General features: G+C 71.6%; 43 protein-coding genes, 2 pseudogenes and 1 riboswitch. Of the genes and pseudogenes, 18 read left to right on the forward strand and 27 right to left on the reverse strand.

What is annotated here, in order from left to right; translation table 11 throughout:
• Window positions 1-1,481, reverse strand: a 1,481-nt coding sequence (locus CIB93_RS27795) for a sensor histidine kinase KdpD (protein WP_096630809.1), incomplete at its 3' end; no start/stop codon positions are given.
• A gap of 422 nt (window positions 1,482-1,903) precedes the next feature.
• Here CIB93_RS27795 and CIB93_RS27800 point away from each other — a divergent pair.
• Entirely contained in the window at window positions 1,904-3,349 is a 1,446-nt protein-coding gene (locus CIB93_RS27800) for a glyceraldehyde-3-phosphate dehydrogenase (RefSeq protein ID WP_096630810.1), read from the forward strand.
• Window positions 3,350-3,864: 515 nt separating this feature from the next.
• On the opposite strand, the gene CIB93_RS27810 is transcribed toward CIB93_RS27800, so the two are convergent.
• Window positions 3,865-4,293, reverse strand: a complete 429-nt coding sequence (locus CIB93_RS27810; protein ID WP_096630812.1) for a pyridoxamine 5'-phosphate oxidase family protein — start codon at window positions 4,291-4,293, stop codon at window positions 3,865-3,867.
• Window positions 4,294-4,402: 109 nt separating this feature from the next.
• Window positions 4,403-4,873: a hypothetical protein gene (locus CIB93_RS27815; protein ID WP_096630813.1), complete on the reverse strand. Its 471-nt coding sequence runs from the start codon at window positions 4,871-4,873 to the stop codon at window positions 4,403-4,405.
• Between the two features lie 279 nt (window positions 4,874-5,152).
• On the opposite strand from CIB93_RS27815, the gene galE (CIB93_RS27820) reads away from it, so the two are divergent.
• Both galE (CIB93_RS27820) and CIB93_RS39690 read left to right on the forward strand, forming a co-directional pair.
• Entirely contained in the window at window positions 5,153-6,142 is a 990-nt protein-coding gene (gene galE / locus CIB93_RS27820; protein WP_096630815.1) for a UDP-glucose 4-epimerase GalE, read from the forward strand.
• Between the two features lie 101 nt (window positions 6,143-6,243).
• Window positions 6,244-6,306, forward strand: a pseudogene (locus tag CIB93_RS39690) (hypothetical protein); the annotation flags it as partial.
• Window positions 6,307-7,079: 773 nt separating this feature from the next.
• On the opposite strand, the gene CIB93_RS27835 reads toward CIB93_RS39690, so the two are convergent.
• Complete coding sequence (locus CIB93_RS27835; protein ID WP_096630816.1) at window positions 7,080-8,279, reverse strand: MBL fold metallo-hydrolase; 1,200 nt, start codon at window positions 8,277-8,279, stop codon at window positions 7,080-7,082.
• Between the two features lie 538 nt (window positions 8,280-8,817).
• Here CIB93_RS27835 and CIB93_RS27840 point away from each other — a divergent pair.
• Window positions 8,818-9,444 (forward strand): TetR/AcrR family transcriptional regulator, encoded by a 627-nt coding sequence (locus CIB93_RS27840; RefSeq protein ID WP_096630818.1) that lies wholly within the window; start codon window positions 8,818-8,820, stop codon window positions 9,442-9,444.
• 11 nt (window positions 9,445-9,455) lie between these two features.
• Here the strand turns inward: CIB93_RS27840 and CIB93_RS27845 are convergent, their stop codons facing one another.
• Window positions 9,456-10,457 (reverse strand): DUF6745 domain-containing protein, encoded by a 1,002-nt coding sequence (locus CIB93_RS27845; RefSeq protein WP_096630819.1) that lies wholly within the window; start codon window positions 10,455-10,457, stop codon window positions 9,456-9,458.
• A 90-nt stretch (window positions 10,458-10,547) separates the two neighbouring features.
• Window positions 10,548-10,874: a hypothetical protein gene (locus CIB93_RS27850; RefSeq protein ID WP_096630821.1), complete on the reverse strand. Its 327-nt coding sequence runs from the start codon at window positions 10,872-10,874 to the stop codon at window positions 10,548-10,550.
• 219 nt (window positions 10,875-11,093) lie between these two features.
• On the opposite strand from CIB93_RS27850, the gene CIB93_RS27855 reads away from it, so the two are divergent.
• From CIB93_RS27855 to CIB93_RS27880, 6 genes are read left to right on the forward strand one after another with little or no spacing between them, the layout of a single operon-like run.
• Window positions 11,094-12,056 carry an STM4015 family protein gene (locus CIB93_RS27855; protein ID WP_096630822.1) on the forward strand — a complete coding sequence of 321 codons (963 nt, stop codon included), beginning with the start codon at window positions 11,094-11,096 and terminating at the stop codon, window positions 12,054-12,056.
• A 6-nt stretch (window positions 12,057-12,062) separates the two neighbouring features.
• On the forward strand, window positions 12,063-13,010 hold the full coding sequence (locus tag CIB93_RS27860; RefSeq protein WP_096630824.1) for an STM4015 family protein: 948 nt from the start codon (window positions 12,063-12,065) through the stop codon (window positions 13,008-13,010).
• Entirely contained in the window at window positions 12,991-14,148 is a 1,158-nt protein-coding gene (locus tag CIB93_RS27865; RefSeq protein WP_096630825.1) for an STM4014 family protein, read from the forward strand. Before CIB93_RS27860 ends, CIB93_RS27865 begins: the two co-directional genes overlap by 20 nt.
• A 34-nt stretch (window positions 14,149-14,182) precedes the next feature.
• Complete coding sequence (locus CIB93_RS27870; RefSeq protein ID WP_257002412.1) at window positions 14,183-15,058, forward strand: STM4013/SEN3800 family hydrolase; 876 nt, start codon at window positions 14,183-14,185, stop codon at window positions 15,056-15,058.
• Complete coding sequence (locus CIB93_RS27875) at window positions 15,055-16,440, forward strand: STM4012 family radical SAM protein (RefSeq protein ID WP_096630828.1); 1,386 nt, start codon at window positions 15,055-15,057, stop codon at window positions 16,438-16,440. Before CIB93_RS27870 ends, CIB93_RS27875 begins: the two co-directional genes overlap by 4 nt.
• Before the next feature lie 7 nt (window positions 16,441-16,447).
• Window positions 16,448-17,365, forward strand: coding sequence for an STM4011 family radical SAM protein (locus CIB93_RS27880; protein WP_096630830.1), 918 nt, complete (start codon window positions 16,448-16,450; stop codon window positions 17,363-17,365).
• Window positions 17,366-17,377: 12 nt separating this feature from the next.
• Here CIB93_RS27880 and CIB93_RS27885 read toward each other — a convergent pair whose 3' ends face one another.
• Window positions 17,378-18,205: an SGNH/GDSL hydrolase family protein gene (locus CIB93_RS27885; RefSeq protein WP_096630831.1), complete on the reverse strand. Its 828-nt coding sequence runs from the start codon at window positions 18,203-18,205 to the stop codon at window positions 17,378-17,380.
• Between the two features lie 162 nt (window positions 18,206-18,367).
• Window positions 18,368-19,345: a LysM peptidoglycan-binding domain-containing M23 family metallopeptidase gene (locus CIB93_RS27890; RefSeq protein ID WP_096630833.1), complete on the reverse strand. Its 978-nt coding sequence runs from the start codon at window positions 19,343-19,345 to the stop codon at window positions 18,368-18,370.
• A 3-nt stretch (window positions 19,346-19,348) separates the two neighbouring features.
• Window positions 19,349-19,509, reverse strand: a riboswitch (cyclic di-AMP (ydaO/yuaA leader).
• Between the two features lie 444 nt (window positions 19,510-19,953).
• Here CIB93_RS27890 and CIB93_RS27895 point away from each other — a divergent pair.
• A complete protein-coding gene (locus tag CIB93_RS27895; RefSeq protein WP_096630834.1) occupies window positions 19,954-20,766 on the forward strand; it encodes a tyrosine-protein phosphatase in 813 nt (270 codons plus the stop codon).
• Window positions 20,767-20,769: 3 nt separating this feature from the next.
• On the opposite strand, the gene CIB93_RS38160 is transcribed toward CIB93_RS27895, so the two are convergent.
• From CIB93_RS38160 to CIB93_RS27975, 17 genes are all read right to left on the reverse strand, one after another.
• Entirely contained in the window at window positions 20,770-20,943 is a 174-nt protein-coding gene (locus CIB93_RS38160) for a DUF6126 family protein (RefSeq protein ID WP_179500273.1), read from the reverse strand.
• Window positions 20,944-20,986: 43 nt separating this feature from the next.
• Window positions 20,987-21,595 (reverse strand): helix-turn-helix domain-containing protein, encoded by a 609-nt coding sequence (locus CIB93_RS27900; protein WP_096630836.1) that lies wholly within the window; start codon window positions 21,593-21,595, stop codon window positions 20,987-20,989.
• Window positions 21,596-21,667: 72 nt separating this feature from the next.
• Entirely contained in the window at window positions 21,668-23,065 is a 1,398-nt protein-coding gene (locus CIB93_RS27905; protein ID WP_096630837.1) for an aspartate aminotransferase family protein, read from the reverse strand.
• Window positions 23,066-23,319: 254 nt separating this feature from the next.
• Window positions 23,320-24,339 carry an adenosyl-hopene transferase HpnH gene (gene hpnH, locus CIB93_RS27910; protein ID WP_096630839.1) on the reverse strand — a complete coding sequence of 340 codons (1,020 nt, stop codon included), beginning with the start codon at window positions 24,337-24,339 and terminating at the stop codon, window positions 23,320-23,322.
• Between the two features lie 5 nt (window positions 24,340-24,344).
• Window positions 24,345-24,992, reverse strand: coding sequence for a 1-hydroxy-2-methyl-2-butenyl 4-diphosphate reductase (locus tag CIB93_RS27915; RefSeq protein WP_096630840.1), 648 nt, complete (start codon window positions 24,990-24,992; stop codon window positions 24,345-24,347).
• Window positions 24,992-26,992: a squalene--hopene cyclase gene (gene shc / locus CIB93_RS27920; protein WP_096630842.1), complete on the reverse strand. Its 2,001-nt coding sequence runs from the start codon at window positions 26,990-26,992 to the stop codon at window positions 24,992-24,994. Before shc ends, CIB93_RS27915 begins: the two co-directional genes overlap by 1 nt.
• Before the next feature lie 107 nt (window positions 26,993-27,099).
• Window positions 27,100-28,203 (reverse strand): polyprenyl synthetase family protein, encoded by a 1,104-nt coding sequence (locus CIB93_RS27925; RefSeq protein ID WP_096630843.1) that lies wholly within the window; start codon window positions 28,201-28,203, stop codon window positions 27,100-27,102.
• On the reverse strand, window positions 28,200-29,585 hold the full coding sequence (gene hpnE / locus CIB93_RS27930; protein ID WP_096630845.1) for a hydroxysqualene dehydroxylase HpnE: 1,386 nt from the start codon (window positions 29,583-29,585) through the stop codon (window positions 28,200-28,202). Before hpnE ends, CIB93_RS27925 begins: the two co-directional genes overlap by 4 nt.
• A 118-nt stretch (window positions 29,586-29,703) precedes the next feature.
• Window positions 29,704-30,624, reverse strand: a complete 921-nt coding sequence (hpnD, locus tag CIB93_RS27935) for a presqualene diphosphate synthase HpnD (RefSeq protein WP_179500274.1) — start codon at window positions 30,622-30,624, stop codon at window positions 29,704-29,706.
• A gap of 29 nt (window positions 30,625-30,653) precedes the next feature.
• On the reverse strand, window positions 30,654-31,565 hold the full coding sequence (gene hpnC, locus CIB93_RS27940; protein WP_096630846.1) for a squalene synthase HpnC: 912 nt from the start codon (window positions 31,563-31,565) through the stop codon (window positions 30,654-30,656).
• Between the two features lie 418 nt (window positions 31,566-31,983).
• Complete coding sequence (locus CIB93_RS27945; protein WP_096630848.1) at window positions 31,984-32,769, reverse strand: ABC transporter ATP-binding protein; 786 nt, start codon at window positions 32,767-32,769, stop codon at window positions 31,984-31,986.
• A complete protein-coding gene (locus tag CIB93_RS27950) occupies window positions 32,762-33,691 on the reverse strand; it encodes an ABC transporter permease (RefSeq protein WP_096630849.1) in 930 nt (309 codons plus the stop codon). Before CIB93_RS27950 ends, CIB93_RS27945 begins: the two co-directional genes overlap by 8 nt.
• Before the next feature lie 101 nt (window positions 33,692-33,792).
• Window positions 33,793-34,665 carry a glycosyltransferase family 2 protein gene (locus tag CIB93_RS27955; protein ID WP_179500275.1) on the reverse strand — a complete coding sequence of 291 codons (873 nt, stop codon included), beginning with the start codon at window positions 34,663-34,665 and terminating at the stop codon, window positions 33,793-33,795.
• Between the two features lie 8 nt (window positions 34,666-34,673).
• Window positions 34,674-35,453 carry a CDP-alcohol phosphatidyltransferase family protein gene (locus CIB93_RS27960; protein ID WP_096630852.1) on the reverse strand — a complete coding sequence of 260 codons (780 nt, stop codon included), beginning with the start codon at window positions 35,451-35,453 and terminating at the stop codon, window positions 34,674-34,676.
• Window positions 35,431-36,492, reverse strand: coding sequence for an iron-containing alcohol dehydrogenase family protein (locus tag CIB93_RS27965; protein WP_096630854.1), 1,062 nt, complete (start codon window positions 36,490-36,492; stop codon window positions 35,431-35,433). The genes CIB93_RS27960 and CIB93_RS27965 overlap by 23 nt, the downstream gene beginning before the upstream one ends.
• Window positions 36,480-37,217 (reverse strand): sugar phosphate nucleotidyltransferase, encoded by a 738-nt coding sequence (locus CIB93_RS27970; RefSeq protein WP_096630855.1) that lies wholly within the window; start codon window positions 37,215-37,217, stop codon window positions 36,480-36,482. Before CIB93_RS27970 ends, CIB93_RS27965 begins: the two co-directional genes overlap by 13 nt.
• Window positions 37,214-38,968, reverse strand: a complete 1,755-nt coding sequence (locus CIB93_RS27975) for a DUF5941 domain-containing protein (RefSeq protein WP_096630857.1) — start codon at window positions 38,966-38,968, stop codon at window positions 37,214-37,216. The genes CIB93_RS27970 and CIB93_RS27975 overlap by 4 nt, the downstream gene beginning before the upstream one ends.
• Window positions 38,969-39,287: 319 nt before the next feature.
• On the opposite strand from CIB93_RS27975, the gene galE (CIB93_RS27980) reads away from it, so the two are divergent.
• The 4 genes and pseudogenes from galE (CIB93_RS27980) (at window position 39,288) to idi (ending at window position 42,610) form a co-directional block, all read left to right on the forward strand.
• On the forward strand, window positions 39,288-40,274 hold the full coding sequence (gene galE / locus CIB93_RS27980) for a UDP-glucose 4-epimerase GalE (protein WP_096630859.1): 987 nt from the start codon (window positions 39,288-39,290) through the stop codon (window positions 40,272-40,274).
• 191 nt (window positions 40,275-40,465) lie between these two features.
• A complete protein-coding gene (locus tag CIB93_RS27985) occupies window positions 40,466-41,407 on the forward strand; it encodes a cation diffusion facilitator family transporter (RefSeq protein WP_096630860.1) in 942 nt (313 codons plus the stop codon).
• Window positions 41,408-41,427: 20 nt separating this feature from the next.
• A pseudogene (locus tag CIB93_RS39190) lies at window positions 41,428-41,869 on the forward strand (GNAT family N-acetyltransferase); the annotation flags it as partial.
• Window positions 41,870-42,016: 147 nt separating this feature from the next.
• Window positions 42,017-42,610 carry an isopentenyl-diphosphate Delta-isomerase gene (gene idi, locus CIB93_RS27995; RefSeq protein ID WP_096630862.1) on the forward strand — a complete coding sequence of 198 codons (594 nt, stop codon included), beginning with the start codon at window positions 42,017-42,019 and terminating at the stop codon, window positions 42,608-42,610.
• Between the two features lie 54 nt (window positions 42,611-42,664).
• On the opposite strand, the gene CIB93_RS28000 is transcribed toward idi, so the two are convergent.
• A complete protein-coding gene (locus CIB93_RS28000) occupies window positions 42,665-43,120 on the reverse strand; it encodes an ATP-binding protein (RefSeq protein WP_096630863.1) in 456 nt (151 codons plus the stop codon).
• 146 nt (window positions 43,121-43,266) lie between these two features.
• Window positions 43,267-43,890, reverse strand: a complete 624-nt coding sequence (locus tag CIB93_RS28005; RefSeq protein WP_096630865.1) for an HdeD family acid-resistance protein — start codon at window positions 43,888-43,890, stop codon at window positions 43,267-43,269.
• A gap of 80 nt (window positions 43,891-43,970) precedes the next feature.
• Between CIB93_RS28005 and CIB93_RS28010 the strand changes: the two genes are divergently transcribed.
• The 3 genes from CIB93_RS28010 to CIB93_RS28020 form a co-directional block, all read left to right on the forward strand.
• Window positions 43,971-44,735 (forward strand): enoyl-CoA hydratase/isomerase family protein, encoded by a 765-nt coding sequence (locus CIB93_RS28010; protein ID WP_096630866.1) that lies wholly within the window; start codon window positions 43,971-43,973, stop codon window positions 44,733-44,735.
• Window positions 44,736-44,855: 120 nt separating this feature from the next.
• On the forward strand, window positions 44,856-45,725 hold the full coding sequence (locus tag CIB93_RS28015) for a hypothetical protein (RefSeq protein ID WP_096630867.1): 870 nt from the start codon (window positions 44,856-44,858) through the stop codon (window positions 45,723-45,725).
• A 201-nt stretch (window positions 45,726-45,926) separates the two neighbouring features.
• A partial coding sequence (locus CIB93_RS28020) for a Tex family protein (protein ID WP_096630869.1) occupies window positions 45,927-48,237 on the forward strand: 2,311 nt, incomplete at its 3' end.

The following is a 48,237-nucleotide window of genomic DNA, read 5'->3' on the forward strand; positions in this document are numbered from 1 at the left end:
GACGCGGGGGGCGTCGGCCGGTCGATACGCTCGGCGCGCAGCGGGAGGGGCGGGGCCTCGCCCGCCGGCGGCCCGGGGCGGTGGCCGTTCCGGCCGGGGGCGGGGGCCTGGGGCGGCTGGGCGGGACCTGCCGACCGGGTCGTAGGGCCGTGCGGCGGGGCGGATGGGGTCGTGCCTTCGACGGGCGGCCGGTGTACGGCGCCGGGAGGCGGCACGGGAGCGCCTTCGGGTGCCGGCCGCGCGTCGGGGTCGGCCCCGAGCAGCGACTGCGGGAGGACCAGGACCGCTTGCGTACCGCCGTAGATGTTGCTCTGGAGGCGGACCGCGATGCCGTGGCGGCGGGCCAGGGCGGAGACGACGAACAGGCCGATCCGGCCGTCCTGGAGGAGGTGGGCGACGTTGACCTGGTCGGGGTCGGAGAGCAGGGCGTTCATCCGCTTCTGCTCGTGGTCCGGCATCCCGAGGCCGCGGTCCTCCACCTCCAGGGCGAGCCCGGCGGTGACGTGCTGGACGCGCAGGAGGACCTGGGTGTGCGGGGCGGAGAACACGGTGGCGTTCTCGACGAGCTCGGCCAGCAGGTGGATCACGTCGGCGACGGCGTGGCCGCGCAGGGTGCCCTCTATCGGCGGGACCAGCTTGACCCGCGGATACTGCTCGACCTCGGCGATGGCCGAGCGCAGGACCTCGGTCATGGTGACCGGATTGCTCCACTGCCGCCGGGAGACGGCCCCGCCGAGGACGGCGAGGTTCTCCGCGTGGCGGCGGATGCGGGTGGCGAGGTGGTCGACGTGGAAGAGGCCCTTGAGGAGGTCGGGGTCCTCGACCTCGTGCTCCAGCTCGTCGAGGATCTGGATCTCGCGGTGGACGAGGGATTGCAGCCGCCGCGCGAGGTTGACGAAGACCTCGACCTTCTGCTCGTTGCCCGTGCTGCTGAAGAGCTGGGACGCCTGGACGACGGCGGTGACGGAGGCCTCCTGGGCCCGGGCCATCTCCTGCCCGAGCAGGTCGAAGGCGTCGCCGCCGGCCGCGGCGGGACCCGGTGGGCGGCGTGCGGGAACGGTCTCCCCGCTGCGGAGCTGCTCCACCACCCGTTGCAGCTCGGCCTGGCCCTGGGCGCTGACGCGCCGGAGGGCGAGGGCGCGGTCCAGGATCTGACCGGCCACCCGGTTGGCGCCGAGGTAGGCGGCCGCGACGGCGGCGACCGCCAGGGCCGCCGATCCGCCGAGGGCGGCCCAGAGGCTGGGTGTGGTGGCGACGGCTCCGGCCCGGATGGTGAAGATGACGGCCGCGGCTCCGCTGAGCACGGCGGCGATGGCCGGGAGCAGCGCGGTCCGCAGCAGTTGAGGGCGTATCCGGGCCTCGGGGGAAGGCTGGGCGGCACGCGGCCTGTTCGCGGCCGGGTGGGCACGGTTGCCGGGGCGGCCGTGCCGCCCGCCCTCACGGCGGTCCGGTCGCGCTTCGGGTGCGCGAAGTTGAGACATCAGCGTCCTCGGTACAGGGAGCACCGGGGAGCGGCGGCGGTGTCGGCATCCATACGGCGGCCCCTACGGTGGTCGGTCAGGCTCGGGTCATCGGTCGGGCAGGCCCGAACGTTATGAGCCCACCGTTGATCACCGGGCACACACGGTAGTCGTCAATGACGTATGCGCGACGGGCAGTTGTCGAACTTGCCCGCCATCCGTCCCACTCTGGTATGACCACTCGCACGCACGCCCGATTGCACCCGATTGACCCCGGATCGACATGCACCACCAACGACTGCTCACATGCTGGACACCGCGAGCGCCCGGGCGCCGCGCGAAGGCGCCGGCTCATCGGTTTACCCGCAGGTAGGGCACCGCCCGACGGACCGGAAGGGCAGGCGGTTACCATATGAGCGCCGCCTAGCTCGAAAGATAAACTTGTGACTGTCAATGACGACTCGTTCACCAACTGGATGCACCGCGAGGAGATCGCGGAGTCGATGATCCCGATCATCGGGAAGCTGCACCGCGAGCAGGACGTCAATGTCCTGCTGCACAGCCGCTCCCTGGTGAACAAGTCGGTGGTCAGCATCCTCAAGACGCACCGCTTCGCCCGGCAGATCGCGGGCGAGGAGCTCTCGGTCACCGAGACGATGCCCTTCCTCAAGGCTCTGACGACGCTCGATCTCGGCCCCTCCCAGATCGACATAGGCATGCTGGCCGCGACGTACCGGGCCGACGGGCGCGGACTCTCGGTCGAGGAGTTCACCGCCGAGGCCGTCGCCGGGGCGACCGGCGAGAACAAGATCGAGCGGCGCGAGTCGCGCGATGTCGTGCTCTACGGCTTCGGCCGCATCGGCCGGCTTCTGGCCCGACTGCTCATCGAGAAGGCCGGTTCGGGCAACGGCCTGCGCCTGCGGGCCATCGTCGTCCGCAAGGGCTCCGGCCAGGACATCGTCAAGCGCGCCTCGCTGCTGCGGCGCGACTCCATCCACGGTCAGTTCCAGGGCACGATCACCGTCGACGAGGCGAACAGCAAGATCATCGCCAATGGCAACGAGATCAAGGTGATCTACTCCGACGATCCGACGACGGTCGACTACACGGCGTACGGCATCAAGGACGCCATCCTGATCGACAACACCGGCCGGTGGCGCGACCGCGAGGGTCTCTCCAAGCACCTCCAGCCGGGTATCGCCAAGGTCGTGCTCACCGCACCGGGCAAGGGCGACGTCCCCAACATCGTGCACGGCGTCAACCACGACACGGTCAAGCCGGACGAGCGGATCCTGTCCTGCGCGTCCTGCACGACCAACGCGATCGTCCCGCCCCTGAAGGCGATGGCGGACGAGTACGGCGTTCTGCGCGGGCACGTGGAGACGGTCCACTCGTACACCAACGACCAGAACCTGCTGGACAACTACCACGGTTCGGACCGTCGCGGCCGTTCGGCGGCGCTCAACATGGTCATCACCGAGACCGGGGCCGCCTCGGCCGTGGCCAAGGCGCTGCCCGACCTGGACGCCCCGATCACCGGCAGCTCGATCCGCGTCCCGGTGCCGGACGTCTCGATCGCGATCCTCAGCCTGCGGCTGGAGCGCGAGACCACCCGCGAGGAGGTCCTCGACTACCTGCGCAACGTGTCGCTGGCCTCGCCGCTCAAGCGCCAGATCGACTTCATCAGCGCGCCGGACGCGGTCTCCAGCGACTTCATCGGCTCGCGCCACGCCTCGATCGTCGACGCGGGCGCCACCAAGGTCGACGGCGACAACGCGATCCTCTACCTCTGGTACGACAACGAGTTCGGCTACTCGTGCCAGGTCATCCGGGTCGTCCAGCACGTCTCCGGGGTGGAGTACCCGACGTTCCCGGCCCCGGCGGTCTGACCCCGGCGGCAGGCATGCACGTCCCCGGTGCCCGGCAGGTCCGCCTGCCGGGCACCGGCCTTTGTACGCGAAGGGCACCGGCGTCCGCCCGGGGCGGGGCCGCCCGTCACAGGCGTCGGCGTCCAGCCCGGTCAGCGGTGCCCATGCGTAACGCAGGGCCCTCGCCACGGCCAGGTCCCGGGTGTGCCGCGACCGGCGGGCGTACACCCGCCGCTTGCCCTGGCACCGCTCGGCGTTGACGCCGTCCAGGTCGGACCGGGCGTCCGCGCCGGGCGCGGCGCGACCCACGGCATCCACGGCGCGCCTGCCCCGCTCCGGATCGCGGCAGGTCAGCAGCGTACGCGTGCCCGAGCGGGCCGACACGAGAGCGGGGACCGCGCCGATGCCGCCGTTCGCACCCGCGACCACCGCGGTGGCGCCGGTGAGGTGGGGCACGTCGTCAAGGGTCCGGGAGCGCATGGGGCCCGCCTCCCCTGTCAGGCCGCCGCGACCCGTGAGGGGGAGGCTCGGAACCCTCAGAGCCGGCCGAGGTCCGAGCTGACCCAGTGCTCGGGCCGCAGGGTGATCACCACCTGCTCACCGTGGTTCTCCCAGGCGAAGTCCACGTAACCGGCGACCTTCTCGGCCGGAAGATAGCGCGCCGACACCTCCTCCAGGTCCGCACGCGTGGCGGGGCGGGTGTCGATGACGGGGCCCTCGACGGAGACGTACCGGATCGTCGGTTCGAGCCGATCGACCAGCAGCGTGAACCGGCCTGCCGCGCCGATCAGTTCGGCCTTGCGCGAGGTGCGGCCGGTCATGATCCACACATCGGCGCCGGGGGTGTACTGGTACCAGATGGGCACGCTGAGCGGCGCCCGGCCGCTGTCCCGCGCCGCCACGGCCAGGGCGGCCACGTGGGGCTCGGCGAGGAACTGTTCGCGCTCTTCACGGGTGAGTGCCACGGCAAACTCCTTCGTACGGGGATTCGGGGGGGGCTGCCCCAGTGTGCCCTGAGGCATCGGGCTCGCCCCTGGTGCCGCGCCCGTAGGGCCTGTCGTCCGCGCCCTCCCCCTACGCGGCTCGGGCCTCCCCCTCGGCGCGCCGCACCACAGCCGCGCCGCGCAGTGCGACGGCGCACCAGACGGCCACCAGCACCAGGGCCGCGAGAGCCAGGGCGGCGACTTCGAGGGGCCCTGGCCGCCACCCGAGGGAGAGCCGTGTGCCGATCAGCACGACGCCGACGACGACCTTCTCCGGGGAGTAGACCGGAACCCTCGCCGCCACATACCGCAGAACGGCCGCAAGCCCCAGGCCGATCGCGCTCCAGGCGACCAGATACGGCCAGAGCGCTCCCGGAGCGGCGGGCGGCAGCCCGTACTCCTCGGGGCCGATACGGAACAGGGCGCCGAGCCACCCCAGCACGACCCCCGCGGCGGTGACACCCACCACCCACAGGGCATGGCGCCACAGGGGGCCGGGGCGCACGGTCTCGTCCTCGTCCAGGGCGTCGACGGGGCCGGAGGAGGCAGCAAGGTCTGTCACGCTCCGTCAGACGCATGACACCCGCCGGGCGTTGCTCACCCGAGGAACCGGGGTCGGGGTCGTCCCCGCCGATGCGGCGCACGGCGGCCGACACACCGCCCCCCGAACGACCCAGTCATCGAGTGATATTCATATCGATCATTAAATCTGCCCATACTGTCTCCCCGCGTTTGGTGAGAGCACTCCGCTCATCCGCCCGTCCGGCCGCCTGCCGTGCGGTCATCCGTGCGGGCCGAACGTGAGCGTGAGACCTTCCCTCCTCATTCCTGAAGAGACACAATGCGTGTTGCCGTAACCGGTGGCGGTGGTTTCCTTGGGTCCCATCTGTGCGAAGCGCTCCTGCGGCGCGGTGACTCGGTGGTGTGCCTGGACAATTTCTCGACGAGCGATCCCACGAACATCGCCCACCTCGTGTCCGACCCGTCCTTCGTTCTCCAGCACACCGACGTGAGCGTTTCCGTGGAGGTCGCCGGAGGCGTCGACGCCGTCGCCCACCTGGCGTCCCCCGCCTCCCCGCCCGACTACCCGAGACAGCCGCTGGAGACCCTCGCGGTCGGCAGCCGGGGCACCGAGAACACCCTGCGACTCGCTCTGCGCCATGACGCCCGCTTCGTCCTCGCGTCGACCAGCGAGATCTACGGCGACGCGACGACCGTTCCGCTGACCGAGGAATCCCCCGCAGCGCCGACCAACCCGTACGCCGGCACCAAGTGGACCTGTGAGCAGGTACTCGCAGACCTGTGCCGGCGTGTGCCCGACTTGCGCGTGCTGGCACTGCGGTACTTCAATCCGGCCGGCGCCCACCCCACCGGGCTGCTCGGCGAGGACCCGCGTGGTGTGCCGAACAACATCATGCCCTTCCTGGCCCAGGTGGCCGTGGGCCGCCGTGCGGAGCTGAAGGTGTTCGGCGACGACTATCCGACGCCCGACGGCACAGGTGTGCGCGACTACATCCATGTCGCGGATGTCGCCGACGGGCACCGGGGGGCGCTCGACCACATCGACGACGAACCCGGCATGCGGGTCTTCAACCTCGGTACCGGCCGCGGCGCCTCCGTCCTGGAGCTCGTACGCACCTTCGAGCAAGTGTCGGGGCGGGCGGTTCCGCACCGCGTCGCCGCGAGCCGGCCCGGTGACGTCGCGGAACTCGTCGCCGATCCGGCCAAGGCCGCAGCGGCGTGGGGCTGGAGCGCACGGCATGATCTGGCCGCGATGTGCCGCGACGCGTGGACCTTCCAGCAGCAGAACGCGTACGGCTACGCCCCCTGACCCGCCCGCTCCTTCGCACCCCCGCCCCCCACACAGGAGAACAGCGCATGCGGCTGACCGTCATCGGTACGGGATACCTCGGAGCTGTGCACGCCGCGTGCATGGCCGACATCGGGCACGACGTCCTCGGTGTCGACGTCGACACCGAAAGGATCACGGTCCTCTCGGAAGGCAGACCTCCGTTCTACGAGCCGGGTTTCGCTGATGCGTACGTCTCCGTAGCCCGCGGTGGCCCCCTTCTCCGCGCCGATGCTGATGCCGTTCTGGAAGCCGCGCGCCTCCACATCGGTGATCCTGATGTGGTCGAGCCGACGGCCGCCCGGAAGGCTGTTGCGGAAGGCGATGCCCACCCCTTCCCGCAGCGCCTTGGCGTCCCCGACCAGCGAGACGTTCCTGACCTCGACGCCTGCGGTGTTGCGCACGGTGATGCCGGAACTGCCACGTGGCGCGATCGTGGCGCGGCCCTTGCCGTAGGACTCGATCACGACGGGCTGGGCCGGACTGCCCGCCTCGCCCTTGTCCAGCGTGACACTGCCGCGGAACCGCGCGCCGCCCTTGAGCCGGAGCCGGTCGCCGGGCTGGAAGCGCACACTGTTCGCGTGGTCGAGGGTCCGCCAGGGCTTCTCCGGGGAGAGGCCGTCGTTCCCGTCGTCCCCGTCCGGGCTGACGTAGAACACGTACGGACCACCGGTGGCGGGGCGGGGCGGCCGGTAGACCCCGGGGACGTCGCACCCGGTCAGCAGCAGGAGTGCCGCGACCGAGACCCCGGCGGCGACTTTCGTCACCGCGCTCCGCTTCACCGCGTTCAAGAGCTCCCCCTAGGGACGTTTCCGGGTCACATCCAGCACACAACGCACCAGAGTGCCAGAAATGACCCTTATAAAACGCCCGCGACGGCGCGGCATCCGAGTCACGTCACGGGCGCCCCCGCCGGCCCTCAGCGATCACCCGCGAGGTCGAGGTCGCGCTGGGGGGCATCATCGGGAATCCTGGCGGTCCGGGGCGACCGCCACGAGGGGGCGACGGGCCGGGACACCCCGCGCCACCAGGGGTCGGATGGCAGCTCCCCCGAAGGCTCGAACGGTTCGCCCGGCCGGGGGAACGCCATGGCCTGGCCCTCCTCCTCGCCGGCGTCCCTGGACCACTCGGCCGGCTCCGCCCAGGCATGCGGCGCCAGGTTGAAGGTGCCCCAGTGGATCGGCAGCATCACGCCGTGCGGACGGCCGCCCTGGAGATCCAGGTGGGCGCGCATCCCCTCGGCCGGGGTCATGTGGATGTCCGGCCAGTACTCCGAGTACGCACCGATCTGGATCATGGTCGCGTCGAAGGGCCCGTGCTCGGCGCCGATGTCCCGGAAGCCGGGGAAATACCCGGTGTCCCCGCTGTGGTAGATCCGGTGCTCCGGGCCCGCGACGGCCCACGAGGCCCAGAGGGTGTGCTGCTGGTTGCGCAGTCCGCGGCCGCAGAAGTGGCGGGCCGGGGTGGCGGTGAGGCTGATCCCGGCGACCTTCACGGTCTCGTTCCAGTCGAGCTCGCGCAGCCGGTCGGCGGGCACGCCCCAGCGCTCCAGGTGGGCCCCGACGCCGAGCGGCACGGCGAAGACGGTGTCCGTGCCCGCCAGCGCCCGGATCGTCGGCAGGTCGAGGTGGTCGTAGTGGTCGTGCGAGATCACGACGACATCGACGGGACCGAGTACGCCCAGCGGCAGCGGCACGGGGTGCAGGCGCTTGGGCCCGGCGAACGGGAACGGGGAACAGCGCTCGCCCCAGACCGGGTCGAACAGCACCCGGCGGCCGTCGATCTCCGCGAGGACGCTGGAGTGCCCCATCCAGGTCAGCCGCAGCCCCGTCGCGGGCGGTGCGGCCAGATCGGCGAGGGTCGTCGGGTGGACGGGCACGGTGCCGGTGGGCGCTCTGCGGGCCCGCTGCTCCTTCTGGAAGTAGATCTTCGCGAACTCCAGCGTGGAGCCGGAGGGCCGGGTCCGGGCGCCCACCGGGTTCTGGAACGTCCCGTCGACGAAATTCGGTGAGCGGCGGATGCGCTCCATCCGCGCTCCGGCCGGATCAGCCCCGAAGGACTCGGTGCGCATCGAACGAATTTTCGTTCGGAGGGTGGGGAAGTAGTCAGCGCCGGTCACAACATCTCCTGAGGGAGTCGGTGTCGTCTCATTATGGTCGGGCTGTACGGCAAGGCGAGAAATGGATGGTGAACGGAGCAGCCGATCCGGCCACCGGCCGCGGGCGGTCGCCCCCGTCCGGATACTCGCCCCGCGCATCCCGGTGCTCACTGATCAGGACCTGCGCCACGGCATCGTCCGACGACCTCCGGCCGAGGTTCGGCCGTGCTCCCTCCGTGGGTTCCCAACCCGTCATGCACGATCCAACGTCCGGGTGAACCGGAGGATTCCGACCCCCTCGGCCGGTCCTGTCACTTCCCTCGGCCCCCGTTACGTCCTCGTGGTGAACGTCGCGTCCCGGGCCCGGCCCGCCGGGACTGCCGCCGGCCACCGAGCCGCCGCCCGTGCCGCCGCTGACCTGGCCCATTGGTCGAGGGCTGTCCCGTCATCCCTGGTGGATCAGCGCGCGGCGCCAGATGTGGTGCACCGCACGGCGGAGCGACGTCCGCATACGGCGTGCGCCCGCCAGGGATGACGGGACAGCCCTTAAGGTGACCCGATGGCACGAGTCCGGTTGAACGTGGCGGAGCGGCGTGAGGAGCTGTTGCGCGCGGCGGTCGAACAGATCAAGATCCGGGGCGTCTGCGCCGTGCGCATCGCCGATGTCGCCTCGGTGCTGGGCGTGAGCAACGCGCTCGTTCTCTACCATTTCTCGACCAAGGAGAAGCTGGTCGCCGCCGCCTTCACGTACGCGGCCGAGGCCGATCTCTCCCACCTCCGCAAGCTGTTGGCCCGCCGGACCACGGCCGTACGGCGGCTGCGGTCGGCCGTGCGGTGGTACGCGCCGACGGGTCAGGCCAAGGGGTGGCGGCTGTGGATCGAGGGGTGGGCGGCAGCCCTTCGTGACCCCGCCCTCCGCGAGGTCGCGGGCGACCTCGACCAGAAGTGGAAGACCGAGCTGGCCAAGGTCATCGAGGAGGGCGCGGCCGCCGGTGAGTTCCGGTGCGAGGACCCCCGGTCGGCGGCCTGGCGCCTGACGGCACTGCTGGACGGACTGGCCGTGCAGATGACCTCGTACGCGGGTCCGCTCTCGCGGGCCACGATGCTGCGGTGGACCGATGAGGCGCTCGCCCGCGAGCTGGGCATCGACCCCGCGGCCCTGACCGGCTCCCCCGCCGACGGCTGACCGCCCGGACCTCAGGTCTGGCGCACCGGTGCGTACGCCGCTCCCTCCAGGCCGAACGTCCAGGCGACGCCGTCCTTGGCGGTCCGGGTCGTCGGCGGAACGCGCAGCCAGTACGTGCGGTGCGTTCCGTCCGGCTCGGGGGTGGAGTTGACCACCTCGACCATCACGACGTCCTCGTCGCCGTCCAGGGCTATGCGCCAGAGGATGCCCGTCTCGTCGCGGTGGACGGGCTCGGCGCCCGACTCCGTGAGATACCGGTCGTAGCCGTAGTACTCCAGCATCACGCGGCGCAGTTCCGCGTTCTCCTCGGCCCGTATCCGCTCGGGCGTGAGGGTGGACAGCTCGGCCAGGAACGCGGCGGGGACCGGCATGCCGCGCCAGGCGTACAGGGCGAAGCCGTCCCCGTAGGCGAGGGCCGGTCCCTCGCCGTGGTCGAGGCGGCCCGCCTCGTCGCGGTGGAGGACGTCGGGCCGCTCGGCGATCACGACGGCCCGCTCGTACGGCCACCACCAGCCGGCGTTGCGGGCCACCTCCGCGAGGCCCGTCAGCCGGTCGCCGCGGCCGTCGAACGCGGCGAGCCAGGCGGCGTCGTGCTGGCCGAGCACGGCGTCGAGGAGCACCAGGCGCACGTCACCCTCATCCTCCGGCCGTACGGCCAGATCGGCGACGACACCAGTCCGTATCCGCTCGGCGAGCGCGGCCGTGGTCTCCCACAGCTGCGCGCCCGTCGCGGACCAGAGCGCCGACCAGCCCGCCGGGCCGAGCTCGTCGTACATCCGGCGGCGTTCCTCGGCCCACGGCCGGGTGCGGACCTCTTCGCGGACCGAGCGTCCGGCGTCGGTCAGCTTCTCCACGGTCTCGACGGCGGCCCGGGGCGATGCGGCCCAGACGATCCGGTCCGGCTCGGCCAGGCCCGCGGTGCGATAGGCGCGTCGCACTCCGGCCTCGGCCGCCGCCCGGTCCGCCCGGCCGGTCGCCGCCGCCACGTTCCGCCAGGAATTCACATGCTGCATCGGTTGTCCCCGTCCCCTGCTGTCACTCGTTCGTGCTTGTTCGCGCTGGCTTGTGTCGCTCTGGATGTCCGTGCTCGCCGCACGGTGCGGTCAGTCCGCCACGATGCGGACCGCCCCCGGCGCGTACTCCCGCTGCCGCACGACGCGGAACCAGCCCTGCGGAAGCGCGATCGTGGCGTGCTCCTCGTGGACGACTCGTCCGCCCTCGGGGAGATGCAGCAGCATCGGGCCGAACGGGCCCGCCTCCCGGATCAGCCGTCCGGGCCCCTGCACGGCGTGCGCGTGGCCGGTGACTTCGCCCAGCGCGAGCACCAACCGCCCCCGCCCGTCGCGCAGTTCGCCAGGAGCCTCCAGGAACGGAGCGGGCACAGCCGACTCCTCCAGCGCCATGATCAGTACATCGCCCTGCCGGTACACAGACGTCTCCCCTCGGTCGCGGCACACGCTGTGCCGACCACGGGAAAAACGCTACGGGCAGGGTCTGACAACGGGCCGTCGCACGGGGTTCGCAGGGGTACGGCCCGGGCCCGGAACAGGACCGGCCCCGGCTCGGACCGATCCCGGTCGCGGCGTTGTCAGTGCGGCTTGATAGACCTTGCGGACATCAGCAGTCCCCACGATCAGGAGCTCAGGGCCATGTACGGTGCGCAGCATCTGCACGAGTTCGGCGGCCTTCCGGCCGTCGACTTCCAGCACACGACCGACGGGGCCGCCCAGCCCGCCGCCGACACCGTGGCCTGGCGTGTCTCCGTCGATCCGTACGGGGAGGACGAGGGCCGGGACCGGCCCTGGGAGGACGAGTTCAACGACTTCCTGGACACGGTCGACCCGGCCGGGGTCCGGGCCCTGATCATCGGCCAGTGGGGCGAGGCGTACGAGGAGGACTCCTCCGTCCCGATCGGTCTGGTGCTCGCCGCCGCCGACCGGCTGACCTCGCTGGAGGCGGTGTTCGTCGGGGATCTGGAGGCGGAGCAGGCCGAGATCACCTGGATCGAACAGTCCGATGTCACGGCCCTGTTGGCCGCCTTTCCGGCGCTGGCGGAGTTCGGGGTGCGCGGCGGCACCGATCTGGTGTTCCCGCCGACCCGGCACGAGCGGCTGCGGTCCCTGACCATCCAGGCGGGCGGCCTCCCCGTCCAGGTGGTGCGCGGAGTGCTGGACAGCGAACTGCCGGCGCTGGAGCGGCTGGACCTCTGGCTCGGGGTGTCCGCCTACGGCGGCGACACCGAGGTGGCGGACCTGGCTCCGCTGCTCTCCGGCACCCGTTTTCCCCGGCTGAGCCACCTGGGCCTGCGCAACAGCGAGGTGCAGAACGAGATCGCGGCGGCGGTCGCTTCGGCGCCGGTCGTCGCCCGGCTCACGACGCTCGACCTGTCGAACGGGACGCTGGGCGACGAGGGCGCGGCCGCGCTCCTCGAAGGGCAGCCGCTCACCCACCTGGACGTGCTCGACCTCCACCATCACTTCCTCACCGAGGCCATGGAGGAACGGGTACGTACGGCCCTGGAGCCGCACGGGGTGCGCGTCGACCTGTCCGAGCGGAACAAGCCGTGGGACGACCGGGGCGCCGAGGGCCGCTACACCGCCGTGTCGGAGTGAGGGGCCATGGACTACATCGGTATCCGGCATCCTGACCACTTCCACGGCCTGCCGGTCCATACGGCGGCGGTGTCCGTGCCCCTGCCCGCCGCCGACGCGGTGGCCTGGCGGCTGCAGTGCGACTACGGCGAGGAGACGGACTTCGCCGCCCTGTGGCAGCAGTTCCTGGACACCGTGGACACAGCGCGGGTCCGGGCGCTCCTCATCGGCCCCTGGTGGCGTGAGGGGTACACACCGTTCGCCCCCGTGAGGGATCTGCTCGTCGCCCACGCGGACCGTTTCCCGGCTCTGCGCGGGCTCTTCCTCGCCGATGTGGTGGGCGAGGAGTGCGAGGTGTCGTGGCTGCCCATGTGCGACATCACACCGGTGCTCGAAGCGCTGCCGCTGCTGGAGGAGTTCACGGTGCGCGGCTGCGGCGCGGAGGATCTCCGGCTCCGCCCTCTGCGCCATACGGCCCTGAAGTCGCTGCGCTTCGAGTCCGGCGGGCTGCCCGGCGAGCTGGTGCGGGCGGTCGCCGCGAGCGAACTGCCCGCGCTGGAGCGGCTGGACCTGTGGTTCGGCAGCTCGTGGTACGGCGGCGATGCCACCGTCCAGGACGTCGCACCGGTCCTGTCGGGCAGCGCGTTCCCCCGGCTGCGCCACCTGGGGTTGCAGAACAGCGAGACCCAGGACGAGATCGCCGCCGCCGTGGCGTCCGCACCCGTCGTCGCCCAGCTGGAGACCCTCGCCCTGTCCATGGGCACCCTCAGCGACACGGGCGGCGAGGCCCTGCTGAACGGGCAGCCGCTGAGCCACCTGTCCACGCTCGACCTGCGCCACCACTACCTCACCGAACCGGTGCTGGACCGCATCAGGACCGCCTGCGCCCCAGCCCTGGTGGAGGGCGGCGAGGCCGAGGAGGACTACGGGGACCCGGACGACGAACCGGAGCGCTATGTCGCCGTCAGCGAGTAGCCCCGGGAGCACGGAGGCGCCGCGCTTCGCCGTCGTGGGCAATCCGGACAACCGCCGGGTCACCTTCTTCCGGGAGGCCGTCCGGGCCGCCGGGCTGCGCCCGGCCCGGGTCGTGCCCTGGCTCCGGGTGCTGCGCGGGGAGGCGGTGTTCCGCCCGGGCGAGAGCGTTCGCATCGATTCGCCGGGCGAGAACGCCGAGGTGGAGCGGCTGCTGCGCGGGGTGGACGACCCGACCCGGGTGGAGGGGTCGGGCCGGTGGTACGCCGCCTTCACCTCGGCGGTCGACGCGGTGGCGCGCGCGGCGCCGGCTGCGGGTGCCGAGGTGCTCGGCTCCCCGGCCGACATCGCGGTGCTCTTCGACAAGCGGCTGTGCCACGGTGTGCTGGACGGCGCGGGGGTCCCCGTGCCCGCGTCGCCGACGTCCGGTCCGGGCGCGCCCGCCGTGCACGGATGGCCCGACGTACGGGAGTTGATGCGCGGGCACCGGATGCCCCGGGTGTTCGTGAAGCTCGCGCACGGTTCCTCCGCCTCGGGGGTGCTGGCCGTGGAGTCGGCGGGCCCCGGCCGGGTCCGGGCGAGCACCTCGGTGGAACGGGACGCCGAGGGGCGGCTGTTCAACTCGCTGCGGGTCCGCCGGTACACCACGGAGCGGGAGGTGGGCCGCATCGTGGACGCGCTGGCCCCGGACGGGCTGCACATCGAGCGCTGGGTACCGAAGGCGTCCCAGCGGGGGCGGGCCGCGGATCTGCGGATCGTGGTGATCGGCGGCCGGGCGACGCACGCCGTGGTGCGGACGAGCACGGGCCCCATGACCAATCTGCATCTCGGCGGCGTGCGCGGTGATCTCGACGAGGTCCGGGCGGCCGTGTCGGCGGCGGGCGGCTCCTGGCGCGAGGCGCTGTCGATGTGCGAGCGGGCGGCGGCCTGCTTCCCCGGCACGCCGTGCGTGGGGGTCGATCTGCTGCCCACGGCCGGCTGGCGGCGCTTCGCCGTCGGCGAGGTCAACGCCTTCGGCGATCTGCTGCCGGGACTGACCGGTCTGCCGGGCAGCGGGGCCGAGGGCCTGGACACCTATGCGGCGCAGGTCGCCGCCGTACTGGACCGAGCGAGGAACCACCGTGCTGTCACCGCTTCCTGACCCCGCCGCGACCCCTGAAACCGGCCGGCCCGATATGAGCGAGGTCGTCGGCAGTCACGACCTGCTGCTGGTCACCCTGGACACCCTGCGCCACGATGTCGCCGTCGAGCTGGCGGCCGCCGGGCGCATCCCCCACCTGGCCCGGTATCTGCCCGGCGGCCGGTGGGAGGAACGGCATGCTCCGGGGAGCTTCACCTACGCCTCGCACCAGGCGATGTTCGCCGGGTTCCTGCCGACGCCCGCCTCCCCGGGGCCGCATCCGCGGCTGTTCGCGGCGCGGTTCGCGGGCAGTGAGACGACGGCGGACGGCACGTTCGTCTTCGACACCCCGGACCTGGTGTCGGGGCTGGCCGCCGAGGGCTATCGCACGGTGTGCATCGGCGGGGTCGGCTTCTTCAACCGCCAGGGGCCGCTCGGTTCGGTGCTGCCCGGGATGTTCCAGGAGAGCCACTGGGAGTCCGGCTTCGGCGTCGCCTCACCCACCTCGTTCGAGGAACAGGTGACCCGGGCGGAGGAGGTCGTCGCGGCGCTCCCCCGGGAGCAGCGGCTGTTCCTCTTCGTCAACGTGTCGGCACTGCATCAGCCGAACTGGTTCCATCTGCCCGGCGCGACCCGTGAGGCGGGCGACTCGCGCGCCACGCACGCGGCCGCCCTGGAGTACGTCGACCGGCACATCGGCCGACTCTTCGCCGCGGCGAGCAGCCGCCGCCGGTGTTTCGCCATCGTCTGTTCCGACCACGGCACCGCCTACGGCGACGACGGCTACACCGGTCACCGGCTCGGCCACCCGGCCGTCTGGACCGTCCCGTACGCCCACTTCTTCCTCGACCCGCCCGCATCTCCCACACCACCCGCATCAGCAGCACCGCTCGAACCGCCCGCACCGCTCGACCCCGGGACCGCCCGATGACGATCACCACCAGCACCCCCGCGCCACCCGCCGTCCGGCCGTACGAGAGTTACGTCTACGCCTATCCGCACAAGACGGCCTACCGCCCGCTGGCGGACCGGCCCGCGCTGCGCGATCTCTGGGCGGCGGAGCCGAAGGACGCCCTGTCCCTCTATCTCCACATACCCTTCTGCGAGGTCCGCTGCGGCTTCTGCAACCTCTTCACCCGGATCGGCGCGCCCGAGGAACTGACGACGCGCTATCTCGACGCCCTGGACCGGCAGGCGGCGGCCGTTCGGGAAGCGCTGGGCGACGAGGGTCCTGTGCGGTTCGCGGCGGCGGCCTTCGGCGGCGGGACGCCGACCTTCCTCACCGCCGGTGAGCTGGAGCGGCTCTGCGACACAGCGGAGAAGCGGATGGGCGCCGAACTGCGCTCGGTGCCGCTGTCGGTGGAGACCTCCCCGTCCACCGCGACGGCCGACCGGCTGGCCGTGCTGGCCGACCGGGGTGCGACCCGGGTCAGCATCGGCGTACAGAGCTTCGTGGACGCCGAGGCGCGGGCCGCCGTCCGTCCGCAGCGCCGGGCCGATGTGGAGGCGGCGCTCGGCCGGATCCGCGAGGCGGCGATCCCGGTGCTGAACATCGACCTGATCTACGGCATCGACGGGCAGACCGAGCGCAGCTGGCTCGCCTCGCTGGACGCGGCGCTGGCCTGGCGGCCCGAGGAGCTGTATCTCTATCCGTTGTACGTCCGCCCGCTCACCGGCCTCCACCGCCTGGGTACGGCGGTCGGTCCGGACTCGGAGGCGCTGGAGCAGACCGCCTGGGACGAACAGCGGCTGCGGCTGTACGCGGTCGGCCGGGACCATCTGCTGGCGCACGGCTACGAGCAGGTGTCGATGCGGATGTTCCGGCGCGCCGACGCCCCCCGCGAGGCGCAGGACGGGCCGGAGGACTACGCCTGCCAGACCGACGGCATGATCGGCCTGGGCTGCGGAGCCCGTTCCTACACGGCGGGACTGCACTACTCCTTCGACTACGCGGTGGACATGCGGGAGATCCGGTCGATCATCGACCGCTTCACCGCCACCGATGACTTCTCGCGCGCCGAGGTCGGCCGGTTCGTGGACGCCGACGAGGCGCGCCGGAGGCATCTGCTCCAGTCGCTGCTCCAGGCGGCGGGGCTGCCGGTCGCCGACTACCGCGCGCGGTTCGGCACGGACCCGGGGGCGGACTTCCCGGCCGAGCTGGCCAAGTTCGCGGCCCGGGGCTGGCTGGACCGGGCGGCGCCGGACGGGCTGCTGCGGCTGTCCCCGCTGGGCCTGGCCCACTCCGACGCGTTGGGACCCGCCCTGTTCTCCCCCGGAGTGCGGGCCGCGATGGCCGCGTACGAGCGGAAGTGACCGGGACATGGACCTGACTTTTCTCTACCGCGGGCCGCTCGCCTCGTGCGACTACGACTGTCCCTACTGCCCGTTCGCCAAGCGGCGGGACAGCCGTGCGCGGCTGACGGCGGACCGGGAGGCGTTGGAGCGGTTCACCGGCTGGGCGGCGGAGCAGACCGGGGACCGGCTGTCCGTGCTGTTCACTCCGTGGGGCGAGGGGCTGGTCCGTTCCTGGTACCGCAGGGCGCTGACCGAGCTGTCCCATCTGCCGCACATCGGGCGGGTGGCGATCCAGACGAATCTGAGCTGCCGCACCGGCTGGCTGGCGGACGCCGATCCGGAGCGGGTCGCGCTGTGGTGCACGTACCACCCGGGGCAGACTCCGTACGAGCGCTTCCTCGGCCGGTGCCGGGAGCTGTCCGGGCTCGGTATCCGTTACAGCGTGGGCGTGGTGGGTTTCGACGAACACCTCGACGAGGCGCGGCGGCTGCGGGCGGCGCTGCCCGAGGAGGTCTACCTGTGGGTGAACGCGGCCGAGGGGCGTACGTACACCGACGAGGAGGCGGAGCGGTGGACGGAGCTGGACCCCCTCTTCCCGTACAGCAGGCACCCGCACCGCTCGGCCGGGCTGCCCTGCCGGACGGGTGAGTCGGTGGTCTCGGTGGACGGCGACGGGACCGTGCGGCGCTGTCACTTCGTCAAGGCGGAGCTGGGCAATCTCTACGACGGCAGCTACCGCCGGGCGCTCGGCCCGCGGGCCTGTCCGCTCGCCGTGTGCGACTGCCACATCGGCTATGTGCACCTGGAGACGCTGCCGCTGTACGACGTGTTCGCGGGCGGTGTCCTGGAGCGGATACCGGCGGGGCCCGGGGTGGGCATGCCTTCGGACGGGCTCGTGGTGCCGAGCCCGTCCCGGCGTACGCTCCCTCTGCTGGAGCCGTGACCGCTGCGAGCGCTACAGCGGCAGGAGGTCGGGACGCTTCGCCTCGACGTGGTCGCCGGAGGACTCGCCGCGCAGCCGCCGCCCGATCCACGGCACGAGGTACTCCCGCGCCCACTGGATGTTGTCGCGTCCCTCGTCGAAGGTGCTGCGCTGGGCCTGCGGCGGCCAGGGCTGGTCGGGGTCGGCCGGCACGTCGTGGCCGAGGACCTGGGCGGCGCGCAGCGCGACGCGGGTGTGGCCCTCGGGCGACAGGTGGAGCCGGTCGTTGTCCCAGGCTCGTCGGTCCTGGACGGAGCGGAGCGACCACAGGTCCAGCACCGGGCAGTGGTAGCGGTCGGCGATGGCCCGCAGATGGACGTTGTACGTGGCGATCTTGCCGCGCATGTGGCGCAGCACCGGAACGCCCCGGGTGTCGAAGCCGGTGGTGACCATGACCGTACCGACGGCGTTGCTCAGATCGGCGACCGCCCGCTCGAAGCGCTCGGCGAGGTCGTCGGGGTCGGCGCCGGGCCGGATGATGTCGTTGCCGCCCGCGCAGAAGCTGACCAGGTCGGGGGCCAGTTCCTTGGCGCGGGGGATCTGCTCCTCGACGATCTGGTCGAGGAGACGTCCGCGTACGGCGAGATTGGCGTAGCGGAAGTCCCCGTGCGGGGAGTCCTCCGGGCTGGTCGCCACGTCGGGGGCCGGGAGCCGGTCGGCGAGGAGCACCGCGAACCGGTCCGCCCAGCCGACGAAGGTCCCGTCGGGGCCGGGGTCCCCGACGCCCTCGGTGAAGCTGTCGCCAATCGCCGCGTACGACCCGATGATGTGCTGCTGGTTGTTTCTCGAATCGTCTGCCACAAGCACATATCCTGCACCGTTCAATGTGACCTACGCGACCGTAATATGGGGTTGACGGGTGGTGAGATAGACCACCCGGTCAGGTTTCGGTAAAGCTGGAATAAGTGGAGGGGCGGTGCGCCGCCGCGCACCGCCCCTCACTCACTTCTTGTTGCCCTCGGATCAGAGGGAGACGCCGTGCTGTCGCAGGTAGGCGATCGGGTCGACGTCGGAGCCGTAGCCCGGACCGGTGCGGACCTCGAAGTGGAGGTGCGGGCCGGTGGAGTTGCCGGTGGAGCCGGAGAGCCCGATCTGCTGGCCGCCGGTGACGGTCTGGCCGACGGAGACGCTCAGCGAGGACTGGTGGGCGTACTGGGAGTACATGCCGTCCTCGTGCTTGATGACGACCTCGTTGCCGTACGAACCGCTCCAGCCGGCCGAGACCACGGTGCCCGGGCCGATGGCGCGGATCGGGGTGCCGGAGGGGGCCTGGAAGTCCGAGCCGGTGTGGTAGCCGCTGGACCAGCTGGAGCCGGAAGCGCGGTACTGGGTGGTGACGTTGGCGTTGGCCAGCGGGGTCGTCCAGCCGGAGCCGGTCGCCTCGGAGGAGCCGGTCTGCGCGGAGCTGCCGGAGCCCTCGGAGTCGTCGGCGGAGATCGTGTCCGGCTTCGGGTCCTCCTTGGGCGCGGCCTTGGGGGCCTGCTCGGCCTTCTTCGGGGCGGCGGCCTGCGGAGCCGGTGCGGACTTCCCGGCCTTCGAAGGGGCGGCCGGGGCGGACGCCTTGGCGCCGAGGGTCAGCTTCATGCCGGGGAGGATCAGGCTGGGGTTCTCGCCGACGGTGGAACGGTTGTCCTTGTACAGCTTCTGCCAGCCGCCCTTGAGCTGGTGCTCGGCGGCGATCTTCGACAGGTAGTCACCCCGGACCACGGAGTAGGTCTTCGGGGCGGCCTTCGACGCGACGGGGGCGGTCTGCGGCGCGGTGTGCGCGGCGGCGACCGACGCGGCGGCGGGCTTGACTGCGGGAGCGGCCTGCTGCGCGGCGCCGGCTCCGGTGGCACCGATGAGCGGGAGGGCGAGTGCGGCGCCGCCGGTCCCCGCTGCGAGCACGCCGCGGGAGATCGGACCGGACTTCGGACGGCGGTGCTTACCCTTTGCGGGCATGGGGAATTTCCTCTCCGGCGCCTGCGAGGTGAGCTGTCGGGTTCGGGCTGGAGATGCCCGGTCGCACGGTGGCGACTTCACCCCGAGCCGGTCCGGATCACTCCGGGCCGGCGACTTACCTGGGTCCCCCGCTCCTGCCACACGTGAGTGGGTGGGTGCGAATTCCGGGCGGCGGCAGGATTAGGCGGTCCGTCCGGATTGACGGTGACCGTAAACGAGTCAGGACGAGCAGAACAAGCCATCGGTTGCGCGTAGGAATCATGGATTCGATCGCGGTCCGGATTTCCCGTCACACTCCGTGGATTACGGATCTTGGCTTTCCGTACGGGCAACGGGAATGGCCCGGGGAGCGATCACCACGGACCGTCACGGATATGATCCCGCTCACCCACGGAATCCCATCTCCCCCATTAGCGGGGCATGTTCTGCGAAATGCACCAATACGGACATGTCGCGGGCGGGACTCGTGATGCGGCGTCAGGCACACCCCCGCGACACCCCGGCCGGAGCGGGCAACCGTGATGATTTTCCGTCGAATCGATGTCGTATCGTCACGGGAGCGCCCTCGCCGGCGAGCCGCGCCGGCGCCAGAGATCCCAGGAGCCCCCGTGACGCAGCAGGTGCCGCAGGTCCCGCCGGCAGAGACCGCCCTGACCGGAGTCCGCAACTTCCGCGATGTGGGCGGGCTCCCCACCACGGACGGGCGGCACACCGCCTTCGGCCGGCTCTACCGCAGCGGCCACCTGGCGCACGCCACCGCCGAGGACGCGGCCTTCCTCGGCGGGCTCGGGCTGCACACGGTCTTCGACTTCCGCAATTCCGCCGACCACCGGCTCGACGGGTACGACATCGAGCTGACCGGTGTCCGCAATGTCAGCATTCCTCTCTCGGACCCGGCCGACGGCGCCGAGTTCTGGCGCCTGGTCCGCGACGGGAACATCGAGCAGCTGCGCTCGATCCTCGCGGACGGCCAGGGCACCGAGCGCATGATCCGGATGTACCGGTCGACGATCAAGGACCGCACCGCCGAGCACAGCCGGGTCCTGCACGCACTGGCCGAGGACAGCGTCCCGGCGCTGATGCACTGTGCCGCGGGCAAGGACCGGGCCGGGCTCTCGATAGCGGTCTCTCTGCTGGCGGTCGGCGTCGAGCGCGAGGCGATCGAGACGGACTACCTCAAGTCCAACGATCCCCACCGCCGGTACAAGGTGCAGCGCGCCGACATGTCCGAGACCGGGATGTCCCCCGAGGTCATGGAGCTCCTCAACCCGCTCTTCGGGGCGCAGCGCGAATACCTGGCGGCGGCCTTCGCGACGATCGAGGAGATCTGGGGAACGACGGACCGCTACCTGACGGAGGGGCTGAAGGTCTCCCCCCAGACCCGGGAGCGCCTGCGCGAGCGGCTGCTCGACCAGGGCTGAGGGCTACTCCGCGCCCGCCACCACGAAGAGCAGGTAGAGGAAGGCCGCGATCACATGGCCGACCACGAGGTAGGCGAAGAGCCGGATCACGAGGCCGCGCGGCATCCGGCGCTCCTGCGAGTCACCCTTCTTCGGGTGCCTCGGGCTCAGCGGGTCGTAATGCTCGGAATCGGACATGACGGTCCTCTCTGCCGGCCTCGCGGCCGGTGGAACGAAGGGGTCAGCGCACGTGGAGGGCGTTGCCGAGGCAGAGCTCGGCCGCGGGGCTCTGGAGCAGGGAGTGGACGAAGAGCAGTTCCGCGCCGCCGTGGTCCAGAGCCGCGATCCGGTGCGGGGTGAGCGAGTCGAAGTGGGCGCTGTCGCCGGGGTCGAGGTCGTGCACGGTGTCGCCGAGTCCGACCCGCAGCCGCCCGCCGAGCACGTACAGCCATTCCTCGCCGGGGTGCACCCGGACCAGGTCGCCCTGGGCTCCGTAGGGCACCCGGACGCGCAGCGCCTGCATCGCGCGGCCGGAACCGCCGGCCTGCCGGTACATCCAGCCGTCCGCCTCCGCACCCTCGAAGCCACCGCCTCGGATGATCGCGTCGCGTTCGGGCGGCTGCTCACCGAGCAGCTCGGAGACCGTCGTACCGTAGATACGCGCCAGCCCCAGGAGCATCGGCAGCGACGGCTGCCTGCGGCCGGTCTCCAGGCGGGAGAGGTGGGCCGGGGAGAGTCCGGCCCGCCGGGCGGCGGTCTCCAGGGTGAGGCCGCGGCCGCGGCGCAGCTCGCGCAGTCGGGGTGCGACGCCGGGGAGCTCGTCCGGCGCCCCTTCGTCCGGAGGGTTCATACCTCCATTGGGCCAGGATCTTTCCTCCTGGGCAAATAACTTGCCCAGGAGGCAAACATCTCGACGGGACGGTCAGCGGTTGGCCACGGCCTGCTTGACCAGGGTCCGGCCGAAGTCCCACATCAGCCCGCCGCCGCTGTGCGCCTCGTCCATCACGGCCGTGAACGCGGCTACGAAACGGTCCACCTCCGCGTCCCCGATGATCAGCGGCGGGATCAGCTTGATCACTTCCAGGTGGTCGCCGGAGACCTGGGTGAGGATGCGGTGCTTCTGGAGCAGCGGCACCACGACCATCTGGGCGAAGAGTCCCCTGCGGGCCGCCTGGAGCATGGTCCAGCGGCTGCGGAGCTTCAGCGAGGCGGGGCGGCCGAACTCGATGCCGATCATCAGCCCGCGCCCACGCACCTCATGCAGCAGCTCATAGCGGTCCACCAGTGCCGCGAGGCGTTCGCGCAGCAGGTCGCCGGTGCGCCGGGCGTTCGCGACGGTCTCCTCGTCCTCCATGACCGTGAGGACGGCGAGGCCCGCGGCCATCGCCTGGGCGTTGGAGCCGAAGCTCGCGGAGTGGACGAGGACCCGGTCCATCGAGGAGTAGACCTTGCGGAAGATCCAGTCCTTGCCGAGCGTCCCGCCGACGGGCACATAGCCGCCGGAGAGCGCCTTGGCCACACACACGAGGTCGGGCTCCACGCCGTCCTCGTGCTGGTAGGCGTAGAAGTCGCCGGTCCGGCCGAGGCCGGTCTGCACCTCGTCGGCGATCAGGAGCGCCTTGTGCCGGTGCAGCAGTTCCTGGGCCTGCCGCAGGAAGCCGGGCGGTGCGGCGTGCACGCCCTTGCCCTGGATCGGCTCGATGACCAGGGCCGCCACATCGCCCCGCTTCAGCTCGCGGCGCAGCGCGTCCAGGTCCCCGAGCGCGATCGCGGTGTCCGGCAGCAGCGGGGCGAAGCCGTCGCGGAACCCGCACTCCCCGTTGACCGAGAGGGAGCCGGTGGTCAGCCCGTGGAAGGCGTGGTCGCAGTAGAGGATGCGGGGCCTGCCGGTGGCGTAGCGGGCGAACTTCAGCGCCGTCTCGACGGCCTCCGTACCGCTGCTGCCGAAGAAGACACGCTCCAGGTGCGGGCTGTGGGCGAGGAGTTTCTCGGCGAGCAGCCCGGGCAGCGGCTGGCAGTCGAAGCGGGTGAGGTCGGCGAGCTGGGCGTCGAGGACGTCGTGCAGGGCCTGCCGGACGACGGGGTGGTGCCGGCCGATCCCCATGACGCCGAACCCGGCGAGCATGTCGAGGTAGTCGTTGCCGTCCGCGTCCCAGAAGTACGCGCCCTCGGCCCGCTCGTAGACCTTGTCGAAGCCGATGGTGTGCAGCATGCGCGGCAGCTGGTGGTTGAGGTGGCGCGCATGCAGGTCGTACCGCTCCGCCCCGCGCTCGGCGAGGAGCCGCGCCAGGTCGAAGCCCTTGGGTCCGCCGTCCGTCATCGCCCGCTCTTCTCCTTCGGGGTGTGCTGGTCCGTGGGGGTCTTCCGCCTCACCGTGGGAGCGGCACCGAATGTGCCGGGCGATCCCGGCCGGGGTGAGCCCGATCCCGGCGAGCGTCTCGGCACGTCCGGCGTGGGCGCGGAACCGGTCTCTCCACTGCGATGTCGGCCCACGGCCCGCTCTCTTCCTCGGCACAGGGGCGGGCCGACCGCCCGGGAGGGACCCGGACCGTCGGCCGCCCGCTGTTCACCTCGTCACCGGCTCCCGCTGACCGTCTCCCGTGCGGCACGCAGGGACTCCTTGAGAGAGCCCATGGTGGCGAGCACCGCCGTTGGTTCGTAGCCGCAGTGCGCCATGCAGTTGGCGCAGCGCGGATCCTTGCCCCGGCCGTACTTGTCCCAGTCGGTCTCCTCGATGAGCTGACGGTACGTCGGTACGTAGCCGTCGCTCATCAGGTAGCAGGGGCGCTGCCAGCCGAAGAGCGAGTAGTTGGGGATCGCCCAGGCGGTGCAGGGGAAGTCCGCCTTGCCTTCGAGGAAGTCCAGGAAGAGCGGCGAGTGGTTGAGCCGCCAGCGGGCCCGGTTGCCGCCCGCGAAGGCCTTCTTGAACAGCTCGCGGGTCTGGTCGACGCCGAGGAAGTGCTCCTGGTCGGGCGCCTTCTCGTAGGCGTAGGCGGGCGAGATCATCATCTCGTCGACATGGAGGTCGTCGTTGAGGTAGTTGAGGACCTCGATGATGGTCTGGGGGGTGTCCGTATTGAAGAAGGTGGAGTTGGTGGTGACGCGGAAGCCGCGTCGCTTGGCCTCCTTCATCGCGGCGACGGCCTCGTCGAAGACGCCTTCCTTGGCGACGGATTCGTCGTGCCGCTCACGCAGTCCGTCGATGTGCACGGCGAACGCGAAGTACGGGGACGGAGTGAACTTGTCGAGCTTCTTCCGCATCAGCATCGCGTTGGTGCACAGGAAGACGTACTTCTTCTTCGCGACGAGCTGACGCACGATCTCATCGATCTGCGGATGCATCAGAGGTTCGCCACCGGCGATGGACACCATGGGAGCGCCGGATTCGAGCACCGCTCCGACCGCCTGGGCGACCGGCATGCGCTGCTTCAGGACACCGGCCGGGTGCTGGATCTTCCCGCAGCCCTCGCAGGCGAGGTTGCAGGCGAACAACGGCTCCAGCTCGACGATCAGCGGGAACTTCTCACGCTTGCGGAGCTTCTGTTCGAAGAGATACGTCGCAACCTTGATGGACTGACGGAGCGGCATGGCCATCTAGCTCACCTCCTGGGGAGCAGTAAAGATCGGTGCCATTCATAGAAAGCCGGAAGGACGGCACGGAGAACGCGGAAGGCTGATATTCCACCGCGTACCGTGCCGATGCGGACGAGCTCATGCTCTGGAGCGTCCACGACCACCCGGACGGCCGCAACCGGGCGCGGTCCGTGGCACAGGGCGGTGCGCAGTGTCGCGGCGGACTCCATGTCCACGGCGATCGCCCCGCCCGCCCGCAGCGCGGCCCGCTCGGGGCCCCGTACGACGTGGTCGGAGCCGGTGAGCGGGCCGGTGTGGACGGTGCGGCCCGGCACCGCCCGGGCGAGCGCGGCGACCAGGACGCCCGTCCCGGTGCAGGGCGTGGAGCCGTCGGCGTCCCGGGTCTCCTCGGCGACGACCAGGTCCCCGGGGTGCATCCCGGGGGCGAGCCCGGCGCAGAAGCCGGCGGCGATGACCGCGGCGTCGGGGACCCCGCCGGGCCCCAGGAGGCGCGCCACGGCCGCCTCGGCGGCCCGGGGGCCCATTCCGGTACGCAGGACCCGCACCGGGCCCGGGGCGCCCCTGCCGCTGCGCAGGGCCACCTGCTCGATGCCGAGCGCGCAGGCGACCAGCAGCGGCGGCACGGGGGTTCCCGGTCCGCGCGGATGGCCCATCAGGCCCCCTCCCCCAGGTCCGTACGGTCGGCGAACGGGTCGCCGTGGACGTAGCGCCCGAGTGCGGTGAGGGGGAAGACCTGGCGGTAGAGGTGGTAGTTGATCGAGAAGTCCCAGGGGAAACCTGTGCCGGTGAAGTAGGGCTCGTCCCAGGAGCCGTCGGCCTGCTGGGCCTCGGTCAGCCAGGTGACCCCGCGGGCGACCGAAGGGGTGTCGCGGCGGCCCGCGGCGAGCAGGGCGAGCAGCGCCCAGGCGGTCTGGGACGCGGTGGACTCACCGTGCCCGATCCACTTCTCCTCCTGGTAGGAGCGCAGGTCCTCGCCCCAGCCGCCGTCGTCGTTCTGCACGGATTCCAGCCAGTCGACGGCCCGGCGGATCGCGGGGTGTCCGGCGGGCAGCCCGGCGGCGGTCAGGGCAGGCACCACCGACCCCGTGCCGTAGACGTAGTTGACGCCCCAGCGGCCGAACCAGGCCCCGCACGCCTCCTGTTCGGCCAGGAGCCACTCGATGCCCTGCCGGGTACGGGGGTGGTTCGCGAGCCCCTCGACGGCGAGCATCTCCACGACATGGCCGGTGACATCGGCCGACGGCGGGTCGATGACCTCGCCGAAGTCGCAGAACGGCAGGCGGTTGGGGAAGGCGCTGGTGTTGTCCGCGTCGAACGCGCCCCAGGCCCCGTTGCGGGACTGCATCCCGAGGTTCCAGCGGACCCCGCGGGCGATGGCGGCCTCCAGCCTGGCCGGGTCGGGGTGACGCACCCGGCGCAGCGCCAGGACGACTTCGGCGGTGTCGTCGATGTCCGGGTAGTTGTCGTTGTGGAACTCGAACGCCCAGCCCCCGGGGGCGAGTTCGGGTTTCCGCACCGACCAGTCACCGGGCCGGGTGATCTCCTCGTCCAGCATCCAGTCGGCGGCCTTCACCAGGGCCGGGTGGTCGGGCCGCAGTCCGGCGTCGGCCAGTGCGATGGTGGCCAGACAGGTGTCCCAGACGGGCGACTGGCAGGCCTCGACCATCCGCGCCCCGTCCTCGCGATGGACGGCGAACCGGTCCAGCGAGGCCAGTCCGGCCCGCATCACCGGGTGGTCGAGGTCGTAGCCGAGCAGATGCAGCGCGATGATGGAGTAGACGGCCGGTGGCTGAATCCCGCCCCAGCAGCCGTCGTTCTCCTGCCGCTCGATGATCCAGCGGGCCGCCGCGTTCATCGCGATCCGGCGCAGCGGGCGGGGGGCGACCTTGTGGTAGAGGTGCAGCCCCTTGTCGAGGCGCTGGAAGAGGCCGTCCCAGCTGGCCGCCGGGGCGAGCTTCCTGGGCGGGCTGGGCCGGGCGGGGTCGCTGTGCAGCTCGTCCAGGGCGAAGGGTGCGGGCCGCACCGGGCGCTTCGCGGAGACGATGGTCAGGGGAACGATGGTCTGGCGGGCCCAGCAGCCGAAGTCGTAGATGTTGAGCGGGACCCACTTGGGGAAGAACATGAGCTCGGGCGGGAGTTCGGGGAGGTCGTCCCACTTCCACCAGCCGAACAGGGCGAGCCAGATCCGGGTGAAGACCCGGGCGGCCGCGATGCCGCCCTGCTCCCTGATCCATCCTGAGGCGCGCGCCATGTGCGGCTCGTCGGGGCGGTCCCCGGCCAGCCTGAGGGCCACGTACGCCTCGATGGTGGCGGAGAGGTCGGCGGGGCCGCCGTAGAAGGTGTTCCAGGTGCCGTCGCCGAGCTGTTCGCCCCGGATGAAGAGGGCGGCCGCCCGGGTGGTCCCGGGGTCCTGGATGCCGAGGAACTGGCGCAGGAGCAGGTCCTCGGCATCCATGGTGACGTTGGTGGCGAGGTCGCCCTTCCACCAGCCCTGCTCGTCCTGTCTGCCGAGCAGGTGCTCCACGGAGCGTTCCGCTGCCCGCCGCGCGGCGGCGAGCACGTCGTCCGCGGCGATGGTCGTGTCGGCCGGATGGGCGGCCGGGAGTGCCGACAGGCTGGCGGCCCCGGTCGGTCCGTCGGTCGTCGCTGTCATGAGCTTCCCCTTACGTGCAGTGGTTTCTCTGCTGTGCTGGGGTCTCCGTCGGCCGACGCCCAGATCAGGGCGCCGGCCGGCGACTGCGAGTCATATGCGTGTGCTGATCATCTCTTGCGTACCACCACGAAGTCCGCGAGCGCGGTGAGCTGCTCCCGCACCCGGTGCGGCATGTCGACCGCATGCAGCGCCTCGACGGCGATCGCGTGCTGACGACGGGCTTCCTGGGCGGTCCACTCACGGCCGCCCGCCTCCTCGATGAGCGCCGCGCGGGCGGCGAACTCCTCTTCGGAGAAGCTGTCGAAGTCGCTGCTCTTGGCGTCGGCGGCGAGCAGTTCGCCCAGCCGCTCGGAGGCCTCGCCGCCCGCGGCGAGCGCCGCGACGACGGGCAGGGACTTCTTGCGCTGGCGCAGATCGCTCCAGGTCTGCTTGCCCGTCGACTCCGGGTCGCCCCAGATGCCGAGCAGGTCGTCGACGGCCTGGAAGGCGAGGCCGAGGTGGTAGCCGTACGCCTCCAGGGTGTCGGCTGTGCGGTCGTCCGCCCCGCCGAGCACCGCGCCGATGGAGACCGCGCAGGCCAGCAGGGCGCCGGTCTTGTTGCCCTCCATCTCCAGGCACTCCTCGACGGTGACCCGCTCGCGGTGCTCGTAGGAGATGTCCTGGGCCTGCCCGTCGATGAGCTTGCGGGTGGCGGTGGTCAGCCGCCGCGCCGCGCGGCCCGCCTCTACCGTGCCGAGCTCCAGCAGCAGGTCGTAGGCGAGTGCGAAGAGCGCGTCGCCGACCAGGATCGCCTGGGCCGGGCCGTGCACCTTCCACACGGTGTCGCGGTGGCGGCGCTGCTCGTCGCCGTCCATCAGGTCGTCGTGCAGCAACGAGAAGTTGTGCACGAGTTCGACGGCCACCGCGCCGGGGACGCCGGCCTCGGCGGGGGCGCCCGCCGCTTCGGCGGACAGCAGGGCGAGGGCGGGACGCACGGCCTTGCCGCCGTCGCCGTCCGAGGGGCGTCCCTCGGCGTCGATCCAGCCGAAGTGGTAGGCGGCGACGGTGTCCATGGGCGGCGCGAGCCGGTCCACGGCAGCCCGCAGCACCGGCGCTGACAGGGCTCGTCCGCGCTCCAGAAGCGCGGTGACATCCGTGGTGTCGGCCACGGTGTCGAAAGCCGGATTCGCCGGGGTCACTGACTCTCCTCTTGTTCCGGTGGTACTGCTCATGCCGCCTCCTGCAGCGGATGTCCATGGGGGCGGCCGAGGTTCTGGAGGGCCGCGTCGGCGGCTGCGGTGCCACTGCGCACAGCACCTTCCATGGTCGCGGGCCAGCCGGTGTCGGTCCAGGCCCCCGCCAGCTGGAGGCCGGGCGCCCGGGTGCGTGGGCCGGGGCGCAGCCGCCCGACGCCCGGAGCGGGCGCGAAGGTGGCGGTGCGCTCCCTGGTGACGAAGAAGTCCCGGATGCCCGCGCCGCGGGCGGCGGGGAGCAGCCGCTCCAGCTCGGGCAGATAGCGGGCGCGCAGGTCGGCGACGGGGAGGTCGATCTCGTCCTGGGCGGCGGACTGCGAGACGGCCAGATACTGCCCGGGGCCGACGAGTCCCGAGGAGTGGGTGCGGTCGAAGACCCACTGGACCGGGGAGCCGATGGCGGCGAAGAACGGCCGGCGCAGCACCTTGCGGTCGTAGACGACGTGCACGTTGAGGATGGGGGCGTAGGGGATGTCGAGCAGCAGGTCCGGCTCGTCCAGCGCGCCCTCGGGCAGCAGGTCGTGGGTCTCGGTCTGCGGGACGGCGAGGACGACGGTGTCGGCGGTGATCCGCTCCCCCGCCGTCTCGACGGTCCACCGGCCGTCCTCGGTGCGGGTCAGGGAGCCCACCTTGGCGCGCAGCTCCGTGCGGACGCCCGCGGTGTCCAGGGCCTTGCGGGCGAGGGTGTCGTGCAGCTCGCCGAGGGGGACGGTGGCCCAGCCGATGTCGGCGGCGCCGGGCTCGGAGAGCAGTCCGGTCTTGAAGACCTTGGCAGCGAGCGCCATGGAGGCGTCAGGGGCGGTGGCGTTGAGCGTGGCGACGCCGACGAGGTCCCAGAGCGCCTCGACGGCGCGCTGCGACTGGCCGTGCCGCCGGAGCCAGGTCGCGAAGTCGACGCGGTCGAGCTCGGGGTCGGCCGGGTCGAGGCGGCCGAGGGCGAGGGCCGCGCGGCCGACGGCCGCCTTCTCGGCGAGCGAGAGGTGGGGGTAGGCGGCGAGGCCGCCCGCCAGATGCAGCGGTACCGGCAGGGCGGTGCGGCGCAGCCGCCCCAGGCGCGGCCCGGCGGCCCGGCCGACGTCGAGCACGGGCACGTCCAGGCGGTCCTGGAGGGGCGCCAGCCGGGCGGCGTCGATCCGGTCGAGGAACCAGCGGTAGGCGGTGCAGCAGCGCAGGTAGACGTGCTGGCCGTTGTCGACGGTGAGGTCGCCGCGCTGGAAGGAGAAGGCGAGGCCGCCGAGGCGGGGCCGCCCTTCGAGCAAGGTCACATCAAGACCGGCGTCGGCCAGGCGGAGGGCCGCCGTGATGCCGGCGAGGCCGCCTCCGACGACGACCGCGACGGGGCGCGGGAGGTCGTCGCTCATGCGGGCCCCTCTCGCCGGATCGTCGCAGTGCGGCGGGTCGCCGTCACGCAGATCGTCGCAGTCAGGGACGCGTCGGGCCACCGGAGCGTGACCGAAGGTCCGGACCTGGGAGAACGCATCAGGCTCGCCCCCTGGCGGTCAGCTTCGAGATGTGGCGGGCGTCCAGTCCGGACAGGCCGCGCACCGCGACGTAGGCCTTCTCGTGGCCGGGCAGCGAGACCCGGCCGCGCAGGACGGCCTCGGGGTCACGCTCGATCCGGTCGAGGAGGCGGCGGTAGATCCCGGCCATGGCGGCGACGCAGGCGCCGCTGCGACGGTCGAGCATCGGCAGCAGGCGGTAGCCCTCGGCGAACAGGGCGCGGGCGCGGCGGACCTCGAAGTGGACCAGGCCGGCGAAGTCGGAGCCGGGGGGCGGGGTGGCCCGGTGGAATCCGGCGGAGCAGCCGAACTTGGCCAGGTCGTCGGCGGGGAGGTAGGTGCGCCCGTTTCCGGCGTCCTCGCGGACGTCGCGCAGGATGTTGGTGAGCTGGAGGGCGAGGCCGAGGGTGTCGGCGTACTCCGCGGCGCGCTCGGCCCCGCGGGCCCCCGGTTCCGTACCGAACACGCCGAGGCTGAGGCGGCCGATGGCGCCCGCGACACAGCGGCAGTACGTCCTGAGGTCGTCCCAGGTCTCGTAGGTCGCGCCCCGCACGTCCATCAGGACGCCGTCGATCAGTTCGTCGAGCCCTTCGAGCGGCAGCGGGAACCGGCGGGCGGCGTCGGTGAGCGCCACGGCGACCGGGTCGGTGTCGTCCTCGTCGACCGAGCCCTTCCGGATCCGGTCGAGCAGCTCGCGGGTGCTCTCCAGCCGGGTCCGCTTGGTCTCCGGGTCCAGTTCCCCGTCGCCGATGTCGTCGACCCGACGGGAGAAGGCGTACAGCGCCGACATGGCCTGCCGCTTGTCGTACGGCAGCAGCCTGATGCCGTAGGCGAAGTTACGTGCCTGCTGTCCGGTGACGGCCTCGCAGTAACTGTATGCGGCCTGCACCGGCGGCGACATGTACGTCGTCTGTCCCTCCACGGTCCGGCTCACCTCTCTCCACGCGCTCTTCGCAAGACGGTTCCCACTTCGCGCAGCAGCCTGGGCTTTGTGGGCTTGGGCGGTCCGGGCAGTACGTCGAACCCGGCGGCCGAGATCGCGGCGAGCGCGGCGCGGCCGCCTCCGACGAATCCGGCGAGGAGCAGCTTGAGCCTGCCGTCGACGCTGCCCACCAGGGGGGTGCCCGCGTCCAGCAGCTCGCTGGCGCGCCGGGCCTCGTAGGCGATCAGGGCACGCACCGAGGCTCCGGCGGACGGCCGGCCCAGGTCGGATTCGGTGACGTGGAAGCGGTCCATGTCCTCGGCGGGCAGATAGATCCGGTCGCGTCCGAGGTCCTCGGCCACGTCCTGGAGGTGCTCGACGATCTGGAGCGCGGTGCACACGGCGTCGGAGCGGCGGATGCGTTCCGGGCTCGCGGTGCCGGTGAGGGCGAGGACCAGGCGGCCGACCGGGTTCGCGGAGAGTTCGCAGTAGGCGGCGAGCTCGGCGTAGGTCCCGTAGCGGCGGATCTTCTGGTCCTGCCGGTTGGCCTCGATCAGGCCGATGAAGGGCTCGGGGGTGAGCGCTCGGCGCCGCACGGTGGGGCGCAGGGCGCGGAGCAAGGGGTGGTGCGGTTCCTCGCCGGTGGTGGCGAAGACCCGGTGCAGATCGGTCTCGAAGGCGTCGAGCATGGCGAGCCGGTCGTCGCTCTGCTCCGGCTCCAGGCCCAGGTGGCGGGCGTCGGCGCCGCCGGGGGCGAGGTCGCCGTCGCCGATGTCGTCGACGAGCCGGGCGTAGCCGTAGACCGCCATCAGGTCGTCGCGCCAGGCGCGGGGCAGGAAGAAGGGCGCGACGGGGAAGTTCTCGTCCGCGGCCTTGCCGAGGGTGGCGTCACCGGTGCGCGCCTCGGGGGTGGAGGTCACTGCCGACCGCCCGGCGCGGGGACGGCGAAACCACGTCGGAGCTGGAGATCTTCCGTCATTGCCGTCACATCTCCCGTTCTACACTGCTGACCCAAAACATCCCTTTTCGGACACGCCGCTCGTGCTTCCGAGTGCACTGCGGCACAGCGGGCGAAGCGCCGGGGGCGGATCGCCCCACTTGCCATGAATCAGCACCGCTACAGCTTACGTTGTACAGCTCACAGAGCCGCGCCGGGGTGGAACGCCTCGCGCTACGTCGCCGCCGTTTCCTGTCAACCTTCCCCGCGCACGGTCGAATTGACGTCATCCGCCGGGAGGAGATCGCCCCTGGGCCCTACTGCGGAGGGTTTCCCGGCGGCGCACACCGCGTGGCCCCCGCCGGATCGGTCCGGCAGGGGCCACGGGATGCGGACGGGGGCTACTTGCCCGTTTCGCGCTCGTACGCCTTGAGGACTTCCTCGGTGGGCCCGTCCATCAGGAGCTCGCCCTTCTCCAGCCAGAGCGCCCGGTCGCAGGTGTCCCGGATCGACTTGTTGTTGTGGCTGACCAGGAAGACGGTGCCCGCCTCCTTGCGGAGCTCGCGGATGCGTTCCTCGGAGCGGACCCGGAACTTGCGGTCGCCGGTGGCCAGCGCCTCGTCGATCATGAGGACGTCGTGGTTCTTGGCAGCGGCGATGGAGAAGCGCAGGCGCGCCGCCATACCGGAGGAGTACGTCCGCATCGGCAGGGTGATGAAGTCACCCTTCTCGTTGATCCCGGAGAAGTCCACGATCTCCTGGTAGCGCTCGCGGATCTCGTCCCGGCTCATGCCCATGGCCAGACCGCCGAGGACGACGTTGCGCTCGCCGGTCAGATCGCTCATCAGCGCCGCGTTCACGCCGAGCAGCGAGGGCTGGCCGTCGGTGTACACCTGGCCGGACTCGGTCGGCAGCAGACCGGCGATGGCCCGCAGCAGCGTCGACTTGCCGGAGCCGTTGGTGCCGATGAGGCCGATGGCCTCGCCGCGGTAGGCGGTGAAGGAGACACCGCGCACGGCGTGCACCTTCCTGACCCCGCGCGGCTCGCCCTTGCCCCGCCGCATCATGCGGCTCAGCGCCGCGGTGGCACTGCCCCGGCCGCCGCCCGTGCCGTTGACCCGGTACACGATGTGCACGTCGTCGGCGATCACCGTGGGAATGCGCCCCTGTGCGTTGTCCTCAGCCACGGCCGTACCGTTCCTCTGCCTTCCAGAAGTACACGAATCCCACGACGCCCAGCAGCACGGCCCAGCCCAGGCCGACGGCCCAGACGTGGTCCGGCAGGTTCTCGGAGCCGTATCCGTCGATCATCGCGAAGCGGACCAGGTCCATGTAGACCGCCGCCGGGTTGTACTGGAGCACGTCGGCGATCCAGGCCGGCTTGTCCTTGAGCATGACCGGGATGGAGAACATGACGCCCGAGGCGTACATCCAGGTCCGCATGACGAACGGCATCAGCTGCGCGAGGTCGGGGGTCTTGGCGCCGAGCCGCGCCATGACGAGGGCCAGGCCGGTGTTGAAGAAGAACTGGAGAATCAGGGCGGGAATCACCAGGAGCCAGGACAGCGAGGGGTAGCTGCCGAAGATGACGGCGACCGCGACCAGCACGATCATCGAGAACAGCAGCTGCTGGAGCTGCTGGAGCGAGAACGAGATGGGCAGCGAGGCCCGGGGGAAGTGGAGGGCCCGGACCAGGCCGAGGTTCCCGGAGATCGACCGGACCCCCGCCATCACGGAGCTCTGGGTGAAGGTGAAGACGAAGACGCCGGTGACCAGGAACGGCACGAAGACGTCGTGGGGAATCCCCTCCCTGGTCCCCAGGATCAGCCCGAAGATCAGGTAATAGACACAGGCGTTCAGCAGGGGCGTGACCACTTGCCACAGCTGGCCCAGTTTGGCCTGGCTGTACTGCGCGGTCAGCTTCGCCCGGGAGAAGGCCAGGATGAAGTGGCGTCGGCCCCAGAGCTGTCTCATGTACTCGAACAGCCCGGGCCTGGCGCCGCTCACGGTCAGGCCGTGCTTGGCGGCCAGCTGGGCGGCGCTCAGGCCCTCGTCGGCGGACGGTGGGGTGCCGAGGGCTACCCCACCGTCGTGGGTCGTGTCACTCACAAGTTGAAACTCTCGTCTTCACGCGCAGCCAGTCGCGGGCGCGGCTCAGGCGGACAGGTTCCGGAAAGAAAATACGCCTCATGCTCTCAGAGGAAAGCCTCTCAGATGACCGGAGGTCGGCCCAGCCTCGTCAGCCGCCACACCGTACGCCACTTCATCGGGCGGCGGGGGCCGCAGGGCGTCGACCAGCCTTCCCGGAAACCGCCGGACCACGCCCGCAGTGCGGGCAACGACGGGCGTCTGACCAGGGTCAGCAGCAGCCAGACCCCCAGATAGAGGGGAACCAGCGGGGCGGGGAGGTTGCGGCGGGCGAGCCAGACCCGGTTGCGGGCCACCATGCGGTGGTAGACCGCGTGCCGGGAGGGGGCGGTGGTGGGGTGGTTCAGCACCATGTCCGCGCGATAGTCGATCATCCAGCCCGCGTCCAGCGCCCGCCAGGCCAGGTCCGTCTCCTCGTGCGCGTAGAAGAACTCCTCCGGCAGCGGGCCGACCTCGGCGATGACCTTGGTCCGTACGGCGTTGGCGCCGCCCAGGAAGGTCGTCACGCGCGAGGAGCGCATCGGGTCGGCCGCCCGCAGCCGGGGTACGTGGCGGCGCTGGGTGCCGCCAGTGTCCGGGTCCGCGATCCGGAAGGTGATGATGCCGAGCTTCGCGTCCGCCTCGAACGCCCGGCGGCACAGTTCGGCGGTGTCCCGGTTCGGAAGCAGCCCGTCGTCGTCCAGGAAGAGCAGGGCGTCCACGTCGGCCCCGCACGGGCCGAACGCCTCGATGCCGACGTTGCGGCCACCGGGGATGCCGAGGTTCTCCGGCAGCTCCACGGTGCGCACCCCGGCCGGGACGTCCGGGACCGGGGCGCCGTTGCCGACGACCACGACCTCGATCCGGTCACCGTGCTGGGCGGTGACCGAATCGAGGAGGGCGCGGAGCTCGTCGGGGCGGTTGCCCATGGTGATGATCACCGCGCCCAGTTTCATGGCAGACGTCACTTCAGCCTGCTGGACGCCAGGACGGAGACCAGGTGCAGCAGGGTCTGGAGCAGCGCGATACCGGCCAGGACGGCCGTGGCCAGGCGGGTGTAGAAGAGGTCGCCCCCGATGGTGTCCAGGATCGCCACCAGCAGGATCAGCAGCGAGGCCTCGATCCCGAGGATCAGCCGGTGGAACTTGAGCGCTCCGGCGGCCCGGCGGGCCAGGGCCATGCCGGAGGAACGCGGCTCGGATGCCGCCTCCTTGACCGGCGGCAGCCCGCCCTGGTGACGGGCCACGCCGACCAGGTCCGTCTCGGCCTTGATCAGGATCGCGCCGAGCGCGGCGAGCGTGCCGAGGAACGCCCAGAGCCAGTCGATCCGGCCCTCGCCCCAGATGTCGGCGGCGCGCAGGCCGAGGCCGACCAGCACCGCCGCGTCGCACAGGTAGGCGGCGACCCGGTCCAGATAGACGCCGCTGAGCGAGTACTGCTTCTTCCAGCGGGCGAGCTCGCCGTCCACGCAGTCGAACAGCAGGTAGAGCTGGACCATGAGCACGCCGAGCAGGGCGCCGGGGATGCCCGGCACCAGGAGCGCCGGGGCGGCGAGCGCACCGGCGAGCGTCATCACGTACGTGACCTGGTTGGGCGTGACGCGCGTGTTCACCAGGTAGCGGTCCACGCGCAGGGAGACCTCACGCATGTACATGCGCCCGGCCCAGTGCTCGCCGCTGCGCCGGTCCTTGACCCCCGGCGGGTGAACGACCGGACGGAGTTCAGCTACTGACGGTCTTGGCATAGTCGGCGTACGCGTCCCTGATCTGGTCGGTGGACAGGTTGAGGTGCTCCAGGACCGTGAAGCGTCCCGGGCGCGTCTGCGGCGCGTAGTCGACGGCCTTGACGAATTCGTCGACGCTGAAGCCGATCTCCTCCGGCAGGACCGGCAGACCGTGCCGGCGCAGTATCGACGCCATCAGGAGGGACTCCTGACGGGCGCCGCGCAGATGCATGGCGAAACAGGCGCCGAGGCCGACCTGTTCGCCGTGGCTGGCAGCGCGCTGCGGATAGAGCAGGTCGAAGGCGTGGTTGATCTCGTGACAGGCGCCGGACGCCGGACGCGAGTCGCCCGCGACCGACATCGAGATGCCGGTGAGCACGAGCCCCTCGGCCAGCACCTTCAGGAAGGCGTCGTCGCCGACCCCGCCGGGGTGGCGCAGCACGGCCTCACCGGCCTGGCGGGCCATCGCGGCCGCCAGGCCGTCGATCTCCTCGCCGTTGACCTCGTGGGCCAGCTCCCAGTCGGCGACGCAGGAGATGTTCGAGATCGCGTCGCCGATGCCGGAGCGGACGTACCGGGCGGGCGCCGCACGGATGATGTCGAGGTCGATGACCACGGCGATCGGGGTGGGGACCCCGTAGGAGCCCCGCCCGTTGTCGTTGTCCAGCGTGGCGACCGGGGAGCACAGTCCGTCGTGCGAGAGGTTCGTCGCGACGGCGACCATGGGCAGCCCGACCCGCGCCGCGGCGTACTTCGTCACGTCGATGATCTTGCCGCCGCCGAGGCCGACGACGGCGTCGTACCGGTTGCCCTTGATGCCGTCGGCGAGCTTCACCGCGGAGTCGATCGTGCCGTCGGAGACCGGATACCAGTCGGCACCCGGCAGGACCGGGGCGAGCCTCTCCCGCAGGGCGCGCCCGGAGCCGTCGCTGATCGCGATGGCGAGCTTGCCCGAGGAGGAGATCCGCTGATCGGCCAGGAGACCCGCCAGATCGTCCATGGCGCCGCGCCGGATGTCGACGACGACCGGGGACGGAATGAGCCGGGTCAGTACTGGCACGCGATCTCCCGGCCCTTGGCGAGGTCGTCGTGGTTGTCGATCTCGACCCAGGTCACGGTGCCGATGGGGGCCACGTCGACGGTGAAGCCGCGGTTCACGAGCTCCTGGTAGCCGTCCTCGTAGTAGAGGTCGGGGTCGCGCTCGAAGGTGGTCTTCAGCGCGTCGGCGAGCTCCTCGGCGGCCTCGGGCTCGATGAGGGTGACGCCGATGTACTCACCGGTGGCGGTGGCCGGGTCCATCAGCTTGGTGATGCGCTGGACGCCCTTGCCCTCCTCGGTGATGACCTTCATCTCCTCGTCGGCGAGGTTCTTCTCGGTGTCGAGCGCGAGGATGATCTTCTGGCCCTTGCCCCGGGCGTCCAGGAGGGTCTTCTCGACGGAGACCGGGTGGACGGTGTCGCCGTTGGCGAGGATCACACCGCGCTTGATGACGTCACGGGCGCACCACAGGGAGTAGGCGTTGTTCCACTCCTCGGCCTTGTCGTTGTCGATGAGCGTGAGGGTCAGGCCGTACGTGGCCTCCAGCTCGGCCTTGCGCGCGTAGACGGCCTCCTTGCGGTAGCCGACGACGATCGCGACCTCGGTGAGTCCGACCTCCGCGAAGTTGGCGAGCGTGAGGTCGAGGACGGTCTTGTCGCCGTCGACAGGGACGAGCGCCTTGGGGAGCGTGTCCGTGTAGGGGCGCAGACGTCGTCCTGCACCGGCTGCCAGTACGAGGCCGATCATGCGAGTTCTCCTTCGTCGTGTACGGCGGGGGCCGAGGAGGACACCCAGAAGCGGATGGACTCCACGAGCACCACCAGAGCCACGGCGACCGCGAGCGCGGTCAGGGCCGTGGTGAAACCTGAGGTGTGGGTGAGTACGGCGGCGAGGACGGCCACCAGCGCGGTACGGCCCTCGTGTCCACCGATCGTCCGCGCCAGCCACTGGGGCGGCGCGCCGGTGCCTCCGCGAATGCGGTACACCGTGTCGTAGTGATGGTAGGCGACGGCCGAGACGAGCCCGAAGGCCGCCGGAACGGCGTGGGGGACGTCGCTGCGGGCCGCCAGCACGAGGATCGTGACGTACTCCGCGGCCCGGAAGAGCGGCGGCACCAGCCAGTCCAGCGCACCCGTGAGCGGGCGGGCGACGGCGAGGCCGGAGAGCAGGACGTACACCGCGGCGGCGGCGACGGTGAGCCAGCTGCCGTACGGGAGGAGGAGGGCCCCGCCGACCATCACGAGGGTGCCGAGCAGGGCGAGGGCCGGGGCCGTGAACGCGCCCCGGAGTCCGGGGGCGACCGCGGCGACGGCCTGTGCCAGGGGCCCGGAGTCGGCGAGGTCCGCGAGGGCCTGCGCGGCACGGTCGGTACGGCTGGCCCGGCGGGTCAGCGAGCGCAGCAGGCGGCCCGCCGTGGTGTAGCAGGCGGCCAGGCCGCAGCCGACGAGCAGGGCGTAGAAGACGATGCGCGGGGTGGTGAGCGCGGTGAGCACCGCGATCATGGCCCAGCGCTCACCGATCGGCAGCACGATCATCCGGCGTACCCAGACCGTCCAGCCGACGCTGTCGAGCCTGCCGGAGAGGGCGGCGGTGGGGCTGGTGTTGGCGACCGCGTCGTGGTTGGCCTCGTTGAACGAGAAGTCCACGACATGGCGGCAGGCCTGGAGGACCATGGCGCCGAGCGCCAGGACCCAGACGTCATCGCCGCCCCGTACGGCGCCGATGGCGAGGCCCGCGTAGTACGCGTACTCCTTGGCCCGGTCGAAGGTGGCGTCCAGCCAGGCGCCCATCGTGGAGTACTGGAGCGAGTAGCGGGCGAGCTGCCCGTCGGTGCAGTCCAGCACGAAGGAGACCAGGAGCAGGAGTCCGGCGGCGATGTAGCCGCCCCGGGTGCCGGTCGCCGCGCTGCCCGCCGCGATGAGCGCGGTGATCAGCGAGGCGGTGGTGACCTGGTTCGGGGTGAGGCCCCGGCGGGCGCACCAGCGGGCGATGTAGCGGGAGTAGGGGCTGATGCAGAAGGTGGTGAAGAACCCGTCGTGGGCCTTGACCGCGCTGCGCAGCCGTACCGCCTCGTCGTCGACCGCGTCGCGGGCCGTCTCGGCGACCGCCCGCTGTCCGGCGTCGGTGGGGACGGCGGCGGTGAGCGAGCCGAGTTCGGGGCGCTTGACGGCGACGCCCTCGGCGTCCAGGGCTACGGCGATGCGGCCCGGGACGGTGCGGTCCTCGGGAGCGGGGTCGGCGTCCGGTTCGACGACGGGGGCGCCCGCACCGACGGCGGCCGTGGCGCGGTGCAGCGCGCGCAGCAGGGCGCCGCGCGCCTCCGGCTGAGCGGTGAGCGCACCGGGGACGGCGGCGGCGGGGAAGCGGGGGTCGGTCAGGCCGAGCCGCAGTGCGTGCACGTGGCCCACGAAGCGGGGGTCGACGAGCGCGACGCGACGGCCCGCCGGGACAGCGGCGAGGAGGGCTGCGGCGTCACCGGCGTCGACGGCGGTCTGCACGTCGAAGCCCAGGGACCGCAGATCGTCCGCGAGCGACGATCCGGGTACCGGCGCACCGGTGAGGATGGCGGTCGACAGACGAACTCACTCCTTGGCGCTGACGGGGGACGACACACGACGGCACGGCCACGGGGCCTGCCTGCGGCATGTCGGCTGAGGCTATCGGATGAACGGAAGGCCGAGTTCACCACCCGTTCGCGCGCTGTTCGGGTGGGCCTGATCGGGCCGGGGCCGTTCGCGATCATCATCATGGATCGGTGCCCGGCCGACAAACCGCGAGCCGGCGGCCTGAAAAGGGACAGCCCTTAGGCTGACGGCCATGACATGGCTGATCACAGGCGGGGCGGGATACATCGGGGCGCACGTGGCACGGGCCATGGTCGCGGCGGGAGAGCGGGTCGTGGTGCTCGACGACCGCTCCACGGGCGTCGTGGACCGGCTGCCGGAAGCCGTCACGCTGGTGGTGGGCTCGGCCTCCGACCGGGAGCTGCTGGACCGGGTGCTGTCCGCACACACGGTGAGCGGTGTGGTGCATCTCGCTGCGAAGAAGCAGGTCGGCGAGTCCGTGGAGAAGCCGCTGCTGTACTACCGGGAGAACGTCGCGGGACTGGCCGTCCTGCTGGAGGCCGTGGTCGCGGCGGGCGTGCGGCGCTTCCTCTTCTCCTCCTCGGCGGCCGTCTACGGCGTACCGGATGCGGAGCTCATCACCGAGGAGACGCCCTGCCGGCCGATCAACCCGTACGGCGAGACCAAGCTCGCCGGTGAGTGGCTGGTGCGGGCCACCGGGAAGGCCCACGGGATCTCGACCGCCTGTCTGCGGTACTTCAACGTGGCGGGCGCGGCGGCTCCCGAGCTGGCGGACACCGGGGTCTTCAACATCGTTCCGATGATGTTCGAGCGGCTGACGCACGGTGAGGCCCCGCGGATCTTCGGCGACGACTACGCGACGCCGGACGGCACCTGTGTCCGTGACTACATTCACGTCGCCGACCTGGCCGAGGCGCATCTCTCGGTCGCCCGGCGGCTCGGCGGGCGGGACGGCGACCTGACGGTGAACGTCGGCCGGGGCGAGGGTGTCTCGGTACGGGAGCTGGCCGAGGTGATCGGCGAGGTGACCGGGCTCGGCCCGAAGCCGGTGGCCGAGGCGCGCCGCCCCGGTGACGCACCGAGGGCGGTGGCGTCGGCCGCGCGGATCACCGAGGAGCTGGGCTGGACGGCTCGGCGGAGCGTGCGCGAGATGGTGGAGTCGGCCTGGGAGGGCTGGTGCCTGCGTCACCCGGAGGCACACTCCGGGCAGCCTCGGTGAGCGGTCCGGGCGCACCTCCGAACCCCCGCCCGCGATCATCCCGGCGCTCTGACCTGCGGAACGTTTTCGCAGGTCAGAGCATATGACAACGGTGTTCAGTACCGTGTTGCCGGATACCCCCCACCCGTAGTTCACTGGCCACGTCGGGCGGTTCGTCCCGGCGTTGTCGTACGGACCTGGAGGGGTATCTCATGGGGGCTGGCCACGATCACGGGCATACGCACGGCGGACCGCCCCCGACGGGGACCGCGGCCGCCGCGTACCGGGGCAGGCTGCGAATCGCCCTCACCATCACGCTGAGCGTGATGGTCATGGAGATCGTCGGCGGTCTGCTGTCGAACTCGCTCGCCCTGATCGCTGACGCGGCCCATATGGCCACCGACGCCCTGGGGCTGGGGATGGCCCTGCTCGCCATCCACTTCGCCAACAAGCCGGCCGGCCCGAACCGCACCTTCGGTTTCGCCCGCGCCGAGATCCTGGCGGCACTGGCCAACTGTCTGCTGCTGCTCGGCGTCGGCGGCTTCCTGCTCTTCGAGGCGGTGGACCGCTTCATCACGCCGGCCGAGACGAAGGGCGGACTCGCCATCGCGTTCGCCGCGGTCGGCCTGGTGGCCAACATCGTCTCGCTCTCCCTGCTGGCGCGCGGGCAGCAGGAGAGCCTGAACGTGCGGGGCGCCTATCTGGAGGTGCTGGCCGACACCCTGGGCTCGCTGGCCGTGATCATCTCGGCGGGCGTCATCATGGCGACCGGCTGGCAGGCCGCCGACCCGATCGCCTCGCTGGTGATCGGCCTGATGATCGTGCCCCGGACCGTGAAGCTGCTGAGGGAGACCCTGAACGTGCTGCTGGAGGCGGCACCCAAGGGCGTGGACATGGCGGAGGTACGGGAGCACATCACGGAGCTGCCCGGGGTCATCGACGTCCACGATCTGCACGCCTGGACGATCACCTCGGGGATGCCGGTGCTCTCCGCGCATGTGGTGGTGCACCAGGAGATGCTCGACTCGATAGGGCACGAGAAGCTCCTGCACGAACTCCAGGGCTGCCTGGGCGACCACTTCGACGTGGAGCACTGCACGTTCCAGCTGGAGCCGAGCGGCCACGCGGAGCACGAGGCCAGGCTCTGCCACTGAGACGGGGGCGGGGGCGGTGCCACGCGGCCGCGTTCCCGACCCCGGACGAGGCCGATCTCGTGTACGCGTTGCGTGCGGACCCCGAGGCGTGGCTGCCGGATCTCGGTTACGTCGCCGAGGCCCCGGACGGGTCCCTCGCGGCGTACGCGCTGCTGACCCGCTGCCGGGTCGGCGACGCCCCGGCGCTCGCGCCGGCCCCAATGGCCACCTCCCCCGCGTTCCAGCGGCAGGGGGCCGGGCAGGCCGTGGTGCGGGCGGTGCTGGATGCCGCCCGGGTCCGCGGTGAGGTGCTGGTGCTCGGTCACCCCGATTACTACCCGCTTCGGATTCGTCCCGGCGTCGCGCTACGGGATCCGCGCCGGGTTCGAGGTTCCGGACGAGGCGATGATGGCGCTGGTGCTGGACGGTTCCGTCCCGGTTCCGGCGGGCATGATCCGCTATCCGGCGGCCTTCGGGGTCTGACGCCCCGTCCGTTCCGCCGCGCTCGCAGGGCGCGGCGGGGCGGACATGCCCGGAGCCGAAGTACGGACAAGCGGCTTTTGTACGGCAGACTTGACCGGACTCCAGGGGCCCGGCGCACGAGGCCGGGGACCAAAGCGAAGGATGGGTATGCCGACCACACCAGCCACCGCGACGCACAGCTCGTCGAACGGCACCGCAGAAGCGATCATGCTCGAACTGGTCGACGAGAACGGCACCACCATCGGCACGGCCGAGAAGCTGGCGGCCCACCAGGCCCCCGGGCAGCTGCACCGCGCGTTCTCCGTGTTCCTCTTCGACGAGCAGGGGCGGCTGCTGCTCCAGCGCCGGGCGCTCGGCAAGTACCACTCCCCCGGTGTCTGGTCGAACACCTGCTGCGGACACCCGTATCCGGGCGAGTCCCCGTTCGCGGCCGCCGCCCGGCGTACGTACGAGGAGCTGGGCCTTTCGCCGTCGTTGCTGGCCGAGGCGGGCACCGTCCGCTACAACCACCCGGACCCCGCGTCGGGCCTGGTGGAGCAGGAGTTCAACCACCTTTTCGTGGGACTGGCGCAGGAGCAGCTGAAGCCGGACCCCGAGGAGGTCGGCGAGACGGCCTTCGTCACGGCGCCGGAGCTGGAGAAGCGGCACGCCGAGGGCCCGTTCTCGGCGTGGTTCATGACGGTGCTGGATGCGGCCCGGCCGGCGATCCGCGAGCTGACGGGGCCTTCCGCGGGCTGGTGAACGCGGCGGGCGCTCGGCGGGCGGGTCAGCCCCCGCCGGGCCGCGTACGGGCGGTCAGAGCTGCGTCTTCAACGGCAGCGCCGCCCAGATGATCTTCCCGCCGCTCGCCGTGTGCTCGACGTCGCAGGTGCCGCCGGCCTCCGCGGTGACGACCTTGACCAGCAGCAGCCCCCGGCCGCCGGTCTGCGCGTAGTCGGTCTCCAGGGCGGTCGGGCGGTAGGGGTGGTTGTCCTCGACCGACACTCTGACCCAGTCGGCGGCGATGGCCACCTCGACGGCCAGCTCGGGCGAGAGCAGCGCCGCGTGTTTGACGGCGTTGGTGACGAGCTCCGAGACGATCAGCAGCAGCCCCTGGAGGATGTCGTCCTCGATCGGCACGCCCTGACGGCTGAGGAGATCGCGTACGGCGTGCCGGGCGCGGGGGACGGAGGCGTCCACGGCGGGGGCGGTGAAGCGCCACACCCCCTCGTACGACACGGGGTCGGCGGGGACACTCCCGAGGCTCTCCATCGTCCGGCACCAGCTCTCACTCGCACTGCACTGACCGTCGAGTAAAGAGTGTTGGGAACGGCTTGGTCCGCACCGTGCCACTGATCGGAAGTAGCCAGGTATCGGCGCTATTTGACCAAAGGCGCACGCCCTTGCCGGTCGGCGGACTACTTCTGTTCTTCTTCTGGTGCCTTGCTCGGCTCGTCCGGGGTCGGGGCACTTTCATCCAGCCGCTCCGATACCAGGCTGACGATGCGTCGGCCGCCGATGCCGATGGCGATCAGGCCGAGTCCGTCGAAGAGCAGGGCCAGCGAGAAGAAGAAGCCCAGAACATACAGACTGCTGTGCGGCCAGTCGAACAGCACCAGCAGGCCCAGCAACATCCCGAAGGCGCCCTGGAACAGCGTCCACCCCATCTGGGGGCCGCGCACCACGACGCTGCCGACCAGCCGGAAGACCCCGCCGGTCAGGAAGAGCAGGGCGGCGAACATGGTCAGCGCCTCGGCCGTGCCCTCGGGGTGCTTGATGACGACGACACCCGCGGCGATGTTGAGGGCCGCGACCACGACGCCCAGCCAGAAGTAGTTCGTGCCACGCGACTCGATCGCGTGCAGCAGCCCGACCAGACCGCCGACGAGCAGCAGCCAGCCGAAGAGCAGCATCGAGGTGAGGGTGGCGAAACCGGTGTAGATCAGGCCGATGATGCCCGCGATGACCAGCAGTGCGCCGAGCAGCGCGAGCCAGCCGAAACTGCGGGTGAGCTTCCTGCCCTCGGTGGTGGGTCCGTTCATCGACGGCTCCTTACGGTGCGTATCCGCTTCGCGACCCCTTCTTGATCATAGGTTCGAACCGTGCGGATAGCATCCGGCGCATGGACCGTACGGAACCCCGCCTGATCCCGTCCGTAGAGCACGGGGTCGCCACCCTGGTGATCACCCATCCCGCCAAGCGCAACGCGATGACCGCGGCGATGTGGCGGAGCCTGCCGGAGCTGCTGGAGCGGCTGGCGGCCGACCCGGCGGTCCGGGTGCTGGTGCTGACCGGGGCCGGGGACACCTTCTGCGCCGGGGCGGACATCTCCACGCTCCGGGAGAGCGCGGACGAGGCCCGGGGGCTGGCGGTGGCGGCCGAGGAGGCACTCGCCGCGTTCCCCCGGCCGACGCTGGCGGCGGTGCGCGGGTACTGCGTGGGCGGCGGCAGCCAGCTCGCGGCCGCCTGCGATCTGCGGTTCGCGGAGGAGGGCGCCTCCTTCGGGATCACCCCGGCCAAGCTGGGCATCGTCTACGCCTCCTCCTCCACCCGGCGGCTGGTCTCCCTCGTCGGCCCCGCCACGGCGAAGCACCTGCTGTTCTCCGGCGAGCTGATCGGCACGGAACGGGCTCTGCGCACCGGGCTGGTCGACGAGGTGCTGCCGCCGGGCGGCCTGGACAAGCGGGTCGAGGAGTACGTACGGGTGCTGGCGTCCCGGTCTCAGCTGACGCAGGCCGCGGCGAAGGAGTTCGCCGCGGGCCGGACCGACCGGGACGCGTACTGGGCCGGTGAGGCGCGCGGCAGCGGCGACACCGGTGAGGGCGTCGCCGCGTTCCTGGAGCGGCGCGCGCCACGGTTCACCTACACCGCGAAACCCACCGGGTGAGGCGGTGCCGCGGGACGCAGGAGGGGCCGAAAGCGCGCGACCTGCCGTCGCGGGCAGCTCCGACATTTTGACGCCTCCCCCGGGTTCCCTGGCGTACCGACCAGTCGGTAACGTGCGGGCATGACCACTCTTCCGGCTCGCGCGGGACGCCGCTGCCACAACGCCGTCAACCCGCTGCATTCGTGCATCTTCTTCTCCCCCGACCTCGGAGCGGAGCTCGGGAAGATCGGCATCGAGGACCCGAGCGCCGCCTACTTCGCGACCCGGGCCGCCGCGCTCGGCGCTGTGGGGGCGGGTACCGTCACCGCCACGTTCTACAACTTCAACCCCGCTCTCGTGGCCCGCCATGTGCCCGCCGTCTGGGAGACCGCCCCGCCCGAGCGGGTGCTGGGGGCCCGGCTCCGGGCGGCGGACTCGACGCTGCGGCGGCTGCTCGGCGAGGAGGCCGTCTCCTCCGACGAGATGGCCGAGGCGGCCCGGCTCGCCCTGCGCGCCACCGAGGCCTGCACCCCGCACGCCCGCCCGCTGTACGCCGCGCACGCGGAGCTGCCGGTGCCCGAGGAACCGCACCTGGCGTTCTGGCACGCGGCGACCCTGCTGCGCGAGCACCGCGGCGACGCCCACCTCGCGGCACTGCTCGCCGCCGGACTGGACCCCCTCGAATCGCTCGTCAGCCACACGGCGACCGGCAAGGGCATGGCGCCCCGCTGGATTCTGGCCTCCCGGGGCTGGCGCCGCAGCGACTGGGACGCGGCCTCGGACCGGCTGCGGGAGCGGGGGCTGCTCGACGGAGGCGACGACCTCGCGCTGACCGAGGCGGGCACGGCGCTGCGCGCGGAGGTCGAGGAGACGACGGACCGGATGGACACCGCCCCGTACGAGCACCTGGGCGCCGACGGCGTGGAGCGGCTCACCGAACTGGGGCGCGGATTCCTGTTCACGGCGGCCGCGGCGGGCGCCTTCCCGGCCTCGGCGACCGGCCGGGACTGACCCACGACACCCCCTGGCACGGCCCGGGACCCCGCACACGGTGCCGGGGCTCCCGGGCGTGTTGCCCGAGGTCACGCGACACGGCCCCCGGCCACCCGGCACAATGCAGGCCGGGGGACGCACCCCGGCAAGCAAGAACGTGCTCATCGCATCGCGAGCACGGCCAGCACAGCCAGTACGAGAAGGCGAGTCGGGAAAACCGTGACGACGTCCATCGAAGGCAGGATCGCCGAGGAGCTCGGCGTACGGGAGCGACAGGTCAGGGCGGCGGTCGAGCTGCTCGACGGCGGGTCGACCGTGCCGTTCATCGCGCGCTACCGCAAGGAGGCGACCGAGTCCCTCGACGATGCGCAGCTGCGCACGCTGGAGGAGCGGCTGCGCTATCTGCGGGAGCTGGAGGACCGGCGTACGGCGATCCTCGATTCCGTACGCGAACAGGGCAAGCTCGACGCGGCGCTGGAGGCGAGCATCCGGGCCGCCGGGACGAAGGCGCGCCTGGAGGACATCTATCTGCCGTTCAAGCCGAAGCGGCGGACGAAGGCGCAGATCGCCCGGGAGGCCGGGCTCGAACCGCTGGCGGACGGACTGCTCGGCGATCCGTCGGTCGATCCGCTCGCGGCGGCCGCCGCGTTCGTGGACGGCGAGAAGGGTGTCGCGGACGCCGGGGCCGCGCTGGACGGCGCGCGGGCGATCCTCACCGAGCGCTTCTCCGAGGACGCCGACCTCACCGGCGAACTGCGGGAACGCATGTGGACCCGGGGCCGGTTGGCGGCGAAGGTCCGCGAGGGCCAGGAGGAGACGGGCGCGAAGTTCGCCGACTACTTCGACTTCGCTGAGCCGTTCACCGCGCTGCCCTCGCACCGGGTGCTCGCGCTGCTGCGCGGCGAGAAGGAGAACGTGCTCGATCTGGTCCTTGAGCCGGAGGAGCCGGAGGCCGCCGAGCGGCCGGGGCCCTCGGCCTACGAGAACATGATCGCCCGCCGCTTCGGAGTGGCCGACCGGGGCCGGCCCGGTGACAAGTGGCTCGGCGACACGGTGCGTTGGGCGTGGCGCACCCGGATTCAGGTGCACCTCGGCATCGATCTGCGACTGCGGCTGCGTACGGCGGCGGAGGACGAGGCGGTACGGGTCTTCGCCTCGAACCTGCGCGATCTGCTGCTCGCCGCCCCCGCCGGGACGCGCGCCACGCTGGGGCTCGACCCCGGCTTCCGCACGGGTGTGAAGGTCGCGGTCGTCGACGCCACCGGCAAGGTGGTGGCCACCGATGTGATCCACCCGCACGTCCCCGCGAACAAGTGGGACCAGGCTCTGGCGAAGCTCGCGCACCTCGCGAAGGAGCACGCGGTCGACCTGATCGCCATCGGCAACGGCACGGCGTCCCGCGAGACGGACAAGCTGGCCGGTGAACTGATCGACAAGCACCCGGAGTTGAAGCTCACCAAGGTGATGGTCTCGGAGGCGGGCGCATCGGTCTACTCCGCCTCCGCCTTCGCCTCGCAGGAACTGCCCGACATGGACGTGTCGTTGCGCGGCGCGGTCTCGATCGCGCGGCGGCTCCAGGACCCGCTGGCCGAGCTGGTGAAGATCGATCCGAAGTCGATCGGTGTCGGCCAGTACCAGCACGACCTGTCCGAGGTGAAGCTGTCGCGTTCGCTGGACGCGGTCGTCGAGGACTGTGTGAACGGCGTCGGTGTGGACGTCAACACCGCGTCCGCACCCCTGCTTTCGCGGGTTTCGGGGATCAGCTCGGGGCTTGCCGAGAACATCGTCGCGCACCGGGACACCAACGGGCCCTTCCGGTCCCGCAAGGCACTCAAGGACGTGGCGCGGCTCGGCCCGAAGGCGTACGAGCAGTGTGCGGGCTTCCTGCGGATCCGGGGCGGGGACGATCCGCTGGACGGCTCCAGCGTGCACCCCGAGGCCTACCCGGTGGTGCGGCGGATGGGGAAGACGGCGGGCGGCGAGGTCGCCTCGCTGATCGGCAACACGGAGGCGCTGAGGTCGCTGCGCGCGGCGGACTTCGTGGACGACATGTTCGGCCTGCCCACCGTGACGGACATCCTCAAGGAGCTGGAGAAGCCGGGCCGCGACCCGCGGCCCGCCTTCCGCACGGCGACGTTCAAGGAGGGCGTCGAGAAGCTCGGGGACCTGGAGCCCGGCATGGTGCTGGAGGGCGTCGTGACGAACGTGGCGGCGTTCGGCGCGTTCGTGGACATCGGCGTCCACCAGGACGGGCTGGTGCACGTCTCGGCGCTGTCGAAGACCTTCGTGAAGGACCCCCGCGATGTGGTGAAGCCCGGGGACATCGTGAAGGTCAAGGTCATGGACGTCGATGTGCCGCGCAAGCGGATCTCGCTGACGCTGCGGCTGGACGACGAGCCCGGCGCGGGCGGTTCCGGCGGCGGGCAGCAGGGCCGCGGCGAGCGGGGCGGCCGGCCGCCGAAGCAGCGCCAGGGTCAGGGCGGCCAGGGGGCCGGTGGCGGGCAGGGCCGTCAGGGCGGTGGCCGGGACC

This window comes from Streptomyces sp. WZ.A104, from assembly GCF_002382885.1.
Classification (GTDB): domain Bacteria; phylum Actinomycetota; class Actinomycetes; order Streptomycetales; family Streptomycetaceae; genus Streptomyces.

What these genes read in the sequence shown, in the direction of transcription:
- hpnE (WP_096630845.1), bottom strand. Translation starts at nt 29,585, where the DNA reads ATGAGCGACGACCTCCCGCGCCCCGTCGCGGTCGTCGTCGGAGGCGGC.
- galE (WP_096630859.1), top strand. Translation starts at nt 39,288, where the DNA reads ATGACATGGCTGATCACAGGCGGGGCGGGATACATCGGGGCGCACGTG.
- CIB93_RS27840 (WP_096630818.1), top strand. Translation starts at nt 8,818, where the DNA reads ATGGCACGAGTCCGGTTGAACGTGGCGGAGCGGCGTGAGGAGCTGTTG.
- hpnH (WP_096630839.1), bottom strand. Translation starts at nt 24,339, where the DNA reads ATGGCCATGCCGCTCCGTCAGTCCATCAAGGTTGCGACGTATCTCTTC.
- CIB93_RS27915 (WP_096630840.1), bottom strand. Translation starts at nt 24,992, where the DNA reads ATGGGCCATCCGCGCGGACCGGGAACCCCCGTGCCGCCGCTGCTGGTC.
- CIB93_RS28015 (WP_096630867.1), top strand. Translation starts at nt 44,856, where the DNA reads ATGACCACTCTTCCGGCTCGCGCGGGACGCCGCTGCCACAACGCCGTC.
- CIB93_RS27865 (WP_096630825.1), top strand. Translation starts at nt 12,991, where the DNA reads ATGTCGCCGTCAGCGAGTAGCCCCGGGAGCACGGAGGCGCCGCGCTTC.
- CIB93_RS27900 (WP_096630836.1), bottom strand. Translation starts at nt 21,595, where the DNA reads ATGAACCCTCCGGACGAAGGGGCGCCGGACGAGCTCCCCGGCGTCGCA.
- galE (WP_096630815.1), top strand. Translation starts at nt 5,153, where the DNA reads ATGCGTGTTGCCGTAACCGGTGGCGGTGGTTTCCTTGGGTCCCATCTG.
- CIB93_RS27870 (WP_257002412.1), top strand. Translation starts at nt 14,183, where the DNA reads ATGAGCGAGGTCGTCGGCAGTCACGACCTGCTGCTGGTCACCCTGGAC.
- shc (WP_096630842.1), bottom strand. Translation starts at nt 26,992, where the DNA reads ATGACAGCGACGACCGACGGACCGACCGGGGCCGCCAGCCTGTCGGCA.
- CIB93_RS27890 (WP_096630833.1), bottom strand. Translation starts at nt 19,345, where the DNA reads ATGCCCGCAAAGGGTAAGCACCGCCGTCCGAAGTCCGGTCCGATCTCC.
- CIB93_RS27960 (WP_096630852.1), bottom strand. Translation starts at nt 35,453, where the DNA reads ATGCCAAGACCGTCAGTAGCTGAACTCCGTCCGGTCGTTCACCCGCCG.
- CIB93_RS27970 (WP_096630855.1), bottom strand. Translation starts at nt 37,217, where the DNA reads ATGATCGGCCTCGTACTGGCAGCCGGTGCAGGACGACGTCTGCGCCCC.
- CIB93_RS27875 (WP_096630828.1), top strand. Translation starts at nt 15,055, where the DNA reads ATGACGATCACCACCAGCACCCCCGCGCCACCCGCCGTCCGGCCGTAC.
- CIB93_RS28010 (WP_096630866.1), top strand. Translation starts at nt 43,971, where the DNA reads ATGGACCGTACGGAACCCCGCCTGATCCCGTCCGTAGAGCACGGGGTC.
- hpnD (WP_179500274.1), bottom strand. Translation starts at nt 30,624, where the DNA reads ATGTCGCCGCCGGTGCAGGCCGCATACAGTTACTGCGAGGCCGTCACC.
- CIB93_RS27855 (WP_096630822.1), top strand. Translation starts at nt 11,094, where the DNA reads ATGTACGGTGCGCAGCATCTGCACGAGTTCGGCGGCCTTCCGGCCGTC.
- idi (WP_096630862.1), top strand. Translation starts at nt 42,017, where the DNA reads ATGCCGACCACACCAGCCACCGCGACGCACAGCTCGTCGAACGGCACC.
- CIB93_RS28000 (WP_096630863.1), bottom strand. Translation starts at nt 43,120, where the DNA reads ATGGAGAGCCTCGGGAGTGTCCCCGCCGACCCCGTGTCGTACGAGGGG.
- CIB93_RS27845 (WP_096630819.1), bottom strand. Translation starts at nt 10,457, where the DNA reads ATGCAGCATGTGAATTCCTGGCGGAACGTGGCGGCGGCGACCGGCCGG.
- CIB93_RS27905 (WP_096630837.1), bottom strand. Translation starts at nt 23,065, where the DNA reads ATGACGGACGGCGGACCCAAGGGCTTCGACCTGGCGCGGCTCCTCGCC.
- CIB93_RS27860 (WP_096630824.1), top strand. Translation starts at nt 12,063, where the DNA reads ATGGACTACATCGGTATCCGGCATCCTGACCACTTCCACGGCCTGCCG.
- CIB93_RS27880 (WP_096630830.1), top strand. Translation starts at nt 16,448, where the DNA reads ATGGACCTGACTTTTCTCTACCGCGGGCCGCTCGCCTCGTGCGACTAC.
- CIB93_RS38160 (WP_179500273.1), bottom strand. Translation starts at nt 20,943, where the DNA reads ATGTCCGATTCCGAGCATTACGACCCGCTGAGCCCGAGGCACCCGAAG.
- CIB93_RS27985 (WP_096630860.1), top strand. Translation starts at nt 40,466, where the DNA reads ATGGGGGCTGGCCACGATCACGGGCATACGCACGGCGGACCGCCCCCG.
- CIB93_RS27955 (WP_179500275.1), bottom strand. Translation starts at nt 34,665, where the DNA reads ATGAAACTGGGCGCGGTGATCATCACCATGGGCAACCGCCCCGACGAG.
- CIB93_RS28005 (WP_096630865.1), bottom strand. Translation starts at nt 43,890, where the DNA reads ATGAACGGACCCACCACCGAGGGCAGGAAGCTCACCCGCAGTTTCGGC.
- CIB93_RS27925 (WP_096630843.1), bottom strand. Translation starts at nt 28,203, where the DNA reads ATGAGCAGTACCACCGGAACAAGAGGAGAGTCAGTGACCCCGGCGAAT.